The sequence below is a fragment of the Veillonella sp. oral taxon 780 str. F0422 genome, from assembly GCF_000221605.1.
Lineage (GTDB): Bacteria > Bacillota > Negativicutes > Veillonellales > Veillonellaceae > F0422.
The window spans coordinates 115,344-173,014 of the sequence record NZ_AFUJ01000023.1 but is presented as its reverse complement, the minus strand read 5'-3'; the positions used below and the strand labels follow the sequence as shown (position 1 = coordinate 173,014).

The following is a 57,671-nucleotide window of genomic DNA, read 5'->3' as shown; positions in this document are numbered from 1 at the left end:
TTTCCTAAACTGAACACTTGGAACCCGCCACTATCAGTTAAGATGGCTTGGTCCCAGTTCATGAACTTATGCAATCCGCCCGCTTCTTCCACTAGGTCAGCGCCTGGGCGCAAGAATAAATGATAGGTATTACTCAAGATAACTTGAGAACCCATCGCTTTCAGCTCCTCTGGGGCCAATGTTTTTACCGTTGCCTGTGTCCCTACGGGCATAAACATCGGTGTTTCATAGGTTCCATGAGGAGTATGCAATAACCCTGCCCGTGCACCTGTGTGGGGACATTGTTTTTGCAATTCATATCTAATCGCCATATACACACTCCTTTATTACTTCTGTATTATAACACAACTTTCAACTTATCGAATGAACATTGCATCACCAAAGCTAAAAAATCTATATTTTTCACGTACCGCCTCTTCATAGGCCTCTAGACAATGCTCTCTACCAGCTAAGGCACTAATCAGCATGAGTAAGGTAGACTGTGGCAGATGAAAGTTAGTGATCAACGCATCTACCATCTTGTACTCATAGCCAGGATAAATAAAGATTTGAGTCCAATCAGACCCACTCCTTACATGACCTACCTCGGTCGCTGCTGATTCTAATGTACGCACCGATGTAGTTCCTACGGCAATCACTCTTCGTCCTTCCGCTTTGGCACGATTCACCAGCTCTGCAGTTTCTTCTGACACGTGATAAAACTCTTTATGCATATCATGGTCTTCAATGGATTCTGCCGACACAGGGCGGAATGTACCTAACCCTACATGCAATGTAACAAATCCAACTTGTACCCCTTTGCGCTGAATTTCATCCAATAATTCCGGTGTAAAATGTAAGCCTGCTGTGGGGGCTGCTGCGGATCCTTTTTCTTTGGCATATACCGTTTGGTATCTATCTTTGTCTTCTAGTTTTTCATGGATATACGGAGGCAATGGCATTTCACCAATATCATTAATAATCTCATCAAAATTACCGTTCGGCTTAAATTGAATCAGTCGACCGCCAAAATCTGTATGGTCTATAACCTCAGCCTCTAGATTAGGACCAAAGGATAAGAGTTGTCCCTTTAGACATTTTTTCCCTGGCTTTACCAGACACTCCCAAAGATGTTCTCCTTTGGGCGTTAACAGTAGTACTTCTACCTTACCACCTGTCCCTTTACGTTCTCCATACAAACGAGCAGGGATAACCTTAGTGTTATTAAAGATTAACACATCCCCTTCAGATAGTTCATCTAGTATGGAGTGAAAGGATGCTTTATGGCATATCTCTCCACTTACCTTGTCTAAGGTCATCAATCGCGACGTATCCCGTGGTTCTACCGGATGTTGTGCAATGAGTTCCTCAGGTAAATCATAATTAAAATCAGATACTTTCATACTATTCCTCATTAATTGTACAGTTTCGTAAGTGCCGTACCTTGGTAATAATGTTGTAAAATCACTTTATAATAATCAGGCTGACTTGCCTCTTTTCGGCTAGCCATTTCCGCCGCTCCCCACTGTGAAAGTCCCAAACCATGTCCCCAACCATATCCATGAATTGTCACAGTCTGATTCGCTTTACTAAACGTATGGTTAGCTTTTACAGAAGACCCCTGAATCCGACTCGGCGGTGTTTGTCCTACATAAAAATCAAATAAGGTGGACTTTAAGCCAAATATCCCTTGCACCTGTTCTCCTGTAAGCGATATAGAGCCCTTTTCACCTACAAATTTCATTGTTTTTACACGTCCTGAAACCCCTCGATCTTGTACTTTCATAGGTCGATCTGCCAATGGAGATAATTCAATTTTCTGTAAGTACCCTACCGATTTGCTAGCTGCTGCTAATTTTTGTTCTATACTTTGACGGCTGGTAATGACATTCCATACGGTTGTACCCTCATGATTCGAGTAATCTTGCACCCCTTTTAAGTAGGGCAAATCATTACCCCATAGGTTCACGCTATCCTCTGTATAGCCACCTCCATCGGAATGAAAAAGAGCATTAATCGGTTGGCCCTGATACGTGAGAACCATGCCATGTGTACGCTTTACCGCTGTATTTGTGCTTACAAACTCACTACTTTTCCCTCCATATACTTGGTCAGCTGTAGTAGTTCCAATATCATACATACTATTTTGTTTGCTCTTCATGGAGTGCAAGGCATAGGTCCTAGCTGCCACTGCTTGTGCTTCTAAGGCCGGCGTAGGCCAACTAGGTACCACTTCTTCTGGTACTACACCTTGTACATATTGTTCTAACCCCAGTACATTAATAACACTCATGGATCCTGATGTATTAGCATGTACTGTCACAGCACCTCGATAGGTTTTTCCTAATGTTTGCAATTCAGATCCATATCTACCTTGTGTATTTTGAATAGTAATTGACTTATCAATACTATGTCCATTTATATGTACTGAACCGCCTCCACTCGAAACTATCACAGTCTGATTTTCTTTGATAGTTTGCACTTGATGTCCACGGCTATCTAGAACAACCATAGGCATAGCACTACTAATGGAAAAAGATTGTGATCTATGCCCAAGCAACACTCGTATCACAGGCTCTCCACTAGAACCTTTCTTGACCTCTTGTACAACATTAGATACTCTTGCTTGTTTGTCAGTATTTTCTTGCACTCTGATTGTCTCTTGAGGTGTTGTTTTCGTCGCTTTCGTCACTTTAGTAGCAGGCTTAAAAACCACCCGTTTTGATGCTGCCGAATCTTTTCTTTCATTCGGTTTCACAAAAGTAGCTTTCACTGTTGTACGTTTCGGCACTTCCTTTTGCGATGCTGCTGCGCCTACAAAAGGTGCACTTCCTAATACAGCTGTTATAACCGCTATCGCCACATAGCGATATCCTACCTTTCTCATGCATCCACCTTTCTAGGGATTCCCAAGTGGTCATAGGCAGCAGGAGTGACGATACGTCCACGATTTGTGCGCGCCAACAAACCAAGTTGCATCAAATATGGTTCATACACATCTTCAACACTTTCACGTTCCTCACTCACGGAGGCTGCAATCGTATCCACCCCTACAGGCCCACCATCGAATTTTTCAATGATAGTGCTTAAAATGCGTCTATCTATACGATCTAGACCTAGCTTATCAATATCTAATCGCTGTAAGGCCTGATCTGCAATTTCTTTTGTAATCACACCATCACCCAATACTTGTGCTACATCACGGACACGTTTCAACAAGCGATTCGCGATACGAGGGGTTCCTCTAGAACGACGAGCGATTTCACTAGCTCCTTCTGGATCCATATGAATATCTAAAATATCAGCAGAACGGCTCACAATAAACTCTAGCTCATTTTGCTTGTAATATTCTAAACGGCTAATCACACCAAAGCGATCACGTAGCGGTGCCGCCAAAGATCCTGCTCGTGTTGTGGCACCAATCAGCGTGAATTTAGGCAATTCAATGCGCACCGATCTAGCACTCGGACCTTTACCAATAATGATATCTAAAGCATAATCTTCCATAGCAGAATATAGCACTTCTTCTACAGAGCGAGATAAACGATGGATTTCATCGATAAACAGTACATCTCCCGGCTGCAAATTACTCAATAAAGCTGCCAAATCGCCAGCTCGTTCTATGGCTGGTCCAGAGGTAACTCGGAAGTTTACGCCCAATTCATTAGCAACGATTCCTGCCAAGGTGGTTTTCCCTAACCCTGGAGGTCCATAGAGTAAGACATGGTCCAAAGTATCTCCTCGCAGCTTGGCCGCTTCAATAAAAATATGAAGATTCTCCTTTGCCTGTGTTTGTCCAATATATTCTTTTAAATAGCGAGGACGAAGACTAAATTGCCAATTGTCTTCCTCCCGTTCTTGCATGGTTACAATTCGATTTTCTTGATCCATTCTTATCGCCCTTTACCCAATGCCGCTAATACTTGTTTTAATAAGACTGCTACTTCTTGTGTGCCATCGTAAACTTCTTGGATTACCGGCTGCACTTCTTGTGCGCTGTATCCTAATGCCATAAGTGCTTCTAGCACTTCTTCGGTAGTACCTACAGGCACTTGTTCTACTGGTGAAATTCTTCCCGTTGGTGTGAAAGTTCCTGCAATACCGAGGCTTTCAATTTTATCTTTTAACTCTAGCACCAATCGCTCTGCTGATTTTTTACCAATACCAGGCAATTTCTGAAGACCTTTTGTATCACCACTAATGATGAGTCCTACAAAATGTTCTGGACTTATGGCCGATAAAATGCCAAGACCCAATTTAGGTCCCACTCCTGATACGGAGATGAGCAGTAAAAACAACTCATAATCTTCCATCGTCAAAAAGCCATATAACTGAATAGCATCTTCACGAACATTAGTATACGTGAATAAACAAGTTTCTTCACCTACTTGCAACTGACTTTGCACTGAACTAGGTACGTACACACGATAGCCCACATCATGGACATTCACGTACACCGAATCTAGCAATCGATGGGTGACAACCCCTTTTATATATGCAATCATAAACTCCTCACAATTGTAAAATTTGCTTCAATGTATCTGTATGGGAACTATGGGCTGTACATATAGCAATCGCTAAGGCATCAGCCGCATCATCAGGCTTAATTTTTTCACGAATCCCCAATAAGTTCATTGTCATATACGTGACCTGCTCTTTTGTAGCTTTTCCATAGCCCACCACAGATTGTTTCACCTGCAATGGTGTATATTCGTAAATTGGTAAGTCTTGTTGACTCGCCGCCAATAAGGTAACACCTCTTGCTTGTGCTACGCCGATACCCGTCGTTACATTGCGGGCAAAGTACAATTTTTCTATACCAAACTTTTGAGGGCGAAATTCTTCTAAAATATCGCTTAGTTCATTAAATATAATTTCTAACCGGCTTGCTTCTGGCGTTTTTGCCTCTGTGGTTATCACTCCATAGGTAACAGGTTTTAAAGAGCTTCCTATGACATCGATGATACCATATCCACAAATCGCATAGCCTGGATCTATTCCAATAATTCGCACGCTATAACCTCTGATTTCTTTTCATTGTTCCAATCATTTAATTATAGCAAATTTATAGAACATCTGCACCTATAGTATCCCTTTTTCTAATAAGCTTACATAGATGCCATCACCAATAATGATATGATCCAACACAGGGATACCCATCACTTCTCCAGCTCTAGCAAATATTTTAGTCACCCGTACATCATCACTACTCTCGGTAGGATCTCCTGATGGGTGATTATGCATCAAAATAATAGCCGCCGCATTGGCATCGATAGCTTGACGGAATACTGCTCGTTGCTCCGCCGTACTACTAGTTAACCCTCCTTTAGAAATCAGAACAGGCTTAATCAATTTATTTTTTACCGTCAATAATAAGACATAAAAGTGTTCTTCTGTTTTATGACGAAGACGTTCCATCATGTAATTAGCTGCCGCCTCCGGAGTGCTAAAATCTTCCCAATCTCGTTTCACTTTCATCTGTCCTAGACGTCTGCCCAGTTCGATAGCCGCACAAATAGTCACCGCCTTGTCTTGCCCAATGCCATCAATTTCTCGCAAAGCATCTATCGTAACATTGTTCAAGCCTCCTACCAATCCTTCCATGCGTTTCACCACTTCATGAGCCACTTCTAAGACGGTGGAACCTTTGCATCCTGTACGCAATAAAATGGCTAATAATTCTTCCAATTCTAACGCTTCAGCTCCTAAGGCAATGAATTTTTCTCGTGGCATTTGATATGATTGTAAATCCAACATAATTCCTCCAACATTTGAAAGTACATCCTTTAGCCCTATAAACGACAACACGCCACACTCCAAAGAGTGTGACGCATCACTATGTACCCATCGTGGGCACTTATATATCTTTCTTTATACTATAAATTCGCTATAGATTAGGAAAATCCTTTTATTTTGTTCAAACTTTATCCAACTTCTCCCACAGATTCCACCTCAGTCGAGGTCTAATGATAACAATCTGCTTAGGGTAAACTCCCTTTCTAACCTATACTAAGAAAAGCTTATTCTTTCACATCCTCTGCACCCGCTTGACCTTGCCCATATACATTGGCTGCATAGATCGCAAAATCTTCTCCATGTTTGAAAGCATCTTCTCTTAGATACGCATGAAAGACAACTTGGTCTTCTTTCACCTGTATCAAATTCGGTACATGCTGCGCTAAAACATCAAACAACTCTTGTTCTGCTTTTAATAACACACGGCCATGTTTTAACTTTTTCCCTTCTACCACTGAGTAAGCTAAGGCCCATACAGGGCGATCATCAGTGGACGATAATTTACGATATTTATAGCGAAATTTCAATGGGGGCATCATCGATTGTTTAAATTGGTAGACCCCGTTGATCATTGTATAAGGAATGATCATTCGTTTCTTTCCTAATAAGCCTACCTCATCAATGATGAGATCCGATTCGGTCAACCTAAATGTATAGGTCCCCACTGCCTGCGATACAAGGACAAATAGAATCATTCCTTCTATTAATATTTCCGCTAAGGCTATACTACCTAACTCCACATAGCGCCATACACTATATGCCAACGCACCCAATGCTATCACAATAAATACAGTAACTAATGCAATGCCAGCTTTGGATCGTTTCGATTGTTCTTGATATTGTATAGACATGATCTCATCCTTTCATCAACAGTATCATCATCCTACTGTTAGAATAACAACCGATGAAAGCATTTGTCAACAAAAAAAGAGCCCCTCATAGAGGGGACTCTTTCACAAGTAATCAAAGATTACCAGTTTTTCATCACTAATGGAGCTGTAATACGTTTTGTATCACGAGCGATCATGATTTCTTCATTTGTAGGGATTGCAAAGATTTTAACTTTGGAACCTTCTGCACTGATTTCCGCTTCTTTACCACGAACATTGTTGCGTTCAGGGTCAATACGAGTACCTAAGTATTCTAAACCATTGCAGATTGCGTCACGGTTGCCAATACCATTTTCACCGATACCAGCTGTGAATACGATAGCATCAACGCCACCCATAACAGCCACGTAAGCACCGATTGTAGCACGTACTTTGTAATGGAACATATCCAATGCTAATTGCGCACGTTTATTGCCTTCTTCAGCAGCTTCTTCGATAACGCGGAAGTCATTGGAAACGCCAGAAATACCAAATACACCAGATTTTTTATTCATGATAGCATCGATTTCATGGTATGTCATATCCCATTTTTCCATCAAGTAAGGTACGATAGCTGGGTCAATATCACCACAACGAGTACCCATGATTAAACCGGACAATGGAGTGAAACCCATGGAAGTATCGATGGAACGACCACCTTTGATTGCAGTAACAGAAGAACCATTACCTAAGTGACAGGATACGATACGAAGATCGGACATGTGTTTACCCATCAATTCAGCTACACGTTGTGCCACATATTTGTGGGAAGTACCATGGAAACCATAACGGCGAACACCTAAATCAGTGTATGCTTCGTATGGAAGACCATATAAGAATGCCTCAGCTGGCATTGTTTGATGGAATGCTGTATCAAATACACCAACTTGTGGTACATTTGGCATAATTTTTTGGCATGCTTCGATACCTTGGATATTTGGAGGATTGTGAAGTGGAGCGATTTTTGCGCATTCTTCCAAAGCTTCCATCACTGCTGGTGTAATTAATACGGAATCAGCAAATTTTTCAGCACCATGTACTACACGATGACCTACAGCGTCGATTTCATCCATGGAACCAATCACGCCATGTTCTGGATCAACTAAAATATCCAATAAGACTTGTAACGCCACTTTGTGGTCAGCTACTGGTTCGATGCGTTCTAATTTTTCAGCATCTGGACGGCGATGAGTGAAAATAGCATCATCGGAACCGATTTTTTCAAATTGACCTTTCGCCAATACAACTTCATGCTCCATATCAATTAATTGATACTTCAAGGAGGAGCTACCGCAGTTTACAACTAAAACGTTCATGTCTTATCCCTCTTTCTTAGTAACTTGAATGTGCCCATTCACACGTTGATTGATTTCTTCTCCTTGTGGGGAACTATCACTGTATGAATAGCGTATATTCCACAGTACACCTTTATTAATGAAAGTATACTGAGTAAACCTAATTTTTTGTCCATTAGCACCTGCTAGCATCGTAGATTTCACAGCCTGTACGCCGTCCACCTGCACTTGCTCTTGGTCCCATGGTATATTAGCACCCGTTTGGCCTAATTCTTTCACCAAAGCTTGTTGTCCTAATTTTGCGCCCTCTTCTAGTGTTGGCAATGGTGCTCCTGTAGAAGCCTGTGTAGCACTCACATAGACACCATAATTTTTATCTAGTCCTGCATAGATGGTCAAAGGTTGTCCCTTTTCATTAGCTGTAATTCTATCCAACTGACCGAAGTCAAAAGGAGAATCCACAATCACTTCAGATTGACCTACATTGATGACTTTCTGACCAAAACTATAGGTATCGATGGCTTGTTGACTACCACAGCCACCCAAGAACAACACCATCCCTAAACCAAGGGCTATGATATATTGTTTCATATAATTACCTCTAATAGACACATTTTCTACACCCAATTATAACATTAAATTCACGTTTTTTTCTACCCTTTTTTACGACTTCTTCCATGCATAGCACTTCTATCGCATATAACTATTGCGCATATCAATCAAATAGATAGTCTGTTATACTATACATAAGAGGAGGTACTAAACCATGAATACCATCGGAATTATTGCAGAATATAATCCCTTTCATAAAGGGCATGCACACCAACTAGAAGGGTTACGACAAAAGTATCCAGAAACAACCTTGCTCGTTGTGATGAGTGGCGACTTTGTGCAACGAGGGACACCTGCCATATTTTCTAAATTTCACCGCGCCCAATGGGCTGTTATGGGTGGTGCTGATATTGTGTTTGAGTTGCCGTCTATGTTCGCCGTTAGTTCTGCAGAATATTTTGCATCCGGTGGTGTCAGATTATTACATGCCTTAGGGTGTGACGCTATCTCATTTGGTGCCAGCCATACACAAGTAGAGGAACTTGTATCCATCGCCAAAGCTCTCGATCATCCTAGCACGCAAGAATCGTTGGGTACTCTTTTAGGGCAAGGGTACTCTTATGGCACAGCTCTTCGTAAAGCAGTGCAGCCATTTCATTCCGCAAGCCCCTCATATCATACCGATGATTTCCTAGACGAAAACACATCCCATAGCACGCTTTCACTAACAAAACAGCCCTCCTCAAAGAGCAAGACCGTAGCAAACATACCTCCATTGGACACTGACCCTAATACTATCTTAGCCATTGAATACATACGCGCCTTACATCGCTATCACATCGAGCTAGACATCATTCCCGTGAAACGAACTAGTTCCCATCACAATCCAACCTTAGATGATTCGTTACCATCTGGTACGGCCTTACGAAGTGCTATATATGCTTCGAAACAAACTGCTTCTAATCCGTTGGAATCCCATAACACGCAACAGGCAACAAGTACTACTTGTTCACCTTGTACGCCATCAGAAATCGATAGGGCTATCTCCTTAGGTGAATTGGCAATCAATGGGACTACCTCGTTAAGCAAAACTAGTCCCCAGTGGCATCACTACTTACCCCCTATGGTTGCCCCTCTTGCGATGGACGTCGTAGAGTCCAACTATTACGCTACCTTAGATCGCTATTATGACATGATTCACCTTACTAGCCGTATCATGACCAAAGAAGAATTGCAACTCCTACATGATATGAGCGATGGCTTAGAAGACGCATGGCTCACGGCTAATGCCCTCTCTTCTTGGGAACAAGCCCGTGAAAGTTTAAAATCAAAACGTTATACCTATGCTCGTCTCGATCGTATCGCTACCTACAGCCTATTCCGTCGCACCAAAGAGATATTCCAAAAGTGCCACCAACAAGGACCTACCTATGGACGACTGCTCGCTTTCAACGACCGAGGTCGCCACTATCTGAAAGAGAAACGAGCATCCATACCAGTCGTGCAAAAATGGGCTCCTTTCTGTCAGCAAGCAACGGGGATTACCAAGGTACTATGTGAACAAGATCAACTAGCAAGTCGACTGTGGAGACTTGCCGTAGACAACCCACGCTATCGCGACAGCCATTACGATTACACCACTAGTACTATCTATGTCCAACAAGGAGAGGAATGATCCAAACTATCTCCTTAATCATTGAATGTAAATCAAATTAACCGTCCTTATTTACATAACGTTCATAGGAAAATTGGGTTCTATAATATATACCTTGGGGGACAGCACCCGCCATCCCCCCAAGGTATATTTTTTATGCATAAAAATAGGTATATCATTCAGTTTACTTTACAATAATTAATTTAGGTACAGAGGTAAGTCCATCATTTAGTAAGTGTCAGAAGATTGGCAAGCACAATCAACGCAGATTCCGATGCAACTCTTGTGATAAACTTTCAACGAAAAGAACTCCTTCATCAGAAGGTATTTACAGATGAGTAAAGCTGTCATCGCTACGATGATGCACAAGTTACAAGGAACTCATCGTTATACGGATATTGCCAATGAGGTCAATGTATCGGTTACCACTGTCATTCGCACGTCAACTAAGACAGTTAACTTCGGAATCCCACCTCATTTACCAACAACTCTTGCCATTGATGAGTTTAGAGGAAATGCTGGCGGACATAAATTCCATATCATCGTCACAAATCCAAAAGGTAGACGAGTACTAGATATCTTACCTGAAAGAAGTGAGATAGCTTTATTTAGTCATTTTACCAAATTTAGCTTTCAAGAACGTTCCAAGGTGCGTTATCTAGTCATGGACATGTCGGAGTTTTTCCGATCCAAGATGAGAAAGCTATTTTCCAATGTTACTATTATTGCCGATCGATTCCACTTAGTACGAACAGCTATTGAGAGTACATTATCTAACTTCCTGTCTCTTGTAAGAGTTGCAAATCTTAGCGAATTTAATAACCTTCTACGATCGTTTAGTAGTTGGTATGACGAAGCATTTAACGCCTTCCTATTGCCATACTCTAATGGATTTACAGAGGGCTGTAACAACAAGACCAAGGTACTAAAACGGAATAGCTATGGTGTCCGTCATTTCGGTCGATTTAGAGCTAGATTACTCATGATTTTACCTAATATCTACAGTAATCCTGATACACCTGCATCTGTCGCTTCATAGCTTGTTAATAACCACTTCATTATATTGTGTAAATTTTCCCCATAAAAAAGAAACATAAGTGGGGCTACCTGTGTTATATCTAAAATTAGGTATATCTCATGTATCTCACTTATGTTTCTTACCATTCCATTATATTCACATTTTTATACAGTTCTTATCTGAAAGAACCTGAATAAATTAATTGCTGTACCCAAAACTTGAAAAAGAACCTTAAAATTCCAGCAAAAATGTGTCTGTAAAATTATAAATAATCATAATTAGTATACCAGCAATTGTTGGAACAAACATTTTTACTATCAAAGGTAAAAGTGGTTCACTTAAAATCTTTTGCCTTCTCAATTCTTTTTAATCTTTTTGATTTCATATCAGCAACCTTTGACCTCGCCGGTATTACCATCTACTTGTATGATATCGCCATCTTTGAATTTTGTAGTTGCAAAGCCAACTCCAAGAACTGCCGGTATATTATATTCTCTTGCAACAATTGCAGCATGGCTTAAAGCAGAACCTGTATCTGCCACAACAGCACTTGCCAGCTTAAATAATGGAGTCCACTCAGGATCTGTAAGATGACAAACTAATATATCTCCTTTTTTCATTTTATAAAATTCTTTGGGACTATTTATTAGGCACACCTTTCCAACTGCAATACCAGTGCTTCCGCTTACTCCTTTTAAGACATCACCATTTGTTTTAAAAATCAATAACTTTGAAGCTTCCCATACTTTCACTGCTAAAGGAAATTTTTCGTTTCTCCTATTTATTTTTTCCTTATCTGATTCATTTAAATTACCTCTGTTAATTGCTTTAAGTAATTCTTCATGAAATAAATTAGCCACTCCTATTTCTATGTTTTCATCACCCAAGAGTATAAAGTTAATTCTTTTAACACACTTTCTGACATAATAAAATAGTGTTTCCCACAAATATTGACTTTCTTCACGAACCACATGAAAATATCTAAAATATTTTATCTGTTTTTCTATATACTGATACTTTTTGCCATAGATTCCCTCTATATTCTCCATAAGCTTAGAAAAATCCTTTATATCTTTACTTTCATTACTATTTTCATTTAATATAGGTTGTAATATATTTGTCAGCCTATCAGGATCTTCGAGAAATGTTTTTGCAGATAAACAATAACAGTTATAATCAGATTTAAAGCCATTATCTTTCATAAACTCATCTGTTATATTCTTAAAATCATTATACTTTTTATATAATTCCTTAAAATTATCTCCGGAAATTATTGCTCTTCTTAAAGCTTCATTTTTTCTTATCTCACAAGCCATTGTATAGACATCATTTGTAATCACCGATGTTTTATTATCTAAGTCCCAATAAAAATCAAACGATGAATAATTGCTATTTACTTTTTTTATTATTTTGGTAAATTTCTTGCTATTTAATACTGATGGAAATAAGGCATACTTAAATCTATCATAAGCAAGCTTTTGCAAAAGAGCATAACTTTCTTCTAAAAAATTTCCACAATCAGTTAATGTCATATTTTCAAAATTTAAGTGTTTGATTTCTTCTATTTTAGTTTCATATACATTCATAAAATCTTTGCACTTCTTATAACAGAACTCAAAATCTTTCATGTTCTTTAAGATATTAAAAAATTTGAAAATATTCTTTCCAATTCGCTTTCCTTCATCAGAAAAAGTTTGTATACCATCATCATCTATAATTGGATTTCTTGGTAAAATAATCCCACCTTCTGATAAAATATTTACTTTCTGATCATTGATTGCCATCAAATAATCGAATTCAAGAACTCTATGTGCAAAAGGCATTTTTTCTAAAAAGAATGACATTACTTCTCGTGTATCCTTTTTGATTTTTTTGCCCTTTATATACTTCTCTATTAAATCATTGCCAATTATATCATTTTCAGAATTTTTTAATGTGGTAATCGCTCTCGCCTGTAAAATATATACAATATCATTTTTGATTGCCCATTCAATATCCATAGGCATACGATAATGTTTTTCAATCTTTAAACCACACTTCATAAGTTCAAGTAGTTCTCTATCATTTAATACACGAGTTTTTCTTTTATCAGAGCTTACTGCTACCTCAACAGTTTCCTTATCCCCATATATAATCTGTGTTTCCTTACTTCCAATATTTACTTGGGCTATTTTCCCTAATTTATCAATAATGTAGCTATCAGCTGTAACTCTTCCGCTTACAACGCTTTCTCCTAATCCAAAGCTTGCATTTATTTGCATTTCATTTTCTTTTTTGTTTACTGGATTTACGGTAAATAAAATTCCTGATTTTTCACTCTCTATCATTTCTTGAATAACAACTGCAATAGAAACTGAAGTTTGATCATAATCTTGATGAAATCTATAACTTACAGCTCTATTTCCCCAAAGCGAAGCATAACAATTACGCACTGCATTCAATACACTTTCAATACCTTGAACATTTAAATAAGTTTCTTGTTGCCCTGCAAAACTGGCATCTGGCAAATCTTCTGCCGTTGCTGAAGAACGCACTGCAACTCTTATATTATTTCCAAGATTAAAATATTTTTCTCTTATTGCATTCTCTAACCTTTTAGGAAATTTTCCAGACTTTATTTTTCTTCTAAAACGCTCAGATTCATTTAGAAGTTTTCTTTCATCATCTACTGATTTTTTTATTCCATTTTCAATGAGAATATCAATCCCATTTACTTTTAAAAAATCTCTATATGCGTCTGCTGTTATAACAAATCCACTTGGAACATTTATTTTAGCAGAAGTCATTTCTCCAAGATTAGCACCCTTACCTCCAGCAACTAATACATCTTCCTTTTTTATCTCATTAAAATTCAGAATCATTACTATCACCTTCATTTATGCAATTAAATTTCTATATATTTAAAAACAATGCTTTGTATATAAATATTAAGCACTTCTTCAAAGGTATCTTTATTGAAATGGAAATAATTTGAACATATAACGAAGCTGCCAACAAAGGCATTTGATAAGCCTTGCTTATCTACGCTTTTTACTACATTATTTTTGTACCAATAATCTATTAACCTATCCAAAAAATCACCATATAGATTTTCTACTCTATTCACTTTCTTTGAATCTTGATTTGCAAATATTCTAAATGCCTCTTGATAAATTGGCTGGGTTTTAATTTTCTCAGTCATATCTATCGAATACTTATAAATTACCTCTGAAAGGAACTTTTTAGGATTCGTGAGTGAATTCGAAAATTCTCTTTCAATGTTTCCCAATTTTTGTATTGACCTATATGCCATTAAATCGATGATAAGAGATTCTTTGTCTTTCCAAAAATTATAGAAACTTCCTTGTGCTATCCCTACTCTTTTTGTCAATTCCGAAATACTAAGTGATTTTGTACCTTTATCATGAAATAAATCAAGAGCAGTTTCCATAATACTTTCTTTGATTTTTATCTTTTCTTCTTCTGTAAATGCCTTTGCCATTTTTAACCTCTAAACTTCTCAAACCAATCTGTGAATTTTTTATTTTTTATTCATTGATATTATAACACCCACAAATTCAAAAGCCAATGAATATTTTATTTTATATTCATTGACCTTGGATATATTATTTAGTTAAAAAACTCTGCATTTTACACATAAGTGGGGCTACTTTGTTATATCTAAAATTAGGTATATCTCATGTATCTCACTTATGTTTCTTACCATTCCATTATATTCATATTTTTATACAGTTCTTATCTGAAAGAAACCGAATAGATTAACTGCTGTCCCCAAAATTGGTATAGATATACAAAAAGTCCCCTGTACTAAATGCATCATTGCACTCAGTACAAGGGACTTTTTTATTACAACCATTCTGGAGGATCTACGATCATCTTACCACCTTCAATATCAATGGTTAATACCACTGTTTTCAAAGCTGGTAATAATAAATCTGGCTCCCCCTCTTTAGCGACTACATACACATCGTTTGCACCAGGTTGTAGTACTTCTTTTACAATGCCTAAATCATTACCTTCTGTATCTTCTACGACAAGGCCTTCGATTTCAAAGATATAATATCTATCTTCTGGCAATTCCACCAAATCTTTTCTTGGCACTTTGATTTCTTGCTTACCTAAACGCTCCACAGCTGTGCGATCAGGTAACTCTTTAAAAGTAGCCAAGATAAACTGTTTATGAAATTTTGCAGATGTAATATGGTATAGTTGACCATTGATGTAGCATTCATCCATTTTCATAAACCGCTCAGGAAAATCTGTTCTCGGTAATATACGAACATCGCCCCGCACACCGTGCGGAGCGACGATCACACCGATGGTAATCAGTTCTTGTGTATCCATTATTGACGGAATGCCACAACTTTGCCATCTTCTAGCAAAATTTCAGATCCCATAAGAGCATCTAAATTATCACCGATTTTCACAGTAATAGTTTGCTCCATTTGACCTTGGGCAATTTCAGAACCAATTTCAAGCTTTTCTGCTTCTTTCAAACGCTCTGCTACTTGAGCTTTGAAAGCTACGCGTTGTTGCTTTTCTTCCTCGATTTGTTGACGCAATTGGATTAAACCTTGTGCATCAATTTTTGCTTGTTCACTTAACAAACGTTTAGCTTGGAATTCGATTTGTTGTAAATCTTGATCTACCATATCCATTTGTTGTTGTAAATCAGCAATAATTTTGTTTTTTAAAGTGTCCGTAACCTTAGACTTAATTGCCACGGGTACGCGTAATGTCATTTCTTCCATGTTACCACCCTTTTAGACAATATCAACGGATATCTTCTTGTTCTCTTTAATAGCCGCTGCTTTAGCCACAGCGCGAATCGCTTTCGCAATCTTACCTTGCTTTCCAATTACTTTACCCATATCATCAGGAGCGACACGGATTTCATAGACTTCCACTTGATCGCGAACTTCCATAGTAACAGAAACGGCTTCAGGTTGCTTAACTAATGATTGAACAATTAATGTAATTAATTCTTGCATCACAGTACGCCTCTCTATTAATTATTTTTTAGCGTCAGCAAATTTTTGCATAACACCATGTTTTTTGAACAAGGAGCGAACAGTATCAGTAGGTTGTGCACCTTTACCCAACCATTCTAATGCTTTCTCTTCGTCAATATTAACGATTGCTGGGTTTTTAGTAGCATCGTATTGACCTACTGTATCAACTGGACGACCTTCGCGTGGAGCGCGGGAGTCAGCAACAACGATACGATAGAAAGGAGCTTTTTTAGCACCTAAACGAGTTAAACGGATTTTTAACATTCTTCTTTCACCTCCTTAAATAGAATATTATCCCATGAACGGTAATTTAGGGAACATCCCCTTCTTACCTTTGCTCATAGACTGCATCTGCTTCATAAACTTACGAGCATCCTCGAACTGTTTAATCAGTTGATTTACTCGCTGCACTGTAGTGCCAGATCCTGCCGCAATACGTTTGCGCCGAGATCCATTCAATATATTAGGATTCGTACGTTCTGCCATCGTCATAGATTTGATGATAGCTTCAATTTGACGCACTTCTTTATTATCTAAATCAAAACCTGCTAATTGGTCCTTCAATTTCCCCATACCTGGTAACATGCCTAAGATATTTTGCAAAGGTCCCAATTTGCGTATTTGGTTCATTTGCGCTAAGAAATCATCTAAAGTAAAGCTATTTTTGGCCATTTTCTCAGCCATTTTTTTCGCTTCTTCTTCATCGATAGAACTTTGCACATTTTCAATCAATGTTTTGAAATCGCCTAAATCAAGAATACGAGATGCCATACGATCTGGATGGAATACTTCTAAACCATCCATTTTTTCGCTAGTACCGGTAAACTTAATTGGCGTACCTGTGACAGCTTTAATGGAAAGTGCTGCACCACCACGGGCATCGCCATCCATTTTCGTTAGAATGACACCATCAAGGCCTAGGTAATTATTAAATGCTTCGGCTGTGCCTACTGCATCTTGCCCAATCATGGCATCCACCACTAGCAAGATTTCATGCGGTTTTACTTCACCCTTGATATTAGCTAGTTCATCCATCAAGGTTTCATCAATGGCTAAGCGACCTGCTGTATCGATGATAACAATGTCTTTGAATAAGCGTTTTGCCTCTTCAATACCCGCTTTAGCAATCTCCACAGGATTCGCACCTGGCGTTTCATTTGCAAATACAGGAACATCGATTTGAGCGCCCACTACTTGCAATTGCTTAATCGCTGCTGGACGATACACATCGGCTGCTACTAGCATTGGATTCTTACCTTGTTTACGAAGATGTACAGACAACTTACCAGCCGTAGTCGTTTTACCTGCCCCTTGTAAACCTACCAACATAATGATTGTGGGAGGTTTCGGAGAAATCATAATACGACTTTCAGTGCCACCTAATAACTCGGTTAATTCGTCATTCACAATTTTAATGACCGTTTGCGCTGGGTTCAAGGAACCAAACACTTCCTCACCCAAGGCTTTATCCTTGATACGGGCAATGAAATCTTTCGCTACTCCAAAGTTTACGTCAGCTTCTAACAAAGCAAACCGAACTTGTCGTAACGCTAGGTTAACATCTTCTTCAGAAATTTTACCTTTTCCTTTTAAGGATGCAAAGGCTTCTTGTAATTTATGTGTTAAATTTTCAAAAGCCATACTAGCCCTCCAATTGTGTTAATAATGATTGAATCGATTCAGATGTAATGGTAGCAGATACTAGCTCTTCTCTAATCTGTTTCACAATCTTTCGCCGTAGTAAATATTGTTCAATGAGGTGCAACTTTTGTTCATACCCCTCCATACTAGCTTTTGCTCGTTCAATATTATCATGAACAGCTTGCCTAGAGATATGCATTTCTTCTGCAATTTCACCTAGTGACATATCATCTTCATGATGTAAGGCATAACACTCTCGTTGTCGCTCCGTCAGCAAAGATCCATAAAAATCTAACAACAAACTAATTGTCATTCGTTCTTCCATGGTCCCTCCTTCTAAGCGTTTTGAAAGTATAATCTGTCAAGCAAAAAATATTTACACCCTATATTACCAATATTTACCTAACTTGTCAATAGTTGTAAAGTGAATTGCCTTTACACACAAAATAATCTATACCACAACATCTTATATTTTGTATTGCATCGCGTCTTATGGTAACTCATTTTTTATATTCTGTTTCCAATTTTCCAGCATACATGTTTCACCTATTCCTCAACAGGTACTGTAATTTTAGATAAATAGTCTTCACGTTTTGTCTCTGTCCAATAATTCCGTACTGGTTCTATATATACGGAACCTGCAATTTGTAATCCCTCATAAGATAAATAACTACTTACTTTATCGTACATCCACTGAGCCTGTTCTTCATAAAGACCCGTATAAAACATTTCTAGATACATCCCTCTAGGACGAGTAACAATCTCCATGTCTCCTTCATAATCAAATCCTACATCTGTACAATAATGGCTGTACTTGATGATATCTCCCTGTTCATAGTCTTCTCCATCGATAGCCATACCAATTTGAATAGCTTTAAAAGGCACTTCCTCTATAAGCCTAGCTTGATGTTCTAATAAAGTAAACAACTTTTTCTTTCCTTTTTCTGTTGCATCATAAGGAGTTAGTGCATAGAAAGATTCTTCTTTCATACCAAAGAACAATCGATTTTTAGGTATTTTTAAATATCGTTCTAAGTTAAATAAGGTTCTCTCTAAATTCATTTTATTTGTATATAAATCATTAATCTCCCGATCAAAGCCATAGCGTGCATCTTCTAATAAGGTTTTCAACATATGCGGACCTCGATGTTCCACATAATCTTGAATATCTTTCAAGGATAGATTTAGTTTTTTAGGGTCAAAATAATCTCTAATCGATAGCACTCTTCTAATGTGTAATAACGGTATCCATTATCTTCAATTTTTGCTGGCAGAAATAGTCCTAATTTTTCATAGTATAAGATCGTTTGTTTTGATATGCCATAAATTTTCGACACATCTCCAATCGTCATATAAATATTTCGCATAGATACTATCCTTTCTACTGTATTTCTAACAGGTATTTAGATTTTCTAATAGGTTACTACATTTAACACGTTTAACACGTTTAACACATTTAATACATCTAACCCCTGTAATGCCTTTTATACTCATATTGCTTATAATACATTTACAATATTTGCAATCTCTGTATTATCTGTAATTTTTTTAACACTTCTTTTATTTCATTTCCTGTAATATATAAGTGTTTTAGCAAAACTAAACTACAGGCATATAGTTTTAACTACACCTATACTATAGCATAACTATGGGCTTTTTAATATATTGAGTTTCTTTCATATATTTTTATCTATTATTAAATTAATTCTCATAAAAAAGTCTAGTCCAAAACCTTTCAAGTTCTATAAACCTTATACTATCAATGGTTAATAAAAGATATGAAAAATTTTAAAAATAATTCTTTTTATTTGTTGACTCCACCACAACCATATACTTTATTATAATAACAGAGGACAGGTACTAGATGTACAGGAGTTCTCAATGAGCAAGTTAATAAGTATAAACTATATTGTAAAAGGAGGCTATCCCTATGGCATGTGGACACAAAGGTCGCGAATTTTACGCGAACGATCCAGAAAAATTAGCACGCTACGATATGGCAATGCGTCATATTGAAGCAGCTCGTGAAGAAGGTCAATCTTCCGAGGAAATCCATGCTATGTTCAACCGCATTATGAGCGGCAACACAGCTGGTAAATGTAAGCACAAAAAAGGTTGATTCAAATACGTACGCCCATACTATTAGAATATACCCCAACCTTTGAGTGAAATAGATAGGACGATGTCCGAAACAAAACCCCAACTCTTCTTCCCTTGAGTTGGGGTTCTATTTTTGTGTTAAAACTATTACCGACCACGCTTATATACATAATTCCAGCATTTTGTATAATATCCACAAAAAGGACTATAGCAAATCGTACCTACTTCGTATTTGTTATAGTCCTTTTCTATTGTATGACATACGGTGAATGTTCATGTAAGTCCTATTACATAGATATTACAATAAAGTTATGAACTTCTCCGGATCATCATATAGGCTGATGATTACACTTTTGCACGTTTTAACCGCAATGCATTACTTACCACAGTAACAGAGCTAAATGCCATGGCGGTTCCGGCAATGATAGGGCTCAAATACCCTATGGCTGCCAATGGAATACCAATGCAGTTAAAGATCAATGCCCAGAATAAATTTTGTTTAATATTTGTCATCGTTTTACGACTAATCGTCACGGCTTGTACTAAGGTGCGCAAATCATTTCGCACTAATACGATATCCGCCGCCTCAATGGCTACGTCCGTACCATGACCGATACCAAATCCAATATCTGCTAGCGCTAAAGCTGGCGCATCATTGATACCATCTCCCACCATGCCAACGGATTTTCCTTGACTTTGTAATGTGGCGATGGTATTTGCTTTATCTTGTGGCAGTACTTCCGCTACTACGTGAGTAATTCCTGCTTGGGCAGCTATATAGTTCGCTGTGCGCGCATTGTCTCCTGTGACCATCCACACATCGATGCCTTGCTCTTGTAAAGCCTTTACAACCTCAGGAGTTTCTGGCCGCAATGTATCTGCTACAGCCCAAATACCGTGTACTGTGCCGTCTACTAACAAGACGGATACAGAATTGCCTTGTTCTTCCAGACTGTGGATCTCCGCTTGCCATGGCGTGATATCAACACCTAGTTCTTGCATCCAGCGAGTATGACCAACCCGAATCAATTTATCCGCTATACGTCCTTCCAATCCTTTTCCTGGAATATCTTGGAAGTCTTTCACGATCATTTGTGGCACGCCTTTGCTAGCACCGTATTTAGCAATGGCTTGTGCAATAGGGTGGGTAGAACCTTTTTCAAGATTCACTGTGAAAGCTAAGTTATACATTTCATCACCCGCTGTATATATCACTTTCGTAACAGATAGCTTTCCTTCCGTTAAAGTCCCAGTTTTATCCATGATAATCGCATTGATATGACCTGCTTTTTCTAAAAATTCTGCGCTTTTAATAAGCACACCATGTTCTGCCCCAAGGCCTGAACCTACCATGATAGATGTAGGTGTCGCCAAGCCCAAGGCGCACGGGCAGGCAATTACAAGCACAGCTGTGCCATATAATAAAGCTTCTCCTACCGTAGATCCTAATACAAAATACCAAATAATCATGGTAAGAATGGCAATACCGATGACTACCGGCACAAAATAGGATGCTACCACATCCGCGATACGCTGAATGCTCGCTTTAGATGCTTGCGCTTGTTCCACTACTTTGATGATTTGGGATAACATAGTTTCCTCCCCAATAGCAGTGGCTTTCATAATAAATGTACCCGACATGTTAACTGTAGCGCCTATGACTTGACTAGACTGACCTTTTTCTACAGGTACGCTTTCACCTGTCAACATAGCCTCATCCACTGTGGAATGACCTTCTAAAATAATTCCATCTACTGGCACTTTTTCGCCGGCCCGCACTTGGATCTTGTCACCTAGGACAATCTCCTTCGTAGGAATGTCCATCCACTCCCCATTGCGTTCCACATGGGCCACGCTAGGTTGTAATGCCACTAATTTTTGAATGGCCTCAGACGTACGACCCTTAGCAATATCTTCTAATAGTTTGCCCAATAATATAAAAGTAATTAACCATGCCGAAGTTTCAAAATATACATCGTGATTCCCCACTGCCATTTGGTAAATGCTAAACCCATAGGCTACGGAAGTTCCCAATGCGACTAGCACATCCATGGTAAGTGTACCACTACGAATGGCTGCAAAAGCGCTAGTGTAAAAAATCCAGCCCGCCCCAAATTGAGCAATCGTAGCTAACACCAATTCAACCTCATGCGATAACATAGGCCAATGCCATAAATAGTGCCCCATCATGGACACCATCATCGGAACAGCCATGAGAGCTGCCACGCCTAAGCGGATATATTGCCCTTTATGAGATGGTTTTTCTACCTTCATATCCGCATCAGTAGCAATATGTGCTTCAAATCCAATTTTTTCAATGGCAGCGATGACTTCTGTAGCACCAATCGTGCTATCATCTGTATACGCTACCGTTCCTTTATTGGTGAGCAAGTTGACTTTTACATCAGCCACACCTTCTAACTTACTGACCACTTTTTCTACACGCCCTACACAAGCTGCGCAGTGCATGCCGATAATAGAAAATTCTTCTTTACGCATGATTCCTCCTAATGATATATGGTTCTATATGAAAGATATTTAAATTTCTCAATATAAATATATTAACATATATCCAACCTATTTCATAGTACATGGACTATACAAATCTCGCAGTATATGGCTTACACCGATTTAATAGCTATCGATTGTCTAACCCACCGTGTTTACACAAACTATTGTATCCTGTCCGTATTACGCTGTCCGATTATACAGATCTAACACTCTATATTTCGTATATCAACAGTGTTCCACTAACTTATGTTATACTATAGATACACAAGGATTGTAAACTAATATTTATTATTCATATACAGGAGTTTCTATGTCAGATATCCCCCAATCTTATATCACTATAGCCAATGAGTTTAGAACTGAATATATTATCGAAAAGTCACGTTTCATTTCTACTATCGCTCCTGTTACTACTGAAGGAGAAGCACAAACATTTATCCAACGTATATCCAAAGAATTTTGGGATGCTACTCACAACTGCACCGCCTATGCTATCGGCCCTCGCCAAGAACAACAGCGTTCCTCTGACAATGGAGAGCCCTCAGGGACGGCAGGAAAGCCGATGCTAGAAGTATTAAAAAAACAGGCATTACAAATGTAGCTGTCGTGGTTACTCGTTATTTCGGAGGTATTAAGTTAGGTGCAGGAGGACTCATTCGTGCGTACTCTCATAGTGCAGCTAAGGCTGTCCAAGAAGGTCCTAAACTACTTATTGCACCTCGCCAAATTGTGACTATCTCCGTAGATTATTCTAACTTTGGAGCCATAGAGCGCCAACTACAAACTCAAGGGCTTCACTATACAGCATCGTTTACAGATCTAGTATCTATTGAAATCTATGTAGAACCAGAAGCTGTGACCTCCTTAGAAGCTGATTTGACGAATCTAACTGGTGGTAACTTAACTTGGCAATTACAAGAAGTTCGTATGGTAGAATTGCCCTATACCGCAAATATATCTGAAGAGTAAGGGTTACATCTCACATATACACGATTGCTAATCATCAAATAAGGCTTCTGACTTAAACCTTTTAACTAAAGGATACTCAGTTTCTAACATAAGCAACAAAAAACCACGGTGTCTTCCTTCACCGTGGTTTTTTGTGCTTCTTGTTGGAGTCCTCTATATAAAGGGAAAGTACGCTAAATTAATGGCTGCAGCATTCTGCTACAAACACTTCTACAACTTCTTCATCTTGTAATTCAGAAGTCCAAGGATGTGGCCAGCCTTTAATGCTATTATCTTTACATTGACTTGCTTCACATGCTTCTAAACGATGTTTTTTAAATTTTCTATCCATGCTGTTACTAAACTCATATTAGTTACTTCCTTCCTTGTCATAACACTCTACTCTTCCAGTTAAGTGTACTCTTATTGCATGTCTGTAGTATACAAGAGTCCAAAACATTTGTGAAATGACAGATAGTTATTATCTCATAAACTATTTTTTATAACACTTTTTATAGTATTTTTATTAAATCAAATTTAATGATAACTAACAAGCATATTAGATATAACTTTTTGACGTTTATTTGACGATTTTTGATAAAATAAAAACAAAAAGCACACATGTATAACATATGTGCTCTTGTCCTGTGGCGGAGGATTAGGGATTCGAACCCTAGCGCCGGTAACCCGACCTAACGATTTAGCAAACCGTCCTCTTCAGCCTCTTGAGTAATCCTCCATGATACTTACTAAGAATACCATAGAAAGATTCAATTTGTCAATTCTTTTTTAAAGTTCATAGCCAACTTCTACAACTTCTACTTCTCCAGAATTTGGATGCATCATTAATCCATGAACTGCCACATCTTTGGGTATCAACGGATTCATTCGAAGCATGCTCACCGTTTCTTGTACATTATCTACTGGGTGAGAAAATCCATCGGCCCAATGCTCTAATTCGTGACGCACCATTTGAATCGCCTCAGGTGCTACACCACGCGACAACATGGCTGTAGTCAAACTTTCAGAAGTAGTTTTCGCCATACCACACTCATAATGACCGATCACAAAAATTTCAGATACTCCTAGCTCATAGATGCAAACTAACAAACTACGTACCACGCTATCAAACATACCTGAAATGGAGTTACCCGCCGATTTAATCACCTTTGCATGACCCCGTTCAATGCCGAGAGCCTGCTCCATAAAGTTTACTAATCTCGTATCCATACACGTCAAAATCGCAATTTCACGAGTTGGCACCTTACTTACTGTTGGTGGCTCATCCCCATGTTCTTTGGTCGTACTGTCTAGAAATTCTCGATTATGTCGTAATATTTCATTTAATAAATTCATCAGTCACCTCACATAAAATTATCGAATTCGTTTTTTATAATGTTGTGAATTACCTTGCTGTTTCCAACCTACACGATCACCAATAGACATCACTCGACGAGTTAAACACTCTTTACATTGGTCTGCATTATCATCCACACATGGCTTATTATCATATAATAAATACTTCGCACGATGCTCTGGTACTGTAATGATAGGCATTAAGATATTCGCTCCAGCCGCCAATCCTTTTTCACGACCTAGTTTGTCTAAAGCTTGCAATGCTGTGGTAGCTGCAATATTAACATCTTTTAAGAATAGGCGTGTTAAGGCAATCATTTTTAATCCTAACTGCACCCGCTCTAGTTTACCCTCTTGTGAGTCTACGCCTAATTCCAAAGCACGTTGCCCTAGAGGAGTATCATGGTGTACCACATACGGTCCCATACCAATCATATCGATATCCATATCACGATAGAATAAAATGTCGTTGACAAGATCATCTAGTGTTTGTCCAGGTAAACCAATCATAACACCGGTACCGACTTGAAATCCTACCTTGCGCAAAGACTTCAAGCAATTCACACGTGTCTCAAAGGAGTGTAAGGCATCCTTTGGATGGATCATCTCAAATAAGTCTTTGTTCGTTGTTTCAATGCGAAGAAGGTAGCGATCCGCACCTGCTTCACGCATACGTCGGTATGCTTCTTCCGATTGCTCCCCTACACACATGGTGATGCCTAGCTCATTGTTGCTTAACTGTTTAATATCTCGAATTAAATCCACCACATAATCTACAAAGGCATCATCCGTGCGTTCTCCTGACTGTAATGTTAAAGAGCCATAATCATGATCGTAAGCCCATTGTGCCATTTTTAATACATCATCACGAGACATATCAAATCGTTCTGTCTTGCTGTTTTCATGACGGATACCACAATATAAACAGTTTTTGATACAACGATTGGAAAACTCAATGAGTCCACGGTAATAGGCTACCTTATCTACATAAGCAGCTTTTACTTCATAGGCTTTTTTATATATTTTTTGTAATTCTCCCTCATCCGTAATGGTCATGAGAAATCGTAACTCCTCCTCCGTTAACCACTCGTCTCCGACAAGGTCTTTTTGTAAAATACTATCTACTGTCATAATTCCTCTATTAGAACACATGTAATACTTATAATTCCTTACGATAGGCAATGGTAATTGACCCATCTATAGCTGTAGGCAATGGATCCAATACAAATCCTTTTAATTCTTTTGGTAACTGTGAAAGTTCTGTCACTTGATGTTCACAGATATAATGTGCCAATGAACCACGCATCTGTTTTGACGATGTACTAAGCTGCTTCCACACACCATTACGATGCTCTAAAAATTCTATGGTTACCATCTTAGGATGGTTAATCCATTTAGAATATTCCTTAGATGCCAAATTGATTATCCAATCTTCCTCACCTACAGCGGCATCCACTAAAGATTGCCACCACGCATATAGATTTGTTTTTTCCTCTTTCAATACAGGATCAATTAAATCCAGCCGATACCCTTTGATACCACTATTAGGGGCTACTAAGCCATACAAGGCAGACCCTATCCATACATGGGTATTAGCGAATGCTTTTCCTTCCTCTGAAAGTCCATCATAATCAAAATTTTTGAAAGATAGCCCGTTATAGCTAAGCGCTGCCATACCTTCTACTTCTTTGTCATAATTTTGATAAAAATCATATACTTCATCTAAGACTGTATCTTTTATTTTTAAAGCTTTTCCCAGTACTTCTTTTGATGCACCTTGCATGTGTTTCACAATATGTTCCGTCATATGCGGTGCAAACACAGGTCCACTAGGAGTGCCTTTTATATCTTTTGTTTTACTAGGGGATATAATTAGTTTCATAATCTCCTCTATTCTATTTATATCTAAACTCTACCTAGATATTATATCATATATCGAAAGTTATTAATATAAAAAGACGGGCACAATACCCGTCTTTTTATTAACACGCAAGTTAATATCTTTTGCAAATTTTTATTCAAGCATTTCATGACAATGTTTACATTTTGTAGCAACTTTAAGTACTGTTTCTCCACAATATGGGCAAGACTTATATTTATCTGGCTCTGCCTTAACCTTATCAGAAGACATCATAATGGCATGTATTAATGCAACTATCCATAACAATATTCCATAGATAGCAAACGCACTAAATGAACGTCCTTTTCTGTGAGCAATATTTGCAGGAATCAGCATAAGTATAGAAGAAACTATATAAAAAGCAAAAATAAAGCCAATCATTTTATGACGATATGGCCCCATAAATAAATCATCTGTAGTAAATCCTGTTACTATAAAAGCAACGATAAACCAAAATATATTCAAAACTATAATCATCGTATTGTTCTCCTTCCTGTTCATACCTTACTTCCCAACCATTTATAATCATTATAACACAAAACCCCTCGAACACAAGTGTTCAAGGGGTTTTTGACTAGCAAATCAATTATTTCAATTCGATTGTTGCGCCAGCTTCTTCTAATTTAGCTTTTAAAGCTTCAGCGTCAGCAGCAGCTACGCCTTCTTTAACAGCAGCAGGAGCGCCGTCAACGATAGCTTTAGCTTCTTTCAAGCCTAAACCAGTAGCTTCACGTACAACTTTGATTACGTTGATTTTGGAAGCACCAGCGTCTTTAAGAATTACGTCGAATTCGGATTTAGCGTCAGCACCGCCAGCAGCAGCACCAGCAGCAGCTACAGCTACAGGAGCAGCAGCAGTTACGCCGAATTTGTCTTCGATTGCTTTTACAAGATCATTAAGTTCTAAAATAGTTGCAGTTTCTAATTCAGCAACGATGTTTTCGATGTTCAATGCCATGATTGATATCCTCCATTTTTGATATATGTTTTCTTAGTTAATTGTGTTGCTATTATGCAACAGTTTCGTCTTTTGCTTCCGCAACAGCTTTTACTGCGTAAGCTACATTGCGAACTGGAGCTTGAAGCACGGAAAGAAGCATGGAAAGCATACCTTCGCGGTTCGGCAAGTTTGCAATTTCTTGTACTTTTGCAGCGTCAAGAACTTCACCTTCCACAATACCAGCTTTAACAGTTAAAGCTTCAGTTTTTGTGTCTTTAATGAAGTTTTCAAGAATACGAGCTGGAGCTACAGCGTCTGTGCTAGAAGTTGCTAATGCAGTAGGACCTTCTAAATGCTCAGAGAAAGCTTCGTAACCTAATTCGTTAGCAGCGATGCGAGTCAAAGTATTTTTGATTACTTTGTATTCTACACCTTCAGCCAAGAATTTACGACGAAGATCTGTTACTTGAGCAACAGTCAAACCGCTATAACCAACTAATACAGCACCTTTCGCTTCAGAAAGAGTTTCTTTCATTTGAGCTACAACTGCTTGTTTTTGTTGAGTGACAGCCATTAGAATACCTCCTTGTAGATTTTTGGTGATTTTCTATGTACTATCTTAGCGTAAAAACGACCTCAACGAAGACGTTGAGGTCGAGAACCATTCCATAATAGATTGGATTCAGCCTCAGCGGGCGAGTTTCCTCATTAAATCAAATGATGCCAGCCGTCTACAGCTAAGAGAACATATATAATTATTGTTCCTTGCTAGTGCTTGTTAATTTAAACACGTTCATAGGAACGCCAGGACCCATAGTGGAGCTAAGTGTCACAGTTTTAATGTATTGACCTTTAGCTGCTGCAGGTTTAGCTTTAACAATAGTATCAACGATTGTACGGAAATTGTCAAGTAATTTCGCATCATCGAAAGATGCTTTACCGATAGGACATGCAATGATACCAGCTTTGTCTGTACGGTATTCGATTTTACCTGCTTTAATTTCGCTAACAGCACGAGCTACGTCAGGTGTTACAGTACCAACTTTAGGGTTTGGCATTAAGCCTTTAGGACCTAAAATTTTACCTAAACGACCAACTTGGCCCATCATGTCAGGAGTAGCTACAACAACGTCGAAGTCGCTGAAACCACCTTGTACTTTTGCTACTAATTCTTCGGAACCAACGATATCTGCGCCAGCATCCTCAGCTTCTTTAATTTTGTCGCCTTTCGCAAATACGAGTACGCGTTGAGTTTTACCTGTACCATGTGGTAATACAACGGCACCACGAACTTGTTGATCAGCGTATTTAGGATCGACGTTCAAATTGAAAGCGATTTCGATTGTTTCGTCGAATTTTGCAGTGGCAGTTTTCTTAACTAATTCAATACCTTCTACTGGTTCGTAGAATTTATCTGCTTCGATAAGTTTTACTGCTTCAGCATATTTCTTACCTACTTTTGCCATTTTTATTCCTCCTTATGTGGTGTAACGGGATGTCCCTCCCACCGATATGTGAGTCACATACCGTACGCTAATTAATCAACGATTTCAATGCCCATGCTGCGTGCAGTACCTTCTACCATACGCATAGCTTGCTCAACAGTGTTAGCATTTAAGTCAGACATTTTAAGTTCAGCGATTTCACGAACTTTATCGCGACCAACTTTAGCTACTTTATCACGGTTAGGTACTCCAGATCCTTTTGGGATACCTGCTGCTTTTTTCAATAAAACTGCAGCTGGTGGAGTTTTTGTGATGAAAGTGAAGCTTCTATCTTCGTATACAGTAATAACAACTGGGATGATAAGACCAGCTTGTTGAGCTGTTCTTTCGTTAAATTCTTTAACGAAGCCCATGATGTTAACACCTGCTTGACCCAAAGCTGGACCAATCGGTGGCGCTGGACTCGCTTTACCAGCCTCGCACTGTAATTTCACAACTTTACTAACTTTTTTAGCCATGGTGATTACACCTCCTTGCGTCAAAATGTGGTGGTAACGGAGCGAAATTGCCCCTCCCACTGGCAACCTCCCGGCTGCCTAAAAAGGTTAGAGTTATATAATATATTAAAGAATTTTCTCAACTTGAGAATATTCTACCTCTACTGGGGTTTCACGATTAAACATCTCTACATTTAAACGTAATTTTGCATGATCGTGATTGATTTCAGTAATAACGCCTGTTCTATCTTCAAAGGCACCGGATGTAATTCGGACAGTTTCTCCTACTTCAACATCAAGAGTTTGTACTGGTTCTTGATCTAAACCTTGAGACTTCAAGATATAAGCTACTTCAGAATCAGATAGTGGCACTGGTTTTGTTACAGAACCAACAAATCCTGTAACACCTGGTGTATTACGCACCACATACCAGGATTCGTCATTTACTTCCATTTCTACCAGCACATAGCCTGGAAAGACTTTGCGTTTTACTACTTTTTTTACGCCATCTTTTTCGTCGATTTCATCTTCCATTGGAATTAAGATGCGTGAAATCACATCTTCCATTCCCATAGCTTGAACTTTCAACTCCAAAGTGGTTTTTACTTTATTTTCGTAGCCTGAGTAAGTATGTAAGACATACCACTTTTTATCTGTTCCCATTAAAAAAGCCTCCTACTTTACAGCACTCTTTAACAACTTAAAAAGTTCTGCAAATACTGTGTCAACGATACCAATAATAACAGAAATTAAAATTACTGCTATAAATACGGCAATCGTATAGTTCACAAGCTCTTTTTTTGTAGGCCAGACTACTTTCTTGAGCTCAGATCGCACTTCACGAACGAATTTACCGTTACCATTTTGTTGTGCTTGAGCTTTTGAATTAGTTCCTGCCATGATATCACATCCTCACGTCAACAAATAATTAACAATTATTTTGTTTCACGGTGTAACGTGTGTTTACCACAGAATTTACAGAATTTATTCATTTCAATACGATCTGGGTTATTTTTTTGTTTTTGTTTGTCTGATAGTTACGTTGCTTGCATTCAGTACAAGCCATTGTTACTGCGTTACGCATCAGTTTACACCTCTCTTTAAAGTGCCTAGACGGCTATTACTTCATAAACATACTAATATAGACTACCACAAGTGGAAGCCTATGTCAAATGCAATCTAAAAAAGCCAGGTTTTTCCTGACCTCTATATTATTACATAGAACATCTTAAATAGCAAGTAGTTTCCTATGTTATTTATAAATTTTTCATTTACAAAATTGAATGATAGGACTATAATAAAACCATAATTTACCATGTTGCATGGAACACTAGCTCAGTTGGCAGAGCATCTGACTCTTAATCAGAGGGTCCAGGGTTCGAACCCCTGGTGTTCCACCACAGTTAGAACCGCACAACAGTGCGGTTCTTTTGTTATATAGACAGTCCTTTTACTTTATAACACCAATGCCCCTATGACACCACCCACAAGCAAGGTAATGTCATAGAATATAAATGTGGGCACGCAAGTATCCCATATATGATTGTGTTGTCCATCTGCATTGAGTCCTGATGTAGGCCCTAATGTAGAATCCGATGCTGGCGAACCTGCATCTCCTAAGGCTGCTGCGATACCGATTAATAAGATGATAGCCGGCACTGAAAAACCTAAATGCAATCCCATAGGAATATATATAGATGCAATCACTGGAATGGTACCAAAGGAAGTGCCTATTCCCATAGTAATTAGCAATCCCACAATAAGCATCACGATGGCACCTACTAATTTTGAATCAATAATAGTCACTGTGGCTGATACTAAATGTTCCACAGAGTTTGTTTCTCGCAATACGTTGGCATAACCTGCGGCAATTAACATGACAAAGGCAATAGTCCCCATCATGCGAATACCACCATCCACATCTTCATCCATTTTAGACCATTTGATAAGCCCTGTAGCAAAGAATACGGCCAATCCTGCTAACGCTCCTATGGGCAAAGATTTAAAATACAGCTGTGCTACAAAAGCCACTGCTGCCCCTGCTAATCCTTTCCAACAATCCGGCGTCATACGAGTTGTATGCTCTGTAGATTCTTCTTGCACCACCGCAATATCTTCATACTCACGACTTCGACTATAGTACACAATGGCAAGCAATAATCCTACCACCATGGATATACCACCAATCCACATGACAGAAGCTATATCAGAAATCGATACATTCACACCGTTCGCTACCATTTGATCTTTTATAATAGTCATAAACAGCAATCCAAAGCCAACTGGCAAAGATACATACGGTGCTTTCAACCCAAATGTTAAGGCACATGCCACCGCTCTACGGTCTAATTTCATTCGATTCATCACCACTAATAGGGGCGGAATCAAAATAGGAATGAAGGCAATATGCACAGGAATTAAGTTTTGCGAAAAACATGCTACGAAAGCGATAAGCAAGGTAAATGCTACTTTTTTCGTACCTACAATATTAGTAATCTTCTTGGTGACTACTGTAGCTAGCCCAGACCGTCCAATGACAATAGCTAAGGCTCCCAGTAAAATATAACTAAATGCAGTTTCCGAATTGCCGCCCATACCACCGATTAATGACTCAATCGTAGTAGTTACCGTCATCCCTCCTGCTAGGCCTGCCACTAAGGAAGCTACGATAACCGATAACAACACGTTAAATCGTAGCAAACACAGAATCGACATGGCGATGACTGATAACACTATGGGGTTTAACACTATATCCATTTAGGATCTCCTTCTTTTGTACTTACTCAGCTTGGAGCAACTGTTCTAGGTACGTTCGTTCCCATACATCTCCATAGCCATCTAATTGTTGCAATGCTATTGTACCATAGGTAGCCAAACTTTTAGAAAAAGCTTGATCCACCTCTGCACTAGGATACTCAGTTTTGAGGAAACAAATAGCCCAATGCACACGACCAACTTCTTGTCCATGTTGCTCTACTACACCATGAGATTGGGCAGATTCCAAATAGGATACAGCTGTCTGCGTATCTCCTTTAATTCGGGCTAACAAACCAAGGTATGCCTCAATAGTCGGTCTCCGTCGACTTATGGTATATTGCAAGCATAATTCATAGGACTTTTGAAAATAGGTAAATGCTAATTCATATTGCTGCAATGCAAAAGCTGTCATACCCGCATTGGTGGCAAATACAATCCATGAACTATATAGTTCCGTTTGATCACAATAGTCCAGTGCTTTTTTGTACATCTCTAATGCCGTCTCCAGACGAGACCGACTTTTTTCAATATCTCCTAAGTAGTTATAGGCCGCCCCGATATTAATAGCATATCTACGAGCCACAGTTTGGGTTACCGAGAATAAGCGTATAGATTCCTCTAGGAGGGGAATGGCCTGTTCTGGCTGACCTTCCATAATGAAAGCCAACGCTTTCAGTCTTAATATAACCCCAATCTCCTTTTTGAAATGGTACTGTTCTGCCAACGCAAGAGCCTTTGTGGTATATTGATGTATCTCTAGAATATGACGCATTTGCAAGTGATAATAAATCATCTCTTTATAGGCTTTCAACTTATAATTCGATGCTTCTTGTTCCGTACTTTCCTCTAATAATTCTTGAAAGTATCCTAACCCTCGCACCTTATCACCGACACTCATGTAATATTTACCTGCTCCGTATAGGTAAGGCAATTCTAGGGCCCGCACCTCTGGCACATCTCCATACAATGTGTACACATGAGCTAACTCATCTTCTATTTCCTGCAAGGCTTTACCCGTTACTTCTCCCATAAAATACCCTGCATAGACAGAGGATAATTCCCCTACCCCAAGTTCTGGAGAGGCATCTTTATTGAAGTTTAAATAATGCATAAAAGATTTTAATTTATACATTAAAGCTTTTTGGTATTGTCCTGCTTCACGGAAATGAAATTCTAGTTGCTTATAGCGAATCATATCTTCCTTAGAGTGTGTTAACCGTTTTTCCCAGGCTTCTCCCAAATAGGCATGCAAAATTTGACGGCGATCGATAGCCATTTGATCTCGTAAATACTCTTTGCACTTGAATTGCTTTAAACTATATTGCACTTCACCATGTTGTGTACGGTAATCAATGAATCCTTTTCTTTCCAACTCCTCTAAAGTTTGCAACAGACGTAGTTTGTCTATGCCCATATATTGTTCAATCATCCCTAATGGTGCTTCATTATAGAATAAACTGATAAACTCCGCCAATTTACGCTCTTCTTCAGATAAAGTATCGCATTTCTTGCTGTAGAGCAGTTCCATATCTTTAGTCAAACCATAAATAGAACCATATTCTTTCCATAGTTGCATACTTTCTATCAGCACTAACAGATTGCCTCGACTGACTTCTACTAATTGATCCACTATATCTGTGTCCTGTAACGTAGGTTCTCGGTCCAAGATAAAAGCTCGCATCCGTTCATCTGGTAAAGGCAATAAGGAAATACTTTGCAATGCTTTCTGCTGTTCTAAACTTTGCAAGGTTCGTTGATGCATGCCTTTTACTTCCTCTACGTCAGTGACAATAATCATAAGACGTTCAGACCTATGATGTAACAGCAATAAACTCAATAAAGAAAAACTTAAGGAGTCCATCCATTGCACATCCTCAAAAATCAATGTAAAAGGAATTTCTTCCGACACCTGTTCTAGCAGATTTGATACTGCTTGGTACACTACATCAAAAGGCAATGCTTCCGTTACTTCTAAAAAGCCCAAGTCTCGAGCCATACGTCGATCTAACTGTGGAAAGATTTCATAAATACGCCGTAATTCGATGTTTTCCAGACCTTGTAATTCTATTTCTTCAAGTATCTTTCCTACAATAGGAATCCACGCATGCAATAGCAAGCCTTGTTCCTCTTCATAACATTGGCTATCTAACACACATCGGTAGGGCTCTACTTTATCTCGTATATATTCTACGAGGCTCGTTTTACCGCTTCCAGTGTCTCCTGTAATACGCAAAGCTAAGGGAGCATCTTCAAAGAAGTGCAAGTACTTCTGCACCTCTCCTGCTTCTGCATCACGGCCTTTCAACATCGTATGTTCTACAAAGGACACCGCCTCTTGCTTTTGTACTTTTGATAAATGCATGGCTTCTCGAAGAGAGTTAGGTACACTTTCATCTAAATCATCTGCGTAAATACATTGTAGTTGATGGTATAACTGTTTCCCCATGGTCGTGAAACCTTGGCTCATAATCAGTTCCAAAATCGCACTAAACCGCTCTTCGTTATAGGGGTCATAGGACAATAGGACAGGAATATATCGCTCAATACAGGCGATATTTTTTTCCTCAATCCCTGCATCTACTAAATCATAGACCGCCTCCATGTACATAGATTTAAGACGACTTCGTTCCCCTAAATACCAATCTTCATAAGCCACTGCATCTTTTACATAAAATCCTTGTAAAAATTCCCCTTTGTAAATATCTATATATTGTTTAGGGTTCCTTTGAAATTGATGTACATCCACATAGATATGTGCTGTAGGATTCCATTGTAATACAGCGTTCCTCGGTGATACAAATACATCTGCCCCCAATAGCTTTTTTGCCTCATAAATGGCATTTCTTAAGTTTTTTCTGGCATTGACCTCCGATTTTTCCGGCCACAATAAACCGCTAATTTCATCTCGGAGGGCTACTCCTTTTACCACCATATAATAAATGAGCGCTTGTACTTTTCCATAGGTAAAAAAGATATCTTTCCCATCTACTTGTATCCGTGGTGTCCCTAATAAATGAATTTCTATCCCCATATGATTTCCTTCATTCCATTATGATGGGTCTTATATTTTAGCAAGACCTAACAATCGTTGTTCCTCTGCATCTAACACAGCTTCTATCTCTTCCATGCTATCTGCCAATTGTTTCACAAACTCTGCATCTTGTATAGATCCTAAATTGATTTTCACATTTAAAAAGGCACTCTTTACAGCAGCTCTTGCATTAATCACAGCAATCATCCCATCCGTAATGGCATTAGTATTTCCTTTTACAATGACTGTTTCCGTCAAGGGTAATAAAGTATATGCTAATTTACCAATTTCATAAGGCACTAAGGCTGCTTGTTTCGTGGTACGTTGTATTTCAGCTTTACGAAATACTTTTTCTTCATCTGTTTCTTTTGGTAATTTGAAAGCTCCCATTAATTCCATAAAAGCAGCACTATCTTTATTAATGTAGTGAACAAAGTCTTCTTTGACTTGGCTTACTTCTTTTTGAACAGCCTTCATCTCCTCATGGACCGCTTCATATTTTGCATTCCCAATTGTTAAATTCGCTACCATTTCAATTAAAGCGGCCGCCATAGCACCATTCATCGCCGCCACACTGCCACCTCCTGGGGCTGGTGCACTAGAACCAAGGTCACGAATAAACTCTAATACAGATGCATTATGTAATTCCATCATTCCTCCTAAAACAATCCTTTAATAGTCCCTTCTGCTGTTACATCCATACCAAGAGCTGCTGGTTGTTTCGGTAACCCTGGCATGACCATAATATTGCTTGTTTGACACACAATAAATCCAGCCCCATTGGCAATTCGTACATCTTGCACAGTAATCGTAAAGTCTGTAGGGGCTCCTAGTAACTCCGGATTATCACTTAAGGAATATTGTGTTTTTGCCACACATACCGGTAAGTCTGCCAATCCCCATTCTTCCAATTGAGCAATTTGCTTTTTCGCTGCACTGGTAAATTCTACACCATTGCCACCATAAATTTCTTTTACAATAGCCGTTAACTTATTAGGAATACTATCTTTCACATCGTATAAAGCAGTTGGCTTGATATCTGTTCCTTCAAGCATACCCATCACTTGTTTTGCCATATCAATACCGCCGGCTCCACCTTTTTCCCAGCATTCATTAAGGCTTACATCTACACCGTAATGATCACATAATTGCAATAATGCATCGATTTCAGCTGGTGTATCCGTAGCAAATTTATTAATACTCACTAATACTGGTAACCCAAAGGCTCTCATATTGGCGATTTGTTTCCCTAAATTCACAAAGCCCCGTTCTAGTGCTTTTACATTTTCTTTGGTCAACTCTGATTTTGGCACTCCTCCATGCATTTTTAAGGCACGGATAGTGGCTACGATGACCACTGCATCAGGGAAGATGTCTCCATAATGACACTTAATATGTAAGAATTTCTCTGCTCCTAAATCTGCCCCAAATCCCGCTTCTGTAATGACTACATCGCCTAATTTTAATCCTAGCTTGGTAGCAATGATAGAGTTACATCCATGGGCAATATTCGCAAATGGACCACCATGGATCAATACTGGTGTATGTTCTAACGTTTGTACTAAGTTAGGTTTGATAGCATCTTTCATGAGTAACGCCATCGCTCCTTCACAACCTAATTGATGAACAAATACAGGGTCTCCAGATAGGTTTGTACCAATTACAATACGACCAAATCGTGCTTTTAAATCTTCTAAATCACGAGCCAAGCATAAAATAGCCATTATTTCAGAGGCTACTGTAATCATGAAATGATCTTCCCTTGGTACACCACTCATAGGGCCACCCATACCAATGACCACATTACGTAAAGCACGATCATTCATATCTAATACGCGTTTCCAACTAATACGACGCACATCGATTTGTAGTGCATTACCTTGGAAAATATGATTATCAATCATTGCTGATAACAAGTTATTAGCCGCCGTTATGGCATGCATATCCCCTGTAAAATGAAGATTAATATCTTCCATTGGCACTACCTGAGCATAACCACCACCAGCAGCACCACCTTTGACACCAAATACTGGTCCTAAGGATGGTTCACGCAATACAGCAATACTATTCACACCAATTTGTTGCAAAGCTTGTGTCAATCCAATAGTAGTGGTAGACTTGCCTTCTCCTGCTGGTGTAGGCGTGATGGCTGTAACTAGTACCAGCTTACCATTCGGCGTATCCTGTAATCGTTCCATCGCATCAAAGGACACTTTTGCTTTATATTTTCCATATAATTCTAACTCATCTTCTGCTAAATTGCATCGTTTTGCAATTTCCACAATAGGTTCCATTTGTGCCTGTTGGGCAATTTCAATATCACTTAACATGAGTCTCCCTCCTTATACATCGCTATGCACTTGCATAACCATAACGCAGGTTACAGCAATTCTTTACTGTTCAAGAATTCCAACACTTTTCACTAGTACTATAGTAAAGAAATAGTCTATTACGAACATCATACAACGATTTACCATATTTCGTCTATCAATAATTACACTTAAAGCACTTTCCTTTTCTATAACAAGTTATAAAAAAACACCATATATCCAGAACTGGTATATATGGTGTTTATTTACATTCTATTATGCATGCGCATCTGCCATAGCTTCCAAATGTTTTTGTTCTAGAGCCGATACTTCTTCATCTGTTAGTGGGTGATCTATATATCGTTTTAAATCTTCTGCAGATACTTCTTGTTCCCATCGTCCCACAATAGCTGCAGCGATGCAATTACCTAACAAGTTACATACGGTACGACCCATATCTAACACACGGTCTATCCCCAAAATTAAAGCTAAGCCTTCCACTGGCAGTCCAAAGGCTGCACTTGTAGCTGCCACCACAATTAAGGAGCCGCCTGGTACCCCTGCAATTCCTTTAGTGGACAACATCAACGTAATCATCATTAAAATTTGTTGATCAATCGGAAATGGAACACCATAGACTTGTGCAATAAAGACAACCGCCAATGCAGAGTACAGCGTAGAGCCATCTAAGTTAAATGTATATCCCAAGGGAAGTACGAAGCTTACAATATGATTGGGAATCCCCATCTTTTTCAATTTCTCCATAGCAATTGGTAATGCTGCCTCTGATGCGGCTGTGGTAAACGCTAAGATAGTAGGCTCTTTCAATGCGATGAATAATTTAAATAAGTTCACTTTTGTTAAAGCCGATGCGATACCCAATACGATGGCAAGGAACACAATTAGCCCCGCATATAAAGTAAATACTAATTTTAATAATGGAATCAGCATTTCAATCCCAAAGGCACCAACTGTATACGCAATAGCACCAAAAATACCGATAGGAGAAATATACATGACATAATGGGTTACTCTAAACATGATGTGGGCTATACTTTTTGATAAGTCTACAATTTGTTTTCCCTCTTTACCCAAACTTGCTGCTGCAATAGCAAACATACAGCTAAAGAAGATAATTTGTAACATATCTCCACGAGCCATGGCGTCAATAATATTTGTTGGAATAATATTCACTAACATTTGCACATGGTCCATTTGACCTTTAGAGGCTGCTTTGTTAACGATATCCGTAGCGCCACCACTAGCTGTCAAATTCACACCCACTCCGGGTTCTACTACATTCACAGCAAACAATGCAATAAATAACGCCAACGTAGTAGCTAATTCAAACCATAGAATCGCTTTTCCCCCAAGACGACCTAATTTTTTAAAATCCCCTGTCCCAGCGATACCCATTACTAGGGAGCTAAAAATTAAAGGGACTACAATCATTTTAATCATGCGAATAAATACATCACCTAAAGGTTTTAATTGTTTCGCAAAATCTGGTGCCACTGCACCTACTAGCACACCAGCCAAAAGACCAATGCCTATCCACCCGGACAGTCCAATTTTCTTTAACATAGTATAGAATCTCCTTTTTACATACCAATACTTGCTTAGGTTATATAAAAAGAGGCGATGGTGTACAAGTACAGAATGTCTCTTTCGAACCTATTCTAAAATTCTATAGAAAGCATTATAACAAATCCTTTACAGAGATACAATAGTACAATTAATGTATACAAAAAATATAAAAATCTTTTTTCAAAAAATTTTTAATAAAAAGTTTTATATTTTGACATTCTTTTGACGCTTCTAGTTTATACTACACATAAAGAGTAGCAACACTATGATACTCTCTTTCTTGTGAAGTGATGTACGTATATTATAAACTCCTCAACTCCTTTATAGGGCCTAATAATATATGTATGCGACATAACCAGCTACCTCTACCATGCTACCTCTACGGTATGTCGCACATAAATACACATCCTTCATTCACATCTTTAGGTCTTCTCCTCTACTCTTCCCTACAGATGGCCTAAAGAACTCTATCAACGAATACCATGAGCATCTATTAGATGTACATGGTATTTTTTCTTTTTTGCTGCACTTATACTATTATATAATCTTAAGTATTTTGGCAACATTGTTACTCTCATCACCGTATAGTAAAACACAAAAAAAAGACTGCTTACATAGTAAATGTAAACAGTCTTTTTTGTATTGCAACGATCTCAGTATAACTAATTATGCTTGTTGTCCACCTACGTGTTCAAAGCTTGCTTGTTCTAAGGCTTCCACTTCTTCATCAGTCAAAGGATGTTCCATTAATTCTGACAAACGCTCCGCAGATACTTCGTTTTCCCAACGCCCTACCACAGCAGCTGCTAAACAGTTACCAGATAAGTTACATACAGTACGCGCCATATCTAATATACGGTCTACACCAAGGATTAATGCTAAGCCTTCTACTGGCAATCCAAAGGCCGCTGCTGTACCAGCAATAACAATCAATGATGCTCCTGGCACTGCTGCAATCCCTTTCGTGGATAACATCAACGTTAATACCATTAATAATTGCTGTTCTAATGGAAATGGCACACCGTACACTTGAGAAATAAATACTACCGCTAAGGAAGAGTACAACGTGGAACCATCCAAGTTAAATGTATATCCCAAAGGTAGTACGAAACTTACGACTTGGTTAGGAATACCAACCTTTTTCAATTTTTCCATGGCAATTGGCAATGCTGCTTCAGACGCCGCTGTAGAGAAAGCCAACACGATTGGCTCTTTCAATACTTTACCTAGTTTAAATAAGTTTACTTTTGTAAAGAAAGAAGCGATAGCAATGATAAGGATTAAGAATAACGCCAAACCACCGTATAAGGTGAATACTAACTTCATCAATGGCACTAGCATACCCAAGCCAAAGTTACCTACTGTATATGCAATGGCACCAAAGATACCGATAGGAGACACATACATGACATAGTGCGTCACTTTGAACATAATATGAGCCAAGTCTTTGGACAGTTCAACAATTTGTTTTCCTTCTTTACCAATACTTGCTGCTGCAATAGCAAACATACAGCTAAAGAAGATAATTTGCAACATATCACCACGAGCCATAGCGTCTACAATGTTCGTTGGAATGATATTTACCAACATTTGTACGTGGTCCATCTCGCCTTTTGCTGCTGCTTTATTAGCAATGTCTACGGCATTACCTGTAGCTGTTAAGTTCACTCCTACGCCCGGTTCAAATACATTAACTACGAATAACCCTACAAATAATGCCAGTGTAGTAGCAACTTCAAACCATAGAATAGCTTTGCCCCCTAAACGGCCTAATTTTTTAAAGTCCCCCGTACCAGCGATGCCCATGACAAGGGAACTGAAAATCAATGGTACTACGATCATCTTAATCATGCGAATAAATACATCGCCTAATGGTTTTAATTGTTTTGCAAAATCTGGGGCTACTGAACCTACTAATACACCTGCTAATAAGCCAATGACAATCCAGCCAGATAAGCCAAGTCTTTTTAATACTGCCATAAAATCTCCTTTTTCATAAATACTACCCTTTAAAGTCCATATAAAAAGAGGCACAGGGTACATGTACGATGTGTCTCTTTGTAGACCTTACTTATAAAATTCTATAGAATTATTATAGCAGATTTTTTCTAATTCTACAAGATTAACCCCCATAAAACAGGGTATTTATTCATATTTTTGTTTCTTTATTCTTTTTATCGAGTAAACGGCAACACTTTTACTAATGTTCCTCTCTCTAATCGATCACTATTACCTGGAATTTTAATTAAACCATTAGCTACCGATAAAGATTTTAAACCTCCCGATGTCATCCCTAAGTTAGGGTATGCCCAGCAGGACCCTGCTTCGTACCTAATATGTCCTTGATAATAGCGGTCAAGAGGGTGTTTTCTATCTGCCACTTCACCTAGGTAACATTCTATCCACCTAGTCATTACTGTCTGTCCAGATAACCGCTCTAACACAGGCAGCACCAATAAATAGAACTGATTCATCGCAGCCGTAGGATTACCAGATAAGCCCATGCACCATATACTATGGTCATCAATCGTAATGATACCACCGAAGGATGCAGCACCTGGGCGCATATGTAACCGTCGATACAATGTATTAGCCCCTAATCGTTCGTACAATTCAGGCATAGTATCATAGTCACCTACAGATACACCTCCGGTGCTGATAATCATATCTACCGGTCCCAATGTATCCAGCATATGTTGTACGGTAGCAATATTGTCATCTACTGTACCTGGCGCATCCGATAGATGGGCTACTCCCACTACATCAACACCTAAAGCATGTAAGGTGCCTTCTAGTAAATACCGATTAGAGTTATAAATATGCCCCACTCGTAGTGGCTCTGATGGATCTTGTACTTCACGCCCTGTGGTGAGCACAATAACTCTTGGCTTACGATACACTGAGACTTCACTATATCCTTGCCCCGCTAAAGTTCCAACTTGTTCCGCTTCCAATACAGTACCAGCAGGCAATAATTCTTGACCGATTTGTATATCTTCCCCTTCGAGGATAATATGTTGCCCCCGTTCTATGCGACTAGGTACAGTCACCTCTATATCGTTATTCCAAGTAAGAGCTTCTTTTACCACCACCGTATCTGCAGTGTCTGGTACCATGGCACCCGTCATAATGTGAATCCCTTCACCAGGCTCTAATTGACCTTGAAAGACTTCACCTGCGCCAATAGTCTCTAGTATACGATATGTCCTTGTATCTTCTGCATATCGAATGGCAATACCATCCATAGCCGAACGCCTAAAAGGAGGATAATTCATCTTAGCTAAAGCCGTCGTTCCTAGCACTCTACCATAGGAGTGTCCAATGGATACAGATTCCCTCTCTATTTTATATCTATTTTGGGTAAAAGGAGTTTCTAGCAACTGTAAGCCTTCTTCTACTGTTACTACTTGCATTATAACAACTCCTTCAATATCCAATCTGCTAATCGATCCATATCTTCATCGCTGAAACTAAATTGCTCGCAAATGGTATTCCCATCTAATGTATCATCTATATCTGTAACTACTGCCACAATATCTTCTAATTGCTGTAACCGTGTATCATTGTGATTGGCACGGACCACTTCAATAATAGGTGCCACCCCATGACTTCTACTTTCTAAGAGCACCAAATCTACTGGCATTTCATTGGCCAAACGAATGAGTTGCTGTTGTCGTTGCATACTTTCACCATGTACTACCATGGCATATCCATTGGGTCCAGCTATGGCCACCGCTTTAGCCCCTGCTTGACTAGCCTTCCATGTATCGGTACCTTCCTGATCCATGCTAAATCCATGACCGTCACTTTTCACCATCCCCACCACGATGCCTCGTTGTGAAAGGCGATTGATGAGAGACGTAGCCACCGCCGTTTTGCCCGACTTAGATTGGCTCGCACTAATGGTCACAATGGGAACAGAGCGTTCACGATTGGCAGATTTAGCTTTTGCCAACTTATAGGATAATCTAGTATTCACATTGCTATATAGCTCTGCTTCTTCAATCATATCCATTTCCATATAAGGAATCTTATCTAATACTCCGTGCATAGACACATCTTCACCTTCTAGAGATTCTTGAATCGTATCTAGCACCGATCGTTTATAAATGGCCGCTAATGGCTCGTATTCCTGTAATCCTACATAGGGAACCATAGCTAATAATTCGCCTTGTAAAAATGCATCTATATGCACTTCCCAAGACGGCAACCAGTGAAAGGAAAACCATGGCATATCTGCAGACACTACGATATAGGCTTCGCGAGTACCTACTGAAAGGGCTGATTGCAGTCCACTAAGAGGGCCTTTCATAGCAATTGTATCTGGCACTAATTGAATATGTCGACCAAAAGAACGAGCCTCTTCAATAATATGTGCCTCTGATTCTTCTAATTCGCGATTAATAGAAACTAAAATTTCTCCACATTCTGTGAGGACCGCCTTACGGAGCATTTCCCCTAATAAAGTGGTACTACCCCATGGTAATCTCGTTTTATCTGTCCCCATACGAGTGCTAAGTCCACCCGCTAACACAATAATTCCTAATTCAGAAATCATAGATATCTCCTGTCTAGATCTTTTCTTATTTATGGCTTGGTGTCACACGACCTAGTCCACGCATCACTGGCACATACAACAATGCCAATACTACAAGATTAATTACCATATCTGGCAACATATATGTTGCATTATACGTTAAGGAGTAAATCCAAGGACTTATCCCTTCTGGTGCATAAGATCCAAACACAACCACACCACTAATGGCAGACATGGCAAAGCGTGTTAAAATTGCATAAATTGCCCCAAAGAAGGCTTTCACAGTACTAGAACCACCAAAGAATCCTGCCATACCGATGGCACCATACGCCAAAATATAATCCAAAATAATGCTCATGTAATGAATGGAGAATTTAAATCCCACTAAAAAATGGACAATCCCATAGGCAACTCCCGTTAGCATGCCAGCACGACCACCCCAACGATAAGCATAAATTAAAAGGGGTACCAAATTAGCTGCTTTCACTGCACCACCTTGCGGCATTTGGTAAATCACATACATGCTCAGAATTTGTGCCATAGCGATGACTAGACCGCCTTCTACTAGCATTTTTGTTTTTCTTGAACTTGTATAACTCATATCTATCTCCTTTTTACACTATGATACATTGAAATATATTATCAAATTCTCTATTATATTTCTTTTTATTGTATCACTTTTAATCTATTTTTATCTATATATTTTTTCACAAAATACAGGATTCCTTTAGTACAAATTAGCATATCAAAAATGACTAAGTATATCCTTCCTATTGTTGCCAAGATAAGAGGTCTTATGTATAATAGATAAGGATTATGTCGTAATCCTAATTCTGTCTATTTAGGGGGCAATAAATAATGATCAATACTACAAACATTTTCGATTATGAAGACGTGCAATTGATACCGAATAAGTGTATCGTATCCAGCCGTAGCGAATGTGACACAACCGTGAAACTGGGAAATCATACATTCCGCTTACCAGTTGTGCCAGCTAATATGCAAACCATCATCGATGAAAAATTAGCAAAACAATTAGCGGCTGAAAACTATTTCTACATCATGCACCGCTTCCAACCAGAAAAACGTTTGGACTTTGTAAAAGACATGCATGAGGCAGGTTTATATGCATCTATTTCCATCGGTGTGAAACCAGAGGAATTTGAATTCGTTAAGGAATTAAAAGAAGCAAATCTATGCCCAGAATATATTACTATCGATATCGCTCACGGTCATTCCAACAGCGTTATCGACATGATTCAACACATTAAACGTGAGCTTCCTGAAAGCTTTGTTATCGCTGGTAACGTAGGTACTCCAGAGGCCGTTCGTGAACTAGAAAATGCTGGTGCTGATGCTACTAAAGTAGGCATCGGACCTGGTAAAGTATGTATCACAAAACTAAAAACTGGTTTTGGTACTGGTGGTTGGCAATTATCTGCTGTTCGTTGGTGTGCAAAAGCAGCCACAAAACCTATCATCGCAGACGGCGGTATCCGTGATCACGGTGACATTGCCAAATCTATTCGCTTCGGAGCTTCCTTTGTTATGATTGGCTCTTTATTCGCTGGTCATATCGAATCCCCAGGTAAAGAAGTGACTATTGACGGCGTAGCTTATAAAGAATACTTCGGCAGTGCTTCTGAACACCAAAAAGGGGAACGGAAAAATGTAGAAGGCAAAAAAATCACAATCCAATCCAAAGGCAGTATCTTCGACACATTGACTGAAATGGAACAAGATTTGCAATCTTCTATCTCCTACGCTGGCGGTACTACACTACAAGCCATCAAAAAAGTTGATTATGTCATTGTTAAAAACTCTATCTTTAACGGCGACCGGTAATCACATATACACGAGGACTCTTCTCTAGGAGGGTCCTCTTTGTATTGGAATACTTTTGAACCATGCATCTTATTTTATATACGAACAGAATATCCCTTACGAGATGTACCTTCTCCAATGCAAAAAGAGCTATTATCGACCTTATTTAGTCGTAATAGCTCTTTTTTCACATCCTCAGATGCACTATTTAAATTTAGGTCGTCTTCCTTCAGCAAAAGCACGCACACCTTCACGGAAGTCTTCTGTTTCTCCTAAGGAATTTTGGATTTTCACTTCTAATTCCGCATATTCCTCAAAATTTGTAAAGAAACTAGCCCACATCATTTGTTTCATCGCTCGGAAAGATTGAACTGGCCCTTTCGCCAAGCGTTGCACTAAACGATTCGTTGTGCGTTCCAAAATCTCTGGTTCACACACTTTATAGACAAAGCCATATTCCTTACCTTTTTCAGCTGTTACCGCTTCTCCTGTCATAGCCAGTTGCATAGCTCTGTTGATACCTACAGCACGACTCAACAAATACATACCACCTGCATCAGGTGCTAGTCCCACATTGACAAAGGCTTGAATGAAACGACTATTTGTTGAAGCTACGCACATATCTGCTGCCAACACCATATTGAAAGCCGCCCCTGCCACAGCACCATCAGTACACATAACAACAGGTTTTGGCAAATGCTTCATAGCTAAAGAAATTTCCATCACCAAGTGAGTAATCTCAAACAAGGACTCAGTATCATCTTCTTCTACAGCTCGTTTCATTTCTGTTAAGTCACCACCTACAGAAAAGACCTTACCTTCTGCTTTAAAGACTAATACACGGGCCTCATCAGTTTCCTTTACCACACGGATAGCATCCAGAATTTCTTGGCACATAGGCACATTAAAACCATTTTGTACTTCTGGACGATTAAATGTTATGGTCGCCACATTACCTTCGATGCTAAATATAATATTTTGATACGTCATACTTCACCTATTTTAATGTTTTCGTAGGATCTGCATCTACATCTTCTGGTTCTTCTTGTAATGTAAATGGTTTACCTACCCCATCATTACGCAAGCGATCTGCTTTAATTTTTGCCCAGTCGATAGGTTCCCCTTTTTCTAAGGCTTGACCTGTCACAGCATCTACTTTTACACTATATTCTTTTTCATCTTTATCCTGTGTGCGCACCATATAATGCACTTCATTATTTTCCGCTTTAATTTCCCATCCTCTAGTGAAAGAACCTTCTCCTACCAAAGCACGAGCTGCTACTTCTGCTTCTTTTGGGGAAATGACTTTCAACGGATTAAAGACTTTAGATGCTACATCTTTTGCTTTGCTAGAACGGAATTCACGCACTACTTTACCAGTAATTACGTCTACATCAATGGTAATTTTTTGTTTCGGTGTATACCCTACCACCACATACTGATAATTACCTTTTGATGGATCCAGTGTAATAGAGCTAACGGCTGCTTTTACATAACGGCCCACAAAGATACCTGCTACTTCACGCATGGACAATACCATGGATTGACCAGGTTGGCGCACCACCACTGTTTTATCATTTAAGTTAGAATATTCATTGATTTCAGCATGTGCTTGTGGCGCTACTGCAAAGGTTGTAGCAAATGCCATAGCTCCTACTAAGGCTAATGTACTTTTTTTCATTGGACTCTCCTATATATACAATTCTATGAACAAAACTTACATGACTATACTCCACGAAGTTTACATTCTCAATCTTGAGATATCTCTTTCATTATACCGTATCTATGCAATTTCTTCAATATAATACATAGTTACTCAAAGTAAAAACGCTCCTACCTAAGTAAGAACGTTTTTATATACATTATAGATATTTACTAATTACTGCTTGTAATGCTTCTGGTTGTTGATCTTTCCATGTGTCAAAATCTTGTCCTGCTACTTCCAGTGCTTTCACAAGGTCAATGAAGAATTGAGGAATATCTTCCACTGTGACTACACCCACTTCATCAGACATACGTGGGCCTTCTAATTCACCATTACCGTTGATGAACACTTTGAAAGCTGGTTGCGGTTTACTATCCACTAGTTTAGTAAAACCATGAAGCCCTAAGGAGCCTACTTGATGTGTACCACAAGAAGATAAACATCCAGATACATGTAATTGTGGTAAACGATCGGTAGATAATCCTTGCGCTTCTAAGGTCTTCTTAATTACTTTTACCAATCCAGAAGAATCTTGGAACCCGAGTTGACAAATCGTAGCACCTACGCAAGATACAGTGTGCTCGAAGTTATTTTTCGCATGAGTATCAGCGATAATAGCCGCTACTGCATCCGCTTCTTCTCCTGTTAAGTTTACGATGTACACAGATTCATCACCACAAATACGGATTTCTGTTTCTTCTAAACCGCCTACGTAATCAAATAATTTTACGAATACGTCGATTGGCGGTGTACCTACTAATGGTTTGTATTGGATGTAGTACAAGCCTTCTTGCTTTTGTGGCTCTGCCAACGGTGTAGCCGGTGTTGTGGTACCTACTTTTTTCACTTCATAAGGCGCCACAAACAATGTCAAATCATGGGCTGCTTTAGATTTTTCTAAATATTCATGATACGCTTTACGGAACTCTTCTTCCCCTAAGCGTTGTGCAATGAAACGAGAACGTGCTTTACCACGATTGTTAAAGTCACCCAATTCATGATACAAATGCAACATGCCATCGATATGTTGTAATGTTTCTTTTGGATCTACATTTTCTGCTACTAACACGCCGAATGCAGAACCACCACCTATACCACCACCAGCATAGACATCAAAGGTACCATTTCTTTTGCCAAAAATCCTAAATCTTTATAATTTGCATGGCCCTCATTGTCTACCACAGAGAAACCAATTTTATATTTACGTGGTAATGCTAAGGTACCAATTAAAGATACAGCATACTCACTAGCTGCTTGCAAGTAAGGAGTCACTGCAAATGGCTCATCAGGATGTACCCCATGTAATGGGCTTGCCGTTACATTACGCAAGTTATCTCCACCAGTACCACGATTATAGATGTCATGTTCAAAACAGTCTTTATACAACTCTAAGATTTGTTCACCTTGTAATTGATGGAATTGAATACATTGACCTGTTGTGAAATGTACATATTTTAAATCGTATTTCTTTACAGAATTTACCAAGAATTTCATTTGGTAAGGAAGAATACGAGATCCCAAGAAACGCAAACGCAACATTGCACTTTCATGTCCGCGTTCTGCATAACTACCAAATCCTCCACCAATGCCTTTGAAATCCTTTGGGGCGATTTCCTTCTTAAAGAAACCTTCAATCCCTGCTTGGAACTTTTCAAACTCTCCCGCAAATCGTTGTCGTACTTCTTCTGAAATAGCCATTATACTTTCTCCTCTCCTGAGCACTCGCTCAATAGAAAACTCTTCTCCCCAAGTATAACAGATATTAAGGCGGATTTCTATAGATTGAAATCCGCCTCTTTTCATAGGTTATATCACTTAGTTATACAGTGTAATAACCGCCTTCTATTCATTTTTCTATTCGATGAAAGCCACAACTCCATCAGTCAATTCATTCTGCAATTCATTAGAACGATCTTCAGAGTCGAACGTATCATCAAACGTCACCGCCATACGACGAGCTTTTGCTTTCATGCCTTGTACAAGACGCATAAACATCTTTTTAGTTCCTTCATCATCGCTATACACAATATCCTGCACATCATCCACTAATAATAAATGTAGCTTACAGTATTCTTCCATATAATCTGCCACTTCTCCATAGGTCACGCTGTCGTCGTATTCTTTAATGAATTGCGCTCCTGTCACATAACGAACACGGATAGCAGCATTCTGTTTCACTGCCTCTTCTTCCATCGCCTTCAATAGATGTGTTTTACCCACATCAGCTTGACCAAATAAAAATAGTACTGGCTCAAAGCACTTTGTAAAATCAGTCATCGCCAACGCAGAAGCCATAGCGAATTTATTTTTCTCTGTTACCTTGAAAGTTTCAAATGTTTGCATAATTACTCCTTATTTCCTAGCCACAATGGAAAAGAGTGGCACTGGATTATATAATTCATCTTCTTTATCATAGATACGGCTACTCACTGCCATATCTAGATATACTCTAGAAAAACCTGCTTTCCGAATCATGTGCACATCCCAATGGGGGCGATCCATACGACTGATCGATAGTCCTTCCGTAATAGCAATGCATTCTTGCATAGTCTCATTCGATACGGTCTCATGAATATGATGCTGTGCCACCACAGGCACTTTGAGTTCTACTCCATAATCACCATCGATATTTATAAGCACCCCTTTCGGCGCTAGCACCCGATACCATTCCTTATAGGCTGATTCCACATCTAGTAAGATCCAGGTTAGATTTCTCGCTAAAATCACATCGAAAGACTCATCTGGAAAATCTAATTTCATCGCATCCATACAGTGAAAGTCAACTTGACCCATTAGAGAGTCATGTAACTCTATAGCTTGTGCTTTAGCTACATCAATCATTTCTTTCGTTACGTCTACGCCAGTTACCGAATAACCCTTCTGAGCCAACAAAAATGCCAAAAAGCCCGTCCCCGTACCTAAATCTAAAATACGTTGGTGAGTATCTTTAATATGTGGTGTTATTTCACGCAACCATCGTGGCGCTAGATTTGATTGTAATTCCTTCATGCGTAGCGCACCAAAATCATCGCTTCGCCCTTTCCAATAGGCCATAATTCTATCTCGTATCTGCATATACCCTCCTTGCATCGTATCGTATTATACCATGAGGAACATGGTTTTGTATGTATCTTGAGTCACGAACAGATGGATAAAGGCCTACTAAAATACCTTGAGATTCCACACTAAAGTACGTACTCCGCAATGTGGACATACTTGCTCAGTTACTGGCATCTCTAGTGTAAAATGAATGATACGGTATGAGTTTGTATATGTCTATTTTATTGCAACAAAAAATGTTGGTAGCTACTCTTATATGAGTAGCCCCAACATTTGGTATAGAGCCGTTATAATAACTACAAGATCTATAGAGGGTGTTTTTATACTTAACTACAAATTATAATTTATCAAAAAGATAAACTATTTTACTTCTGCCCAACCTAAAGCAGCACGTTTAGCATCCATATCTGCTAAGATTTTTTCAGCTACTTTAGCAGGATCTGTATTAACATACATAACAGAACCTAAGATGTCTTTAGTGTCTTCTTTCAACCATTTTGTTACAGCATCAGAGCCTTGTGTAGGTGGCTCAACGCAGTGGTAAGAGTTAATCCCCATTAGGCGGAAGCCAAGGGATGCATCGATACCTTTTTCGTTAGACCATTCAGGACTAGACATTGCAAATGGCATTTGTGGTAAGTTAAGACCTAATTCAGCCGCAATACCACCAAAGATACCAGAAGAACGAGCATTATCTACACATTCACCAACATGCCATACTGGTGGTTGATCATCACCCAAGAACTCTTGTAATGCAGGGCTACATTTTTTAATAGCATCTGTATTACAGTAACCAAGTTTCATCAATGGGAAGGATGCACAACCATTTGTTAAGATGATACAGCCATTTTTAATAAGTGTATCAACGATATCTACAGTAGCTTTTTCGTAGATAACGCGAGGGTTAGAACAACCTACTACGTTAACGATACCACGAACTTTGCCAGATTTTAAAGCCTCTGCCAATGGTTTGAAGGAACCATAATGTTTAACAGTAGATTCTGGAGAGAAACCAACTTCTGCAGTGATTTCGTATGGTGGAATGAATACAGGCATACCTTTACGCAATTCATGAGCTTCAAGAGCACGATCCAAAATTTTGCGCGCCAATTCTTTTGTCTCAGACAAGTTAGTATGGTGATGATCGTAACCGATATGCTCAGCACCTGGCAAACGAGCTGCATCAGATGTAGTAATAACTTTTGTGTTAAAGCAACGTGCTACGTCCATGATAGCAGGATATACGTCTTGAACGTCAGCTACCCAGCAATCAAGAGCGCCGGTACCAAGTACAAGTTCAGCACCGATAGCATTACACAATGGAATTACATTTTCATAACGGTACATACTAGATAAGCCAGAGCAGCAAATACCGTAGAATTGGATGCCTTTAGCACCGATAGCTTTTGCTTTTTCTAAATACTCTTCGGACGCACCAATTGTACAAATTTGAGAAACCAATGTTGGTAAGTGACCATGAACAGCTATATTAACATAACCTTTTTTCAAAGCACCAATATTAACTTTGGATGTACGGCGACCGCCTTGACCGAATAATGCATCAGTAGCGATATCTGCAGCTACTACACCAGTAAATGTGAAAGCAAGACCACAACGCAAGAATTGTTTCATATTACTTTCCCAATCGCCATCTGTACCTACGGTTGTACGATGATATGCATCAAAGGCTTCATTGTATGCGGAAACAGGCAAGATATCCAAGTTTTTCCAAACTTCGCGACGCTCTGCAGGAGCCAACGCTGTAATTGTTTTATATTCACCTGGCAATGCACGGCTCAAATCTTCGAGCAATACATCCGCTAAATCATTAGCTACTTCTTTTAAAGAACGACCTTCTTCAGGGATGTTGAAAGCCTTACATACAGTACGGATTTTTTCTTCCCCTAAAATCGGAATATCCAATTGGTCATTAGCAGCAGCTTTCAAAGAAATCAAAATTTCACGAGCATGCGCACCATGTTGAGTCAAACCACCTGCAGCAGCACGTGTCATATTACGAGCTACGATGAGGTCAGCATCCGCACCGCAGACACCGCGAGGACTCTTAGGTGTAATTTTACAAGGGCCCATGAAACAGATACGACAACATATACCAGCAATACCAAATGTACATTGTGGTTGTTGTTTATCAAAACGATCAAATACTGTATCGCAACCAATTTGCTCCATGCGGAGAATCATTTCGCGCACAGCAGGATCTGGTGTTTGTTCGATAACATCTTGTTTGGTAGGCCATGTTTTTCGATATTCAGCAACGGCTTTCATGTAGTCATTTACACCATGTTCATGAGGCACGCCTGGTTCATGAGTGTGTGGCACCCATTTATCCGTTGGTAGTGCTTTGTCATGACTGTGATCATGGTCGTGATGGTGACCGCCACAATGGCAATGGTCATGATGATTGTCATGATCATGATGGTGATGATGTTCGCCATGGCTATGGTCATGGGTATTTTTGTTTTCCACATCTTTACTCATAATGAACCTCCTAGGGGCCTACATAGGCCAACCGTCAATAACATGAAAACATATTCTACTTTTATTTCGATTTTTAAAACACTATACTTGTAGGTTTTAAACCCTACTCCTAAATAGGTTTTAAATTACCTTAAGTATATTCTCTGACTAGACATCTGTCAATTACTTTTTGAGATTTTTTTGACTCATTTTTATCAAGAAAGGCTGCATTTACTATATTTATCAAATCCGATATTTTCAGTTTTCCTTCACAAAGCAAAAGAGTTTAATTCCCGTAAATTTCAGGAATTAAACTCTTTAATCGATAGAATAATATAGCTAGCAAGATTTGCTCATCAAGTACGGGATAGCTTTCAGGAGCTTGAGAATAAATTATCGTCCAATCTTTCATTATCCTTTACTTATTAAACGTATATCTTTACTTTTTTCTTAAATCTTTACTTTTTATCCTGTTTTTTATATGATAAGTAAAGATGAAAGAGGTGCCATATGTATAATTATCAAGGATTACTCCGTCTATTACAAGAACATAACCTACACAAATCTCACTTAACGCAATTACTTCACATGTCTTCAAGAACTATCGCAAAAATTTCTAAAGGTGAAAGACTTTCACCCTCAGTCATACGCAAGTTATGTGAGTACTTTTCTTGTTCCCCAACAGATCTCTACACACTAGAGTCTGACAACCCCATCCTTAAACAGTTGCGAGAAGAAAAAGAGCATGGAATCTCCGGTGGACTTTACCATGAACTGCAAGTGCGCATGACCTATAACTCCAACCACATAGAAGGCAGTAAGTTGAACGAAGAGCAAACTAGACATATCTTTGAAACGAACACGATCCACGGAGATGAAAGTCTGTCCGTTGATGATATTATCGAAACCGTCAACCACTTCAGAGCCATCGATTACTGCATTGATATCGCAGAAGATCCTCTCACAGAAGAAAACATCAAACACCTTCACTATCTATTAAAAAATAATACTAAAGACGAAAGACTTCCTTGGTTCAAAGTAGGAAACTACAAAACACGACCGAATGTAGTCGGTGGCATAGAAACCTCAAAACCTGAGCAAGTAGCAGGAGATATACAAAATTTACTAACATGGTATACCAGCAAACAACATATTTCATTTGAAGATATCCTGGAATTTCATTTCCGTTTCGAACGCATCCATCCATTTCAAGATGGAAACGGCCGAGTAGGTAGACTCATTGCCTTTAAAGAGTGTCTAAAACACAATCTAATCCCCTTTATCATCGAAGATAGCAAAAAATATTTTTATTATCGAGGCTTAACAGAATTTTTACGTGAACCAGGATACCTCATCGATACCTGTTACGATGGACAAGACACGATCAAACGTCTATTGGAATACCTTGAGATTCCACACTAAAGTACGTAGATACAGGTAGTATTTTTTCTAGAAGTATGCTAGAATATACATATAAAAAAGAAGAGCCATTAACGTGTGTACGGCGTTAGGCTCATCTCAAAGGGTTTTGAATGAAATGTGCCTAACGTGTTGAGGTGGTCAGACCTCTTTTACGTTAGGCTTTTTTTCCAAAGGAACGCCGTCTCGTGTAGTAGCTTTGTGGCGTTTCTATCTGACAAAATCACACAAACGCAAGAAGAGCACGACATATTCCGGAGCAAACCTAACCACTGTATCAGTTTGCGTAGGAATATGTCGTGCTCTTCCCTTTATCTGTATCAGCTAGCGACGCCACAGGCTACATAGCGATACAAGAGACGTCCTTATCGAAGAACCTTCTCTAGTAACGATTTATAACTATCCACTACATCATAGACCACATTACCAGAGCTAATGGCCTTGAAATGTTCTTTAGCACAATGAATTTAGGATTCCTCGATACGACGCAATTGCATAGAATTCATAGACCCTTTTGTTTCGGCTATAAAATAGATATGCTTAACATCACCTTCATAGAATGCAATGGCCCAATCTGGGTTATAGCGACCCACCGGTGTCGTAATATAGAACCCATCTGGCAATTTCACATAGACCGCTACATTCTCATCAGAATCTAACTCTTTAGCAAAATTCAATTCATTCGTAGAATCGTATACTACATGGTCATAGAGATGTTTCTTCGCCTTCATCGCATTGCCCTCTAAGCGACCTTTGATGGTCACATCCGTAAACAAGGATGTATCATAACTTTCATCGAGCACATTATATGTAATATGCTCGATGATGGCCGTAGCTTTTTCATCATTAATCAAAGATGCGGCGCGAAGGATAAATTCTTCTGGATTCCATTGGAATTGCTTAAAGACATCGGAACGAATCCCTTGTAATATTTGAATCACAGCTTTTCGTGTAAGCCCTGTTTCTTCCACTAATTTCCCAACCAAATCATATCGAATACTGGAACTAGCCTCTACAGAAATATTCCGATTTTCTGCCTTTTCCTTAATAAAAGATGTTCCTGCTAATAAGTCAGCTTTAGAATCTATCGTATTCATAACACCTGATTCTACCGTTACATATACTTTTGGTACATGCAGCTTAAGATTTAATGCATCAATGGAATTACGCACTAATTCATCCGTATCGAAATCGACCACATACACAGACTTCGTATTAATCTTCGACCATAGAGCCTGAAACTCTGGCATGGCTAATTTATCTTCATCTACTGAAAGTTCCACATTATTTTGACGGGCATTTTCTGGCATCATATGGTGACTATCAAAAACTGTATCTAAGATATTCATAATACTTGGCAACTTGTTATCCCAATCATCAGAAATAGATACAGTACCACTCCGTTTATCCGCATGGTAGGACTCTGTAATCTGTCCCTGACGATTAATATATCCCTTCAGAAGTAAATCTGTATAGATATTCGATGCCATATGTGCATCAACAATATGTGTTTCGCCTTGACTATCTACTAATATCTTACCTTTAAAGAGGTCCGCACTGACAGCGACTGGTCGCTCTCCAATCGCCTCTGCCAATTCATTTTGTAATCCTTTGGCAAAACTATCGTAGCTTTCACTGGCAATGACGGTAAGTACATTCACAGCATGCACATCGTTACCTAGAACATTCTCATCCATCCGTTCCCCATCTTGATTTACACAGAGACGAAGCCCACGACCTACTTCTTGTCGTTTGCGGACCTAGCTAGAACTTTGCTTCAACGTACAAATTTGGAATACATTGGGATTGTCCCAACCTTCCCGTAAGGCCGAGTGAGAGAAAATAAACCGCACAGGAGATATCTCAGGGTCACGATCCAACAAGAGTTCCTTGTTCTTCATAATCAAATCGTAGGCACTCACATCATCTGTGGTAGTTTCCTTACGACTTAGCTTAGAGTCCACCATAGCACCTTGCTTGTCCACGGAAAAATAACCTGCATGAGTCTTTTCTAGAGCAATGGTATCCAAATAGCGCACATAGTCATCTTCCCCCAATCGAGTTTGTAGGTTCCCTACAATGTCCCTGTATTCCTCTTCAAACATATCTGCGTAGATGCCATTAAAAGCATCCTTCGCCTCATTGTATTGTTTGTACTTTGCCACTTCATCAATAAAGAACAAGGACAAGACTTTGATTCCTTTATAGAATAACTCTCGTTCCCGCTCAATATGGGACAAGATGGTTTCACGAATTTGAATACGACGAATTTGCTCTTCGCTCACCTTGCCAATCACATCACCAGCATAGATTTTGATACCGTTGATAAACTCAATGGAATCATCACGACCATCACAATACGAGATACCACAAATCCATCTTTATATTCTTCCATATTCCCAGAATGGTCATACAGATTATAGCCTTCCTTCAACGTTCTCGTAATCTTACGTATACTAGAGGCACCTTTGCAATCAAATTGAATCGTCGCCGTCGGTGCAGACTTAGATAAATTAATCTTTTCCAAATAGACATAACTATCCGTAGCCGTACTACCTGATTCACTAATCCCTTTTACAGCAATCTTTTTCACCAATCGCTTGTTATAGGCTTCCATCGCATCTAAGCGGTAGACCATGTTATAAATACTGTCACTTTTTTGGGTCGCTGAATAGCGCAATGTCATGAGAGGATTAAATTTCTTTAAACTTTCCTTTGTTTTCGTTCCCTCTACAGATTGTGGTTCATCAATAATTAGAATGGGGTTCGTTTTGGCAATGATATCGATGGGCTTACGCGAGCGGAATTCATCCAATTCCATATCAATACGGCGCGCATCCTTGCCAGTAGCATTGAAAGCTTGCGCATTAATAATCATCACATTGATGCCACTATCCGAAGCAAAACGGTCAATATCTGTGAGCTGTTTCGAATTGTAGATAAAGTAGCGAATTTTCTTACCATACTCTTCCACAAAATGATCTTCCGTTACCTGAAAGGATTTATACACACCTTCTCGAATGGCCACAGTCGGAACCACCACAATGAACTTCGTCCAACCATAGTGTTGATTGAGCTCATACATCGTTTTAATATACATATAGGTCTTACCTACACCTGTTTCCATTTCCACCGTGAGATTGTAACGGCCCTCTAATTGGTTGGACACCTGAATTTGATGTTGCCGTTGTACCTCTCGAATCCGCTCCAATACAAGTTGATCCGTCATAGCAGGTACTAGTGGTTCATTGCGCCAGCCTGTGAAATCTTCCTCAATCAAGACCTGTTGTGCAGATTTGACCACACCCGTATCCATCATATAGGACTGTGTTAAGTAGGGTTGTCCAGCAAAGACATCCACCACCGCTTTCGCTGCATCCGCTTGAAACCGTTGATGCTTAAATCGTAATTTCATAACACCCTCCTAAATGACCTTAATCCGAGTATCTGG

58 protein-coding genes, 2 tRNA genes and 2 pseudogenes (2 of these 62 cut by a window edge) are annotated in these 57,671 nt (G+C 39.0%); 8 read left to right on the top strand and 54 right to left on the bottom strand.

Features of this window, described 5'->3' with window-relative positions; all coding sequences use genetic code 11:
* The 10 genes from tgt to HMPREF9200_RS03430 form a co-directional block, all read right to left on the bottom strand.
* Positions 1-311, bottom strand: the start of a protein-coding gene (gene tgt, locus HMPREF9200_RS03475; RefSeq protein WP_009353303.1) for a tRNA guanosine(34) transglycosylase Tgt. Its footprint begins 799 nt before the window's first position; the window shows 311 of its 1,110 coding nt (coding positions 1-311); its start codon is at positions 309-311; its stop codon lies off the left edge, out of view.
* A gap of 45 nt (positions 312-356) precedes the next feature.
* Positions 357-1,382, bottom strand: a complete 1,026-nt coding sequence (gene queA / locus HMPREF9200_RS03470) for a tRNA preQ1(34) S-adenosylmethionine ribosyltransferase-isomerase QueA (RefSeq protein ID WP_009353312.1) — start codon at positions 1,380-1,382, stop codon at positions 357-359.
* 11 nt (positions 1,383-1,393) lie between these two features.
* Positions 1,394-2,866, bottom strand: coding sequence for a SpoIID/LytB domain-containing protein (locus tag HMPREF9200_RS03465; RefSeq protein ID WP_009353439.1), 1,473 nt, complete (start codon positions 2,864-2,866; stop codon positions 1,394-1,396).
* The gene (gene ruvB / locus HMPREF9200_RS03460; RefSeq protein WP_009353399.1) at positions 2,863-3,870 is read right to left on the bottom strand and encodes a Holliday junction branch migration DNA helicase RuvB; all 1,008 of its coding nucleotides are present in this window, start codon (positions 3,868-3,870) and stop codon (positions 2,863-2,865) included. The genes HMPREF9200_RS03465 and ruvB overlap by 4 nt, the downstream gene beginning before the upstream one ends.
* Positions 3,871-3,872: 2 nt before the next feature.
* Positions 3,873-4,484 (bottom strand): Holliday junction branch migration protein RuvA, encoded by a 612-nt coding sequence (gene ruvA, locus HMPREF9200_RS03455; protein WP_009353327.1) that lies wholly within the window; start codon positions 4,482-4,484, stop codon positions 3,873-3,875.
* A 7-nt stretch (positions 4,485-4,491) separates the two neighbouring features.
* On the bottom strand, positions 4,492-4,992 hold the full coding sequence (gene ruvC / locus HMPREF9200_RS03450; RefSeq protein ID WP_009353415.1) for a crossover junction endodeoxyribonuclease RuvC: 501 nt from the start codon (positions 4,990-4,992) through the stop codon (positions 4,492-4,494).
* 69 nt (positions 4,993-5,061) lie between these two features.
* Positions 5,062-5,736 (bottom strand): DNA repair protein RadC, encoded by a 675-nt coding sequence (gene radC / locus HMPREF9200_RS03445; protein ID WP_009353338.1) that lies wholly within the window; start codon positions 5,734-5,736, stop codon positions 5,062-5,064.
* Positions 5,737-5,999: 263 nt separating this feature from the next.
* Positions 6,000-6,626 carry a hypothetical protein gene (locus HMPREF9200_RS03440; protein ID WP_009353277.1) on the bottom strand — a complete coding sequence of 209 codons (627 nt, stop codon included), beginning with the start codon at positions 6,624-6,626 and terminating at the stop codon, positions 6,000-6,002.
* Between the two features lie 119 nt (positions 6,627-6,745).
* Entirely contained in the window at positions 6,746-7,960 is a 1,215-nt protein-coding gene (locus HMPREF9200_RS03435; RefSeq protein WP_009353440.1) for an acetate/propionate family kinase, read from the bottom strand.
* A gap of 3 nt (positions 7,961-7,963) precedes the next feature.
* On the bottom strand, positions 7,964-8,530 hold the full coding sequence (locus HMPREF9200_RS03430; protein WP_009353283.1) for a hypothetical protein: 567 nt from the start codon (positions 8,528-8,530) through the stop codon (positions 7,964-7,966).
* A 175-nt stretch (positions 8,531-8,705) separates the two neighbouring features.
* On the opposite strand from HMPREF9200_RS03430, the gene HMPREF9200_RS08050 reads away from it, so the two are divergent.
* Together HMPREF9200_RS08050 and HMPREF9200_RS08045 are read left to right on the top strand one after the other, a co-directional pair.
* A complete protein-coding gene (locus tag HMPREF9200_RS08050) occupies positions 8,706-10,166 on the top strand; it encodes a nucleotidyltransferase family protein (RefSeq protein WP_009353353.1) in 1,461 nt (486 codons plus the stop codon).
* A 313-nt stretch (positions 10,167-10,479) separates the two neighbouring features.
* The gene (locus tag HMPREF9200_RS08045; protein WP_009353340.1) at positions 10,480-11,184 is read left to right on the top strand and encodes an ISL3 family transposase; all 705 of its coding nucleotides are present in this window, start codon (positions 10,480-10,482) and stop codon (positions 11,182-11,184) included.
* 365 nt (positions 11,185-11,549) lie between these two features.
* On the opposite strand, the gene HMPREF9200_RS03410 is transcribed toward HMPREF9200_RS08045, so the two are convergent.
* The 10 genes from HMPREF9200_RS03410 to HMPREF9200_RS03365 form a co-directional block, all read right to left on the bottom strand.
* Complete coding sequence (locus HMPREF9200_RS03410) at positions 11,550-14,024, bottom strand: PEP/pyruvate-binding domain-containing protein (RefSeq protein ID WP_009353444.1); 2,475 nt, start codon at positions 14,022-14,024, stop codon at positions 11,550-11,552.
* Between the two features lie 23 nt (positions 14,025-14,047).
* Positions 14,048-14,644 carry a TetR/AcrR family transcriptional regulator gene (locus HMPREF9200_RS03405; protein ID WP_009353333.1) on the bottom strand — a complete coding sequence of 199 codons (597 nt, stop codon included), beginning with the start codon at positions 14,642-14,644 and terminating at the stop codon, positions 14,048-14,050.
* A 365-nt stretch (positions 14,645-15,009) separates the two neighbouring features.
* Positions 15,010-15,507, bottom strand: coding sequence for a ribosome maturation factor RimM (gene rimM, locus HMPREF9200_RS03400; protein WP_009353349.1), 498 nt, complete (start codon positions 15,505-15,507; stop codon positions 15,010-15,012).
* Complete coding sequence (locus tag HMPREF9200_RS03395; RefSeq protein ID WP_009353329.1) at positions 15,507-15,914, bottom strand: YlqD family protein; 408 nt, start codon at positions 15,912-15,914, stop codon at positions 15,507-15,509. The genes rimM and HMPREF9200_RS03395 overlap by 1 nt, the downstream gene beginning before the upstream one ends.
* Positions 15,915-15,926: 12 nt before the next feature.
* Positions 15,927-16,154, bottom strand: a complete 228-nt coding sequence (locus tag HMPREF9200_RS03390) for a KH domain-containing protein (RefSeq protein ID WP_009353402.1) — start codon at positions 16,152-16,154, stop codon at positions 15,927-15,929.
* Between the two features lie 21 nt (positions 16,155-16,175).
* Positions 16,176-16,439, bottom strand: a complete 264-nt coding sequence (rpsP, locus tag HMPREF9200_RS03385; protein ID WP_009353289.1) for a 30S ribosomal protein S16 — start codon at positions 16,437-16,439, stop codon at positions 16,176-16,178.
* A gap of 27 nt (positions 16,440-16,466) precedes the next feature.
* Positions 16,467-17,816, bottom strand: coding sequence for a signal recognition particle protein (gene ffh, locus HMPREF9200_RS03380; protein WP_009353265.1), 1,350 nt, complete (start codon positions 17,814-17,816; stop codon positions 16,467-16,469).
* 1 nt (position 17,817) lies between these two features.
* Entirely contained in the window at positions 17,818-18,141 is a 324-nt protein-coding gene (gene ylxM, locus HMPREF9200_RS03375; protein ID WP_009353321.1) for a YlxM family DNA-binding protein, read from the bottom strand.
* Between the two features lie 221 nt (positions 18,142-18,362).
* On the bottom strand, positions 18,363-19,040 hold the full coding sequence (locus HMPREF9200_RS03370; protein WP_141558186.1) for a hypothetical protein: 678 nt from the start codon (positions 19,038-19,040) through the stop codon (positions 18,363-18,365).
* Positions 19,001-19,183 (bottom strand): MerR family transcriptional regulator, encoded by a 183-nt coding sequence (locus tag HMPREF9200_RS03365; protein ID WP_009353278.1) that lies wholly within the window; start codon positions 19,181-19,183, stop codon positions 19,001-19,003. The genes HMPREF9200_RS03370 and HMPREF9200_RS03365 overlap by 40 nt, the downstream gene beginning before the upstream one ends.
* A gap of 563 nt (positions 19,184-19,746) precedes the next feature.
* On the opposite strand from HMPREF9200_RS03365, the gene HMPREF9200_RS03360 reads away from it, so the two are divergent.
* On the top strand, positions 19,747-19,935 hold the full coding sequence (locus HMPREF9200_RS03360; protein WP_009353434.1) for a hypothetical protein: 189 nt from the start codon (positions 19,747-19,749) through the stop codon (positions 19,933-19,935).
* Between the two features lie 326 nt (positions 19,936-20,261).
* On the opposite strand, the gene HMPREF9200_RS03355 is transcribed toward HMPREF9200_RS03360, so the two are convergent.
* Complete coding sequence (locus HMPREF9200_RS03355) at positions 20,262-22,415, bottom strand: cation-translocating P-type ATPase (protein ID WP_009353412.1); 2,154 nt, start codon at positions 22,413-22,415, stop codon at positions 20,262-20,264.
* A gap of 322 nt (positions 22,416-22,737) precedes the next feature.
* Between HMPREF9200_RS03355 and HMPREF9200_RS09200 the strand changes: the two are divergent.
* Together HMPREF9200_RS09200 and HMPREF9200_RS09195 are read left to right on the top strand one after the other, a co-directional pair.
* Positions 22,738-23,057 (top strand): annotated as a pseudogene (locus tag HMPREF9200_RS09200) (YigZ family protein); the annotation flags it as partial.
* A complete protein-coding gene (locus HMPREF9200_RS09195; RefSeq protein WP_009353290.1) occupies positions 23,034-23,396 on the top strand; it encodes a YigZ family protein in 363 nt (120 codons plus the stop codon). The pseudogene HMPREF9200_RS09200 and the gene HMPREF9200_RS09195, both read left to right, overlap by 24 nt.
* Before the next feature lie 178 nt (positions 23,397-23,574).
* Here HMPREF9200_RS09195 and HMPREF9200_RS08685 read toward each other — a convergent pair whose 3' ends face one another.
* The 13 genes and pseudogenes from HMPREF9200_RS08685 to rpmG all read right to left on the bottom strand — a co-directional run bounded on the left by HMPREF9200_RS08685 (position 23,575) and on the right by rpmG (position 30,597).
* Positions 23,575-23,727 carry a hypothetical protein gene (locus HMPREF9200_RS08685; RefSeq protein WP_009353308.1) on the bottom strand — a complete coding sequence of 51 codons (153 nt, stop codon included), beginning with the start codon at positions 23,725-23,727 and terminating at the stop codon, positions 23,575-23,577.
* A gap of 296 nt (positions 23,728-24,023) precedes the next feature.
* A tRNA-Ser gene (locus HMPREF9200_RS03345) sits at positions 24,024-24,114 on the bottom strand.
* Between the two features lie 50 nt (positions 24,115-24,164).
* Positions 24,165-24,731, bottom strand: a complete 567-nt coding sequence (locus tag HMPREF9200_RS03340; RefSeq protein ID WP_009353427.1) for a carbonic anhydrase — start codon at positions 24,729-24,731, stop codon at positions 24,165-24,167.
* An 18-nt stretch (positions 24,732-24,749) separates the two neighbouring features.
* On the bottom strand, positions 24,750-25,862 hold the full coding sequence (gene hydE, locus HMPREF9200_RS03335; RefSeq protein ID WP_038144549.1) for a [FeFe] hydrogenase H-cluster radical SAM maturase HydE: 1,113 nt from the start codon (positions 25,860-25,862) through the stop codon (positions 24,750-24,752).
* 28 nt (positions 25,863-25,890) lie between these two features.
* Positions 25,891-26,613 carry a YaaA family protein gene (locus HMPREF9200_RS03330; RefSeq protein ID WP_009353344.1) on the bottom strand — a complete coding sequence of 241 codons (723 nt, stop codon included), beginning with the start codon at positions 26,611-26,613 and terminating at the stop codon, positions 25,891-25,893.
* A 132-nt stretch (positions 26,614-26,745) separates the two neighbouring features.
* Positions 26,746-27,108 carry a hypothetical protein gene (locus tag HMPREF9200_RS08850; protein ID WP_009353429.1) on the bottom strand — a complete coding sequence of 121 codons (363 nt, stop codon included), beginning with the start codon at positions 27,106-27,108 and terminating at the stop codon, positions 26,746-26,748.
* A gap of 109 nt (positions 27,109-27,217) precedes the next feature.
* The gene (gene rplL, locus HMPREF9200_RS03320) at positions 27,218-27,589 is read right to left on the bottom strand and encodes a 50S ribosomal protein L7/L12 (protein WP_009353354.1); all 372 of its coding nucleotides are present in this window, start codon (positions 27,587-27,589) and stop codon (positions 27,218-27,220) included.
* A gap of 52 nt (positions 27,590-27,641) precedes the next feature.
* Positions 27,642-28,145: a 50S ribosomal protein L10 gene (rplJ, locus tag HMPREF9200_RS03315; protein ID WP_009353339.1), complete on the bottom strand. Its 504-nt coding sequence runs from the start codon at positions 28,143-28,145 to the stop codon at positions 27,642-27,644.
* A gap of 181 nt (positions 28,146-28,326) precedes the next feature.
* Positions 28,327-29,037 (bottom strand): 50S ribosomal protein L1, encoded by a 711-nt coding sequence (gene rplA / locus HMPREF9200_RS03310; protein WP_009353433.1) that lies wholly within the window; start codon positions 29,035-29,037, stop codon positions 28,327-28,329.
* Positions 29,038-29,108: 71 nt separating this feature from the next.
* Complete coding sequence (rplK, locus tag HMPREF9200_RS03305) at positions 29,109-29,534, bottom strand: 50S ribosomal protein L11 (RefSeq protein WP_009353276.1); 426 nt, start codon at positions 29,532-29,534, stop codon at positions 29,109-29,111.
* A gap of 105 nt (positions 29,535-29,639) precedes the next feature.
* Positions 29,640-30,176, bottom strand: a complete 537-nt coding sequence (gene nusG, locus HMPREF9200_RS03300; protein ID WP_009353394.1) for a transcription termination/antitermination protein NusG — start codon at positions 30,174-30,176, stop codon at positions 29,640-29,642.
* A gap of 12 nt (positions 30,177-30,188) precedes the next feature.
* Positions 30,189-30,413 (bottom strand): preprotein translocase subunit SecE, encoded by a 225-nt coding sequence (gene secE / locus HMPREF9200_RS03295; RefSeq protein WP_009353261.1) that lies wholly within the window; start codon positions 30,411-30,413, stop codon positions 30,189-30,191.
* A 35-nt stretch (positions 30,414-30,448) separates the two neighbouring features.
* A pseudogene (rpmG, locus tag HMPREF9200_RS08295) lies at positions 30,449-30,597 on the bottom strand (50S ribosomal protein L33).
* 240 nt (positions 30,598-30,837) lie between these two features.
* Here rpmG and HMPREF9200_RS03290 point away from each other — a divergent pair.
* Positions 30,838-30,913: transfer RNA gene (locus HMPREF9200_RS03290), tRNA-Lys, on the top strand.
* A gap of 55 nt (positions 30,914-30,968) precedes the next feature.
* Here HMPREF9200_RS03290 and HMPREF9200_RS03285 read toward each other — a convergent pair.
* From HMPREF9200_RS03285 to thiT, 9 genes are all read right to left on the bottom strand, one after another.
* Positions 30,969-32,270, bottom strand: a complete 1,302-nt coding sequence (locus HMPREF9200_RS03285) for a Na+/H+ antiporter family protein (protein ID WP_009353426.1) — start codon at positions 32,268-32,270, stop codon at positions 30,969-30,971.
* Between the two features lie 22 nt (positions 32,271-32,292).
* Positions 32,293-35,301 (bottom strand): AAA family ATPase, encoded by a 3,009-nt coding sequence (locus HMPREF9200_RS03280; protein WP_009353365.1) that lies wholly within the window; start codon positions 35,299-35,301, stop codon positions 32,293-32,295.
* Positions 35,302-35,331: 30 nt separating this feature from the next.
* Positions 35,332-35,952 carry a cyclodeaminase/cyclohydrolase family protein gene (locus HMPREF9200_RS03275; RefSeq protein ID WP_009353292.1) on the bottom strand — a complete coding sequence of 207 codons (621 nt, stop codon included), beginning with the start codon at positions 35,950-35,952 and terminating at the stop codon, positions 35,332-35,334.
* A gap of 8 nt (positions 35,953-35,960) precedes the next feature.
* Positions 35,961-37,631, bottom strand: coding sequence for a formate--tetrahydrofolate ligase (locus HMPREF9200_RS03270; RefSeq protein ID WP_009353428.1), 1,671 nt, complete (start codon positions 37,629-37,631; stop codon positions 35,961-35,963).
* Positions 37,632-37,886: 255 nt separating this feature from the next.
* Positions 37,887-39,194, bottom strand: a complete 1,308-nt coding sequence (locus HMPREF9200_RS03265; protein WP_009353362.1) for a dicarboxylate/amino acid:cation symporter — start codon at positions 39,192-39,194, stop codon at positions 37,887-37,889.
* A gap of 669 nt (positions 39,195-39,863) precedes the next feature.
* The gene (locus HMPREF9200_RS03260) at positions 39,864-41,177 is read right to left on the bottom strand and encodes a dicarboxylate/amino acid:cation symporter (RefSeq protein WP_009353408.1); all 1,314 of its coding nucleotides are present in this window, start codon (positions 41,175-41,177) and stop codon (positions 39,864-39,866) included.
* Positions 41,178-41,371: 194 nt separating this feature from the next.
* Positions 41,372-42,610, bottom strand: a complete 1,239-nt coding sequence (locus HMPREF9200_RS03255) for a molybdopterin molybdotransferase MoeA (protein WP_009353284.1) — start codon at positions 42,608-42,610, stop codon at positions 41,372-41,374.
* On the bottom strand, positions 42,610-43,755 hold the full coding sequence (locus tag HMPREF9200_RS03250; protein ID WP_009353359.1) for a molybdopterin-guanine dinucleotide biosynthesis protein MobB: 1,146 nt from the start codon (positions 43,753-43,755) through the stop codon (positions 42,610-42,612). The genes HMPREF9200_RS03255 and HMPREF9200_RS03250 overlap by 1 nt, the downstream gene beginning before the upstream one ends.
* 25 nt (positions 43,756-43,780) lie before the next feature.
* Complete coding sequence (gene thiT / locus HMPREF9200_RS03245; RefSeq protein ID WP_009353306.1) at positions 43,781-44,335, bottom strand: energy-coupled thiamine transporter ThiT; 555 nt, start codon at positions 44,333-44,335, stop codon at positions 43,781-43,783.
* A gap of 257 nt (positions 44,336-44,592) precedes the next feature.
* On the opposite strand from thiT, the gene guaC reads away from it, so the two are divergent.
* Positions 44,593-45,579, top strand: a complete 987-nt coding sequence (guaC, locus tag HMPREF9200_RS03240) for a GMP reductase (RefSeq protein WP_009353369.1) — start codon at positions 44,593-44,595, stop codon at positions 45,577-45,579.
* 183 nt (positions 45,580-45,762) lie between these two features.
* Here the strand turns inward: guaC and HMPREF9200_RS03235 are convergent, their stop codons facing one another.
* The 7 genes from HMPREF9200_RS03235 to cooS form a co-directional block, all read right to left on the bottom strand.
* Positions 45,763-46,548 (bottom strand): enoyl-CoA hydratase, encoded by a 786-nt coding sequence (locus HMPREF9200_RS03235; RefSeq protein ID WP_009353363.1) that lies wholly within the window; start codon positions 46,546-46,548, stop codon positions 45,763-45,765.
* Positions 46,549-46,555: 7 nt separating this feature from the next.
* Entirely contained in the window at positions 46,556-47,239 is a 684-nt protein-coding gene (locus HMPREF9200_RS03230; protein ID WP_009353293.1) for a PepSY domain-containing protein, read from the bottom strand.
* Positions 47,240-47,420: 181 nt separating this feature from the next.
* Positions 47,421-48,332 (bottom strand): nitrite/sulfite reductase, 4Fe-4S iron-sulfur cluster-binding domain protein, encoded by a 912-nt coding sequence (locus HMPREF9200_RS08425; protein WP_009353304.1) that lies wholly within the window; start codon positions 48,330-48,332, stop codon positions 47,421-47,423.
* Between the two features lie 20 nt (positions 48,333-48,352).
* Positions 48,353-48,961 carry a nitrite/sulfite reductase ferredoxin domain protein gene (locus HMPREF9200_RS08420; protein ID WP_009353390.1) on the bottom strand — a complete coding sequence of 203 codons (609 nt, stop codon included), beginning with the start codon at positions 48,959-48,961 and terminating at the stop codon, positions 48,353-48,355.
* A 156-nt stretch (positions 48,962-49,117) separates the two neighbouring features.
* The gene (locus tag HMPREF9200_RS03220) at positions 49,118-49,606 is read right to left on the bottom strand and encodes a DnaA ATPase domain-containing protein (protein ID WP_009353438.1); all 489 of its coding nucleotides are present in this window, start codon (positions 49,604-49,606) and stop codon (positions 49,118-49,120) included.
* Positions 49,607-49,615: 9 nt separating this feature from the next.
* Entirely contained in the window at positions 49,616-50,338 is a 723-nt protein-coding gene (locus HMPREF9200_RS03215; protein WP_009353322.1) for a class I SAM-dependent methyltransferase, read from the bottom strand.
* A gap of 345 nt (positions 50,339-50,683) precedes the next feature.
* Positions 50,684-52,822, bottom strand: a complete 2,139-nt coding sequence (gene cooS, locus HMPREF9200_RS03210; RefSeq protein WP_009353300.1) for an anaerobic carbon-monoxide dehydrogenase catalytic subunit — start codon at positions 52,820-52,822, stop codon at positions 50,684-50,686.
* Positions 52,823-53,311: 489 nt separating this feature from the next.
* Between cooS and HMPREF9200_RS03205 the strand changes: the two genes are divergently transcribed.
* Positions 53,312-54,223 carry a Fic family protein gene (locus tag HMPREF9200_RS03205; RefSeq protein WP_009353376.1) on the top strand — a complete coding sequence of 304 codons (912 nt, stop codon included), beginning with the start codon at positions 53,312-53,314 and terminating at the stop codon, positions 54,221-54,223.
* A gap of 464 nt (positions 54,224-54,687) precedes the next feature.
* On the opposite strand, the gene HMPREF9200_RS08960 is transcribed toward HMPREF9200_RS03205, so the two are convergent.
* The 4 genes from HMPREF9200_RS08960 to HMPREF9200_RS03195 form a co-directional block, all read right to left on the bottom strand.
* On the bottom strand, positions 54,688-55,917 hold the full coding sequence (locus HMPREF9200_RS08960; RefSeq protein ID WP_009353418.1) for a hypothetical protein: 1,230 nt from the start codon (positions 55,915-55,917) through the stop codon (positions 54,688-54,690).
* A gap of 63 nt (positions 55,918-55,980) precedes the next feature.
* Positions 55,981-56,505: a hypothetical protein gene (locus HMPREF9200_RS08955; RefSeq protein ID WP_255260719.1), complete on the bottom strand. Its 525-nt coding sequence runs from the start codon at positions 56,503-56,505 to the stop codon at positions 55,981-55,983.
* A gap of 8 nt (positions 56,506-56,513) precedes the next feature.
* Positions 56,514-57,635 carry a DEAD/DEAH box helicase family protein gene (locus tag HMPREF9200_RS08950; RefSeq protein WP_009353346.1) on the bottom strand — a complete coding sequence of 374 codons (1,122 nt, stop codon included), beginning with the start codon at positions 57,633-57,635 and terminating at the stop codon, positions 56,514-56,516.
* 9 nt (positions 57,636-57,644) lie between these two features.
* Positions 57,645-57,671 carry the final stretch of a hypothetical protein gene (locus tag HMPREF9200_RS03195; RefSeq protein ID WP_009353297.1) on the bottom strand. 609 nt of this gene lie beyond the right edge of the window, so the window shows 27 of its 636 coding nt (coding positions 610-636); its start codon lies beyond the right edge, outside the window; its stop codon occupies positions 57,645-57,647.

Bases quoted from the DNA above. Each gene is read 5' to 3' on its own strand.
- cooS (WP_009353300.1), bottom strand. From the start codon at position 52,822: ATGAGTAAAGATGTGGAAAACAAAAATACCCATGACCATAGCCATGGC.
- rpsP (WP_009353289.1), bottom strand. From the start codon at position 16,439: ATGTTAAAAATCCGTTTAACTCGTTTAGGTGCTAAAAAAGCTCCTTTC.
- HMPREF9200_RS03230 (WP_009353293.1), bottom strand. From the start codon at position 47,239: ATGAAAAAAAGTACATTAGCCTTAGTAGGAGCTATGGCATTTGCTACA.
- HMPREF9200_RS03435 (WP_009353440.1), bottom strand. From the start codon at position 7,960: ATGAACGTTTTAGTTGTAAACTGCGGTAGCTCCTCCTTGAAGTATCAA.
- HMPREF9200_RS03430 (WP_009353283.1), bottom strand. From the start codon at position 8,530: ATGAAACAATATATCATAGCCCTTGGTTTAGGGATGGTGTTGTTCTTG.
- HMPREF9200_RS08950 (WP_009353346.1), bottom strand. From the start codon at position 57,635: ATGAAATTACGATTTAAGCATCAACGGTTTCAAGCGGATGCAGCGAAA.
- HMPREF9200_RS03285 (WP_009353426.1), bottom strand. From the start codon at position 32,270: ATGGATATAGTGTTAAACCCCATAGTGTTATCAGTCATCGCCATGTCG.
- HMPREF9200_RS03390 (WP_009353402.1), bottom strand. From the start codon at position 16,154: ATGCAAGAATTAATTACATTAATTGTTCAATCATTAGTTAAGCAACCT.
- HMPREF9200_RS03260 (WP_009353408.1), bottom strand. From the start codon at position 41,177: ATGGCAGTATTAAAAAGACTTGGCTTATCTGGCTGGATTGTCATTGGC.
- HMPREF9200_RS03360 (WP_009353434.1), top strand. From the start codon at position 19,747: ATGGCATGTGGACACAAAGGTCGCGAATTTTACGCGAACGATCCAGAA.
- HMPREF9200_RS03280 (WP_009353365.1), bottom strand. From the start codon at position 35,301: ATGGGGATAGAAATTCATTTATTAGGGACACCACGGATACAAGTAGAT.
- ruvA (WP_009353327.1), bottom strand. From the start codon at position 4,484: ATGATTGCATATATAAAAGGGGTTGTCACCCATCGATTGCTAGATTCG.
- queA (WP_009353312.1), bottom strand. From the start codon at position 1,382: ATGAAAGTATCTGATTTTAATTATGATTTACCTGAGGAACTCATTGCA.
- HMPREF9200_RS08045 (WP_009353340.1), top strand. From the start codon at position 10,480: ATGAGTAAAGCTGTCATCGCTACGATGATGCACAAGTTACAAGGAACT.
- HMPREF9200_RS03235 (WP_009353363.1), bottom strand. From the start codon at position 46,548: ATGACGTATCAAAATATTATATTTAGCATCGAAGGTAATGTGGCGACC.
- HMPREF9200_RS08850 (WP_009353429.1), bottom strand. From the start codon at position 27,108: ATGATTATAGTTTTGAATATATTTTGGTTTATCGTTGCTTTTATAGTA.
- HMPREF9200_RS03250 (WP_009353359.1), bottom strand. From the start codon at position 43,755: ATGATTTCTGAATTAGGAATTATTGTGTTAGCGGGTGGACTTAGCACT.
- HMPREF9200_RS03330 (WP_009353344.1), bottom strand. From the start codon at position 26,613: ATGAAACTAATTATATCCCCTAGTAAAACAAAAGATATAAAAGGCACT.
- rplA (WP_009353433.1), bottom strand. From the start codon at position 29,037: ATGGCAAAAGTAGGTAAGAAATATGCTGAAGCAGTAAAACTTATCGAA.
- guaC (WP_009353369.1), top strand. From the start codon at position 44,593: ATGATCAATACTACAAACATTTTCGATTATGAAGACGTGCAATTGATA.
- thiT (WP_009353306.1), bottom strand. From the start codon at position 44,335: ATGAGTTATACAAGTTCAAGAAAAACAAAAATGCTAGTAGAAGGCGGT.
- ylxM (WP_009353321.1), bottom strand. From the start codon at position 18,141: ATGGAAGAACGAATGACAATTAGTTTGTTGTTAGATTTTTATGGATCT.
- rplL (WP_009353354.1), bottom strand. From the start codon at position 27,589: ATGGCATTGAACATCGAAAACATCGTTGCTGAATTAGAAACTGCAACT.
- HMPREF9200_RS08420 (WP_009353390.1), bottom strand. From the start codon at position 48,961: ATGGCTATTTCAGAAGAAGTACGACAACGATTTGCGGGAGAGTTTGAA.
- HMPREF9200_RS03410 (WP_009353444.1), bottom strand. From the start codon at position 14,024: ATGATTCTGAATTTTAATGAGATAAAAAAGGAAGATGTATTAGTTGCT.
- HMPREF9200_RS03340 (WP_009353427.1), bottom strand. From the start codon at position 24,731: ATGAATTTATTAAATGAAATATTACGACATAATCGAGAATTTCTAGAC.
- HMPREF9200_RS03440 (WP_009353277.1), bottom strand. From the start codon at position 6,626: ATGTCTATACAATATCAAGAACAATCGAAACGATCCAAAGCTGGCATT.
- rplJ (WP_009353339.1), bottom strand. From the start codon at position 28,145: ATGGCTGTCACTCAACAAAAACAAGCAGTTGTAGCTCAAATGAAAGAA.
- ffh (WP_009353265.1), bottom strand. From the start codon at position 17,816: ATGGCTTTTGAAAATTTAACACATAAATTACAAGAAGCCTTTGCATCC.
- HMPREF9200_RS03465 (WP_009353439.1), bottom strand. From the start codon at position 2,866: ATGAGAAAGGTAGGATATCGCTATGTGGCGATAGCGGTTATAACAGCT.
- nusG (WP_009353394.1), bottom strand. From the start codon at position 30,176: ATGGGAACAGATAAAAAGTGGTATGTCTTACATACTTACTCAGGCTAC.
- HMPREF9200_RS03255 (WP_009353284.1), bottom strand. From the start codon at position 42,610: ATGCAAGTAGTAACAGTAGAAGAAGGCTTACAGTTGCTAGAAACTCCT.
- HMPREF9200_RS08685 (WP_009353308.1), bottom strand. From the start codon at position 23,727: ATGGATAGAAAATTTAAAAAACATCGTTTAGAAGCATGTGAAGCAAGT.
- HMPREF9200_RS03355 (WP_009353412.1), bottom strand. From the start codon at position 22,415: ATGCGTAAAGAAGAATTTTCTATTATCGGCATGCACTGCGCAGCTTGT.
- HMPREF9200_RS03405 (WP_009353333.1), bottom strand. From the start codon at position 14,644: ATGGCAAAGGCATTTACAGAAGAAGAAAAGATAAAAATCAAAGAAAGT.
- rplK (WP_009353276.1), bottom strand. From the start codon at position 29,534: ATGGCTAAAAAAGTTAGTAAAGTTGTGAAATTACAGTGCGAGGCTGGT.
- HMPREF9200_RS03275 (WP_009353292.1), bottom strand. From the start codon at position 35,952: ATGGAATTACATAATGCATCTGTATTAGAGTTTATTCGTGACCTTGGT.
- HMPREF9200_RS03220 (WP_009353438.1), bottom strand. From the start codon at position 49,606: ATGCAAACATTTGAAACTTTCAAGGTAACAGAGAAAAATAAATTCGCT.
- HMPREF9200_RS03265 (WP_009353362.1), bottom strand. From the start codon at position 39,194: ATGTTAAAGAAAATTGGACTGTCCGGGTGGATAGGCATTGGTCTTTTG.
- rimM (WP_009353349.1), bottom strand. From the start codon at position 15,507: ATGGATACACAAGAACTGATTACCATCGGTGTGATCGTCGCTCCGCAC.
- HMPREF9200_RS03270 (WP_009353428.1), bottom strand. From the start codon at position 37,631: ATGTTAAGTGATATTGAAATTGCCCAACAGGCACAAATGGAACCTATT.
- HMPREF9200_RS03215 (WP_009353322.1), bottom strand. From the start codon at position 50,338: ATGCAGATACGAGATAGAATTATGGCCTATTGGAAAGGGCGAAGCGAT.
- HMPREF9200_RS03205 (WP_009353376.1), top strand. From the start codon at position 53,312: ATGTATAATTATCAAGGATTACTCCGTCTATTACAAGAACATAACCTA.
- HMPREF9200_RS03395 (WP_009353329.1), bottom strand. From the start codon at position 15,914: ATGGAAGAAATGACATTACGCGTACCCGTGGCAATTAAGTCTAAGGTT.
- hydE (WP_038144549.1), bottom strand. From the start codon at position 25,862: ATGACAGTAGATAGTATTTTACAAAAAGACCTTGTCGGAGACGAGTGG.
- HMPREF9200_RS03365 (WP_009353278.1), bottom strand. From the start codon at position 19,183: ATGCGAAATATTTATATGACGATTGGAGATGTGTCGAAAATTTATGGC.
- secE (WP_009353261.1), bottom strand. From the start codon at position 30,413: ATGGCAGGAACTAATTCAAAAGCTCAAGCACAACAAAATGGTAACGGT.
- ruvB (WP_009353399.1), bottom strand. From the start codon at position 3,870: ATGGATCAAGAAAATCGAATTGTAACCATGCAAGAACGGGAGGAAGAC.
- HMPREF9200_RS08050 (WP_009353353.1), top strand. From the start codon at position 8,706: ATGAATACCATCGGAATTATTGCAGAATATAATCCCTTTCATAAAGGG.
- radC (WP_009353338.1), bottom strand. From the start codon at position 5,736: ATGTTGGATTTACAATCATATCAAATGCCACGAGAAAAATTCATTGCC.
- HMPREF9200_RS08960 (WP_009353418.1), bottom strand. From the start codon at position 55,917: ATGGATGAGAATGTTCTAGGTAACGATGTGCATGCTGTGAATGTACTT.